At 67.2% G+C, this 53,653-nt stretch carries 59 protein-coding genes and 1 tRNA gene (2 of these 60 cut by a window edge); 33 read left to right on the top strand and 27 right to left on the bottom strand.

Annotated elements, in window-relative coordinates; all coding sequences use genetic code 11:
* A protein-coding gene (locus CHB69_RS10190; protein ID WP_089215885.1) for an aromatic ring-hydroxylating oxygenase subunit alpha crosses the window boundary here: on the bottom strand, positions 1–927 show its 5' portion. It extends 237 nt beyond the left edge of the window; only the first 927 of its 1,164 coding nucleotides appear in the window; the start codon lies at positions 925–927; its stop codon lies off the left edge, out of view.
* A gap of 33 nt (positions 928–960) precedes the next feature.
* Here CHB69_RS10190 and CHB69_RS10185 point away from each other — a divergent pair, with 33 nt between their 5' ends.
* The gene (locus CHB69_RS10185) at positions 961–1,551 is read left to right on the top strand and encodes a TetR/AcrR family transcriptional regulator (protein WP_089215884.1); all 591 of its coding nucleotides are present in this window, start codon (positions 961–963) and stop codon (positions 1,549–1,551) included.
* 75 nt (positions 1,552–1,626) lie between these two features.
* Here the strand turns inward: CHB69_RS10185 and CHB69_RS10180 are convergent, their stop codons facing one another.
* The 4 genes from CHB69_RS10180 to dapB form a co-directional block, all read right to left on the bottom strand.
* Positions 1,627–3,003 (bottom strand): M20/M25/M40 family metallo-hydrolase, encoded by a 1,377-nt coding sequence (locus CHB69_RS10180; protein ID WP_089215883.1) that lies wholly within the window; start codon positions 3,001–3,003, stop codon positions 1,627–1,629.
* A 192-nt stretch (positions 3,004–3,195) separates the two neighbouring features.
* Entirely contained in the window at positions 3,196–4,077 is an 882-nt protein-coding gene (locus CHB69_RS10175) for an OmpA family protein (protein ID WP_089215882.1), read from the bottom strand.
* A 215-nt stretch (positions 4,078–4,292) separates the two neighbouring features.
* Positions 4,293–4,952 (bottom strand): endonuclease III, encoded by a 660-nt coding sequence (nth, locus tag CHB69_RS10170; protein WP_089215953.1) that lies wholly within the window; start codon positions 4,950–4,952, stop codon positions 4,293–4,295.
* A gap of 5 nt (positions 4,953–4,957) precedes the next feature.
* Entirely contained in the window at positions 4,958–5,686 is a 729-nt protein-coding gene (gene dapB, locus CHB69_RS10165) for a 4-hydroxy-tetrahydrodipicolinate reductase (protein ID WP_089215881.1), read from the bottom strand.
* Between the two features lie 190 nt (positions 5,687–5,876).
* Here dapB and CHB69_RS10160 point away from each other — a divergent pair, with 190 nt between their 5' ends.
* Positions 5,877–6,581, top strand: a complete 705-nt coding sequence (locus tag CHB69_RS10160) for an NAD-dependent deacylase (protein WP_089215880.1) — start codon at positions 5,877–5,879, stop codon at positions 6,579–6,581.
* Between the two features lie 6 nt (positions 6,582–6,587).
* On the opposite strand, the gene tadA is transcribed toward CHB69_RS10160, so the two are convergent.
* The gene (tadA, locus tag CHB69_RS10155; protein ID WP_089215879.1) at positions 6,588–7,043 is read right to left on the bottom strand and encodes a tRNA adenosine(34) deaminase TadA; all 456 of its coding nucleotides are present in this window, start codon (positions 7,041–7,043) and stop codon (positions 6,588–6,590) included.
* Between the two features lie 130 nt (positions 7,044–7,173).
* Here tadA and rpmB point away from each other — a divergent pair, with 130 nt between their 5' ends.
* Positions 7,174–7,467, top strand: a complete 294-nt coding sequence (rpmB, locus tag CHB69_RS10150) for a 50S ribosomal protein L28 (RefSeq protein WP_089215878.1) — start codon at positions 7,174–7,176, stop codon at positions 7,465–7,467.
* A gap of 53 nt (positions 7,468–7,520) precedes the next feature.
* Here the strand turns inward: rpmB and CHB69_RS10145 are convergent, their stop codons facing one another.
* The gene (locus tag CHB69_RS10145) at positions 7,521–8,510 is read right to left on the bottom strand and encodes an esterase-like activity of phytase family protein (protein WP_089215877.1); all 990 of its coding nucleotides are present in this window, start codon (positions 8,508–8,510) and stop codon (positions 7,521–7,523) included.
* A 187-nt stretch (positions 8,511–8,697) separates the two neighbouring features.
* On the opposite strand from CHB69_RS10145, the gene CHB69_RS20675 reads away from it, so the two are divergent.
* The 5 genes from CHB69_RS20675 to CHB69_RS10120 all read left to right on the top strand — a co-directional run bounded on the left by CHB69_RS20675 (position 8,698) and on the right by CHB69_RS10120 (position 12,802).
* On the top strand, positions 8,698–9,102 hold the full coding sequence (locus CHB69_RS20675) for a glycine zipper 2TM domain-containing protein (protein ID WP_089215876.1): 405 nt from the start codon (positions 8,698–8,700) through the stop codon (positions 9,100–9,102).
* A gap of 190 nt (positions 9,103–9,292) precedes the next feature.
* Complete coding sequence (locus CHB69_RS10135; protein ID WP_089215875.1) at positions 9,293–10,387, top strand: Ppx/GppA phosphatase family protein; 1,095 nt, start codon at positions 9,293–9,295, stop codon at positions 10,385–10,387.
* Positions 10,384–11,091, top strand: a complete 708-nt coding sequence (locus CHB69_RS10130) for an RlmE family RNA methyltransferase (RefSeq protein WP_089215874.1) — start codon at positions 10,384–10,386, stop codon at positions 11,089–11,091. Before CHB69_RS10135 ends, CHB69_RS10130 begins: the two co-directional genes overlap by 4 nt.
* A 4-nt stretch (positions 11,092–11,095) precedes the next feature.
* A complete protein-coding gene (locus CHB69_RS10125; protein ID WP_089215873.1) occupies positions 11,096–12,556 on the top strand; it encodes a S41 family peptidase in 1,461 nt (486 codons plus the stop codon).
* A gap of 172 nt (positions 12,557–12,728) precedes the next feature.
* Positions 12,729–12,802 (top strand) — tRNA-Gly (locus CHB69_RS10120).
* Positions 12,803–12,836: 34 nt separating this feature from the next.
* Here CHB69_RS10120 and pheT read toward each other — a convergent pair.
* The 7 genes from pheT to hisN all read right to left on the bottom strand — a co-directional run bounded on the left by pheT (position 12,837) and on the right by hisN (position 19,820).
* Complete coding sequence (gene pheT / locus CHB69_RS10115) at positions 12,837–15,221, bottom strand: phenylalanine--tRNA ligase subunit beta (RefSeq protein ID WP_089215872.1); 2,385 nt, start codon at positions 15,219–15,221, stop codon at positions 12,837–12,839.
* The gene (pheS, locus tag CHB69_RS10110) at positions 15,218–16,312 is read right to left on the bottom strand and encodes a phenylalanine--tRNA ligase subunit alpha (RefSeq protein ID WP_089215952.1); all 1,095 of its coding nucleotides are present in this window, start codon (positions 16,310–16,312) and stop codon (positions 15,218–15,220) included. Before pheS ends, pheT begins: the two co-directional genes overlap by 4 nt.
* 151 nt (positions 16,313–16,463) lie before the next feature.
* A complete protein-coding gene (locus tag CHB69_RS10105; RefSeq protein ID WP_245836691.1) occupies positions 16,464–17,360 on the bottom strand; it encodes a helix-turn-helix domain-containing protein in 897 nt (298 codons plus the stop codon).
* A 348-nt stretch (positions 17,361–17,708) separates the two neighbouring features.
* Positions 17,709–18,089, bottom strand: coding sequence for a 50S ribosomal protein L20 (rplT, locus tag CHB69_RS10100; protein WP_089215870.1), 381 nt, complete (start codon positions 18,087–18,089; stop codon positions 17,709–17,711).
* Between the two features lie 12 nt (positions 18,090–18,101).
* Positions 18,102–18,305, bottom strand: coding sequence for a 50S ribosomal protein L35 (gene rpmI / locus CHB69_RS10095; protein WP_089215951.1), 204 nt, complete (start codon positions 18,303–18,305; stop codon positions 18,102–18,104).
* Positions 18,306–18,669: 364 nt separating this feature from the next.
* On the bottom strand, positions 18,670–19,020 hold the full coding sequence (locus CHB69_RS10090) for a GFA family protein (RefSeq protein WP_089215869.1): 351 nt from the start codon (positions 19,018–19,020) through the stop codon (positions 18,670–18,672).
* Between the two features lie 17 nt (positions 19,021–19,037).
* A complete protein-coding gene (gene hisN / locus CHB69_RS10085) occupies positions 19,038–19,820 on the bottom strand; it encodes a histidinol-phosphatase (protein ID WP_089215868.1) in 783 nt (260 codons plus the stop codon).
* Positions 19,821–20,217: 397 nt separating this feature from the next.
* Between hisN and CHB69_RS10080 the strand changes: the two genes are divergently transcribed.
* Complete coding sequence (locus CHB69_RS10080) at positions 20,218–20,760, top strand: TetR/AcrR family transcriptional regulator (protein ID WP_089215867.1); 543 nt, start codon at positions 20,218–20,220, stop codon at positions 20,758–20,760.
* 270 nt (positions 20,761–21,030) lie between these two features.
* On the opposite strand, the gene CHB69_RS10075 is transcribed toward CHB69_RS10080, so the two are convergent.
* Positions 21,031–21,966: a ribose-phosphate pyrophosphokinase gene (locus CHB69_RS10075; protein ID WP_089215950.1), complete on the bottom strand. Its 936-nt coding sequence runs from the start codon at positions 21,964–21,966 to the stop codon at positions 21,031–21,033.
* 134 nt (positions 21,967–22,100) lie between these two features.
* On the opposite strand from CHB69_RS10075, the gene CHB69_RS10070 reads away from it, so the two are divergent.
* From CHB69_RS10070 to rpmG, 4 genes are all read left to right on the top strand, one after another.
* Positions 22,101–23,774, top strand: a complete 1,674-nt coding sequence (locus CHB69_RS10070) for an NAD+ synthase (protein ID WP_089215866.1) — start codon at positions 22,101–22,103, stop codon at positions 23,772–23,774.
* A gap of 57 nt (positions 23,775–23,831) precedes the next feature.
* Positions 23,832–25,142 (top strand): glutamate--tRNA ligase, encoded by a 1,311-nt coding sequence (gltX, locus tag CHB69_RS10065; RefSeq protein WP_089215865.1) that lies wholly within the window; start codon positions 23,832–23,834, stop codon positions 25,140–25,142.
* A 317-nt stretch (positions 25,143–25,459) separates the two neighbouring features.
* Positions 25,460–26,176: an energy transducer TonB gene (locus CHB69_RS10060; RefSeq protein WP_089215864.1), complete on the top strand. Its 717-nt coding sequence runs from the start codon at positions 25,460–25,462 to the stop codon at positions 26,174–26,176.
* A 221-nt stretch (positions 26,177–26,397) separates the two neighbouring features.
* On the top strand, positions 26,398–26,565 hold the full coding sequence (gene rpmG, locus CHB69_RS10055) for a 50S ribosomal protein L33 (protein ID WP_003042331.1): 168 nt from the start codon (positions 26,398–26,400) through the stop codon (positions 26,563–26,565).
* A 110-nt stretch (positions 26,566–26,675) separates the two neighbouring features.
* Here rpmG and CHB69_RS10050 read toward each other — a convergent pair whose 3' ends face one another.
* The gene (locus CHB69_RS10050; protein WP_089215949.1) at positions 26,676–27,161 is read right to left on the bottom strand and encodes an Lrp/AsnC family transcriptional regulator; all 486 of its coding nucleotides are present in this window, start codon (positions 27,159–27,161) and stop codon (positions 26,676–26,678) included.
* A 135-nt stretch (positions 27,162–27,296) separates the two neighbouring features.
* On the opposite strand from CHB69_RS10050, the gene CHB69_RS20105 reads away from it, so the two are divergent.
* The gene (locus CHB69_RS20105; RefSeq protein WP_170935508.1) at positions 27,297–27,434 is read left to right on the top strand and encodes a hypothetical protein; all 138 of its coding nucleotides are present in this window, start codon (positions 27,297–27,299) and stop codon (positions 27,432–27,434) included.
* A gap of 566 nt (positions 27,435–28,000) precedes the next feature.
* A complete protein-coding gene (locus CHB69_RS10040) occupies positions 28,001–28,192 on the top strand; it encodes a hypothetical protein (protein WP_141133960.1) in 192 nt (63 codons plus the stop codon).
* Positions 28,193–28,198: 6 nt separating this feature from the next.
* Here CHB69_RS10040 and CHB69_RS10035 read toward each other — a convergent pair whose 3' ends face one another.
* Positions 28,199–29,161 carry a patatin-like phospholipase family protein gene (locus CHB69_RS10035; protein ID WP_089215861.1) on the bottom strand — a complete coding sequence of 321 codons (963 nt, stop codon included), beginning with the start codon at positions 29,159–29,161 and terminating at the stop codon, positions 28,199–28,201.
* Positions 29,162–29,294: 133 nt separating this feature from the next.
* On the opposite strand from CHB69_RS10035, the gene CHB69_RS10030 reads away from it, so the two are divergent.
* Together CHB69_RS10030 and CHB69_RS10025 are read left to right on the top strand one after the other, a co-directional pair.
* The gene (locus tag CHB69_RS10030; RefSeq protein ID WP_089215860.1) at positions 29,295–30,572 is read left to right on the top strand and encodes an SDR family oxidoreductase; all 1,278 of its coding nucleotides are present in this window, start codon (positions 29,295–29,297) and stop codon (positions 30,570–30,572) included.
* On the top strand, positions 30,569–31,045 hold the full coding sequence (locus tag CHB69_RS10025; protein ID WP_089215859.1) for a DUF2269 family protein: 477 nt from the start codon (positions 30,569–30,571) through the stop codon (positions 31,043–31,045). The genes CHB69_RS10030 and CHB69_RS10025 overlap by 4 nt, the downstream gene beginning before the upstream one ends.
* A 19-nt stretch (positions 31,046–31,064) precedes the next feature.
* On the opposite strand, the gene CHB69_RS10020 is transcribed toward CHB69_RS10025, so the two are convergent.
* On the bottom strand, positions 31,065–31,427 hold the full coding sequence (locus CHB69_RS10020) for a response regulator (protein WP_089215858.1): 363 nt from the start codon (positions 31,425–31,427) through the stop codon (positions 31,065–31,067).
* An 89-nt stretch (positions 31,428–31,516) separates the two neighbouring features.
* Between CHB69_RS10020 and CHB69_RS10015 the strand changes: the two genes are divergently transcribed.
* Genes CHB69_RS10015 through CHB69_RS10000 form a run of 4 tightly spaced genes read left to right on the top strand, consistent with a single transcriptional unit; the run spans position 31,517 to position 34,060 of the window.
* On the top strand, positions 31,517–31,786 hold the full coding sequence (locus tag CHB69_RS10015) for a DUF3572 family protein (RefSeq protein WP_089215857.1): 270 nt from the start codon (positions 31,517–31,519) through the stop codon (positions 31,784–31,786).
* Positions 31,783–32,424, top strand: a complete 642-nt coding sequence (locus CHB69_RS10010; protein WP_089215856.1) for a hypothetical protein — start codon at positions 31,783–31,785, stop codon at positions 32,422–32,424. Before CHB69_RS10015 ends, CHB69_RS10010 begins: the two co-directional genes overlap by 4 nt.
* A 9-nt stretch (positions 32,425–32,433) precedes the next feature.
* Complete coding sequence (locus CHB69_RS10005; RefSeq protein WP_089215855.1) at positions 32,434–32,898, top strand: RidA family protein; 465 nt, start codon at positions 32,434–32,436, stop codon at positions 32,896–32,898.
* A gap of 7 nt (positions 32,899–32,905) precedes the next feature.
* Positions 32,906–34,060: a GNAT family N-acetyltransferase gene (locus CHB69_RS10000; RefSeq protein ID WP_089215854.1), complete on the top strand. Its 1,155-nt coding sequence runs from the start codon at positions 32,906–32,908 to the stop codon at positions 34,058–34,060.
* 149 nt (positions 34,061–34,209) lie between these two features.
* Here the strand turns inward: CHB69_RS10000 and CHB69_RS09995 are convergent, their stop codons facing one another.
* Both CHB69_RS09995 and panC read right to left on the bottom strand, forming a co-directional pair.
* Positions 34,210–34,524: a sel1 repeat family protein gene (locus tag CHB69_RS09995; protein WP_089215853.1), complete on the bottom strand. Its 315-nt coding sequence runs from the start codon at positions 34,522–34,524 to the stop codon at positions 34,210–34,212.
* 159 nt (positions 34,525–34,683) lie between these two features.
* Positions 34,684–35,523: a pantoate--beta-alanine ligase gene (gene panC, locus CHB69_RS09990; protein ID WP_089215852.1), complete on the bottom strand. Its 840-nt coding sequence runs from the start codon at positions 35,521–35,523 to the stop codon at positions 34,684–34,686.
* Between the two features lie 83 nt (positions 35,524–35,606).
* Between panC and CHB69_RS09985 the strand changes: the two genes are divergently transcribed.
* The 6 genes from CHB69_RS09985 (at position 35,607) to CHB69_RS09960 (ending at position 41,370) form a co-directional block, all read left to right on the top strand.
* Positions 35,607–36,416 (top strand): division plane positioning ATPase MipZ, encoded by an 810-nt coding sequence (locus CHB69_RS09985; protein ID WP_089215948.1) that lies wholly within the window; start codon positions 35,607–35,609, stop codon positions 36,414–36,416.
* A 32-nt stretch (positions 36,417–36,448) separates the two neighbouring features.
* Positions 36,449–37,831, top strand: coding sequence for a phosphoglucomutase/phosphomannomutase PgmG (gene pgmG / locus CHB69_RS09980; RefSeq protein ID WP_089215851.1), 1,383 nt, complete (start codon positions 36,449–36,451; stop codon positions 37,829–37,831).
* A 127-nt stretch (positions 37,832–37,958) separates the two neighbouring features.
* A complete protein-coding gene (gene lptB, locus CHB69_RS09975; RefSeq protein WP_089215850.1) occupies positions 37,959–38,771 on the top strand; it encodes an LPS export ABC transporter ATP-binding protein in 813 nt (270 codons plus the stop codon).
* A gap of 139 nt (positions 38,772–38,910) precedes the next feature.
* The gene (rpoN, locus tag CHB69_RS09970) at positions 38,911–40,365 is read left to right on the top strand and encodes an RNA polymerase factor sigma-54 (protein WP_089215849.1); all 1,455 of its coding nucleotides are present in this window, start codon (positions 38,911–38,913) and stop codon (positions 40,363–40,365) included.
* Between the two features lie 173 nt (positions 40,366–40,538).
* Positions 40,539–40,664 carry a type B 50S ribosomal protein L36 gene (gene ykgO / locus CHB69_RS09965; RefSeq protein WP_003046794.1) on the top strand — a complete coding sequence of 42 codons (126 nt, stop codon included), beginning with the start codon at positions 40,539–40,541 and terminating at the stop codon, positions 40,662–40,664.
* A gap of 97 nt (positions 40,665–40,761) precedes the next feature.
* The gene (locus CHB69_RS09960; RefSeq protein WP_089215848.1) at positions 40,762–41,370 is read left to right on the top strand and encodes an HAD-IA family hydrolase; all 609 of its coding nucleotides are present in this window, start codon (positions 40,762–40,764) and stop codon (positions 41,368–41,370) included.
* Positions 41,371–41,463: 93 nt separating this feature from the next.
* On the opposite strand, the gene CHB69_RS09955 is transcribed toward CHB69_RS09960, so the two are convergent.
* Positions 41,464–43,521, bottom strand: coding sequence for a S9 family peptidase (locus tag CHB69_RS09955; RefSeq protein WP_245836689.1), 2,058 nt, complete (start codon positions 43,519–43,521; stop codon positions 41,464–41,466).
* 166 nt (positions 43,522–43,687) lie between these two features.
* On the opposite strand from CHB69_RS09955, the gene CHB69_RS09950 reads away from it, so the two are divergent.
* The 5 genes from CHB69_RS09950 (at position 43,688) to CHB69_RS09930 (ending at position 48,332) form a co-directional block, all read left to right on the top strand.
* On the top strand, positions 43,688–45,514 hold the full coding sequence (locus tag CHB69_RS09950; RefSeq protein ID WP_089215846.1) for an aminopeptidase P family protein: 1,827 nt from the start codon (positions 43,688–43,690) through the stop codon (positions 45,512–45,514).
* 7 nt (positions 45,515–45,521) lie between these two features.
* Positions 45,522–45,983 (top strand): acyl-CoA thioesterase, encoded by a 462-nt coding sequence (locus tag CHB69_RS09945; RefSeq protein ID WP_089215947.1) that lies wholly within the window; start codon positions 45,522–45,524, stop codon positions 45,981–45,983.
* Between the two features lie 264 nt (positions 45,984–46,247).
* Positions 46,248–46,721 carry a hypothetical protein gene (locus CHB69_RS09940; protein WP_245836688.1) on the top strand — a complete coding sequence of 158 codons (474 nt, stop codon included), beginning with the start codon at positions 46,248–46,250 and terminating at the stop codon, positions 46,719–46,721.
* A 29-nt stretch (positions 46,722–46,750) separates the two neighbouring features.
* Entirely contained in the window at positions 46,751–47,695 is a 945-nt protein-coding gene (ribD, locus tag CHB69_RS09935) for a bifunctional diaminohydroxyphosphoribosylaminopyrimidine deaminase/5-amino-6-(5-phosphoribosylamino)uracil reductase RibD (protein WP_089215946.1), read from the top strand.
* A 7-nt stretch (positions 47,696–47,702) separates the two neighbouring features.
* Positions 47,703–48,332, top strand: coding sequence for a riboflavin synthase (locus CHB69_RS09930; protein ID WP_089215844.1), 630 nt, complete (start codon positions 47,703–47,705; stop codon positions 48,330–48,332).
* A gap of 153 nt (positions 48,333–48,485) precedes the next feature.
* On the opposite strand, the gene CHB69_RS09925 is transcribed toward CHB69_RS09930, so the two are convergent.
* From CHB69_RS09925 to CHB69_RS09900, 6 genes are all read right to left on the bottom strand, one after another.
* Positions 48,486–48,959 carry an MmcB family DNA repair protein gene (locus CHB69_RS09925; RefSeq protein WP_089215843.1) on the bottom strand — a complete coding sequence of 158 codons (474 nt, stop codon included), beginning with the start codon at positions 48,957–48,959 and terminating at the stop codon, positions 48,486–48,488.
* Positions 48,960–48,970: 11 nt separating this feature from the next.
* Complete coding sequence (gene ssb, locus CHB69_RS09920) at positions 48,971–49,513, bottom strand: single-stranded DNA-binding protein (RefSeq protein ID WP_089215842.1); 543 nt, start codon at positions 49,511–49,513, stop codon at positions 48,971–48,973.
* A gap of 31 nt (positions 49,514–49,544) precedes the next feature.
* A complete protein-coding gene (gene feoB / locus CHB69_RS09915) occupies positions 49,545–51,416 on the bottom strand; it encodes a ferrous iron transporter B (protein ID WP_089215841.1) in 1,872 nt (623 codons plus the stop codon).
* Complete coding sequence (locus tag CHB69_RS09910) at positions 51,413–51,670, bottom strand: FeoA family protein (protein ID WP_089215840.1); 258 nt, start codon at positions 51,668–51,670, stop codon at positions 51,413–51,415. The genes feoB and CHB69_RS09910 overlap by 4 nt, the downstream gene beginning before the upstream one ends.
* Positions 51,671–51,735: 65 nt before the next feature.
* A complete protein-coding gene (locus CHB69_RS09905; RefSeq protein WP_089215839.1) occupies positions 51,736–52,401 on the bottom strand; it encodes a COQ9 family protein in 666 nt (221 codons plus the stop codon).
* A 5-nt stretch (positions 52,402–52,406) separates the two neighbouring features.
* Positions 52,407–53,312 (bottom strand): DMT family transporter, encoded by a 906-nt coding sequence (locus tag CHB69_RS09900; RefSeq protein WP_089215838.1) that lies wholly within the window; start codon positions 53,310–53,312, stop codon positions 52,407–52,409.
* Positions 53,313–53,429: 117 nt separating this feature from the next.
* Here CHB69_RS09900 and CHB69_RS09895 point away from each other — a divergent pair, with 117 nt between their 5' ends.
* Positions 53,430–53,653: the 5' portion of an alkene reductase gene (locus CHB69_RS09895; protein ID WP_089215837.1), read on the top strand. 862 nt of this gene lie beyond the right edge of the window; only the first 224 of its 1,086 coding nucleotides appear in the window; the start codon lies at positions 53,430–53,432; its stop codon lies beyond the right edge, outside the window.

The following is a 53,653-nucleotide window of genomic DNA, read 5'->3' as shown; positions in this document are numbered from 1 at the left end:
GGGGAGGACATAGGAAATTTCGCGGATCAGGCAGCTCGTCGGTCCGGTCGGCAGCCATTGCATGAAATCGACCTGATCGGGGTAGATGTCGAAGGCGACATTGGGCCACAGCTTGAAATAGAGCCAGTGGCGCTGACGGTTCGCGGGCAGGTGCGGCACCGGCGGCAACAGGCGCTGGTAAAGGCGTTCGGACCAGTTCGCCGACGGCCGGTCGATCAGATCGCCCCACATGCGATCGACCTGGGACTCGGCCTCGACGCCATAGCTCTTGCCGAACAGCCGCGTCAGGCCGGGGTGCGCGACGGGGATGTGGAGGCCGTCCGAATAATTGTCGCCGACATTCTTCCAGTTCACATCGCGCGGGCGCAGCGTGACGCGGCCGAGGGCGCCAAGCTCCTCAAAGCGATAGGGTTCGATCATCGCCTCATAGGGCGCCATCATCTCCGCGACCGACGGGCCGCCGTCGTCTTCCAGCCGGACGAACCAGAAACCGCGCCAGTTTTCGGCCTCGACCGGGGCGAGTCCCGCCCTGCCCTTGTCGAGCGTCGGATAGCTCGCCGAATCGGGGACGCCGGTCAGGCGGCCGTCGAGTTCGTAGGTCCAGGCATGGTAGGGGCAGACGAGCTTCTTCGCGCAGCCCGCCGCGCCGTCGACGAGCCGCGAGCCGCGGTGGCGGCAGACGTTGGTGAAGGCGCGCACGATCGCGTCGGTGCCGCGGACGAGGATCACGCTTTCGCCGACATAGTCGATGCTGTGCCAGTCGCCTGGATTCGCAATGTCGCTGTCGTGGCACACGACCTGCCAGCTCGGGCGGAAGATGCGCTCGACTTCGGCGGCGTAGAAGTCGGGGTCGCTATAGGTCCATGCCGGGAGCGACCAGCCGTCGAGGGGGTCGGCGTTTGCGCTGTGCAGGGGTGCTGTTGCCATTGCTCGTTCCTTGTTATACGTCCGTATAACAATATGACTTCCCTTCGCCAAGCCTTTACGCGCGAGAGCGCCGATGCCCGCCGCGCCGCCCTGATCGAGGCGGCGGCAGCGGTGCTGGCCGAGCGCGGGCTGGCCGGGACCAATGTGCGTGCAATCTGCGCCCGGGCGGGGGTGTCGCCGGGGCTGCTGCGGCATTATTTCGATGGTATCGACGATCTGGTCGCGGCAACCTATCAGGCGACGAGCGACCGGATGGACGCGGTTTTCGCCGCCGCGGTCGCCGCCGCCGGACCGGACCCCAGCGCGCGGCTGACCGCCTATCTGACCGCCAGTTTCCGCCCGCCGGTGACCGATCCCGAACTGCTCGGCGCATGGACCGCCTTTTGGGCGCTCGCGCGCAGCGATGCGCGGATGGCGGCGATCCATGCGACAAGCTATGCCGGATATCGCGCGCGGCTCGGCGAGCTGCTGACCGCGTGCGGCGCGCCCGACGCGGCGCGGCTGGCGATCCTGCTGACCGCGATGGTCGACGGGCTGTGGCTCGAACTGTCGCTCGATCCGACGAGTTTCGGCGCCGAGGCGGCAGCGGAGATGATCGAGAGGGCTGTGGCGGCGCTGCTATAACGTCGTCCCAGCGAAAGCTGGAACCGCCATCGGCCTGCTGAAACGCCAGCGGTCCCGGCTTTCGCTGGGACGACGTTATTGCTTCGACAAATCCCTGAGCAGGCTGTCCCAATGCGCGAGCGCGCCGGGAATCGCGGCGACCGGCACGCGCTCGTTGAGCCCGTGGGCGAAGCTGTCGCTTGCCTTGGAGAACAGGCCCGCGACGCCGTAGCTCGGCACGCCGACGGCGCGGAAATGGAGGCTGTCGGTCGCGCCCGCGCTCATCGAGGGAATGATCGGGATGCCGGGGAAGCGCGCATGGACCGCTTTCGTCACCGCCGTCACCACATCCTTTCGCAGCGGCGAGGCGTCGCTCGCGGTCGCGTCGGGGTCGGTTTTCACCGCCACGGCGGGATCGGCGATGACTTTTTCGAGTTCGGCGCGCACCGCCTCGACCGCGACGCCGGGGAAGATGCGGCAGTTGATGTTCGCTGTGGCGCGCTGCGGCAGCGCATTTTCGGCGTGACCGCCGTTCACCAGCGTCGGCACGCAGGTCGTGCCGATCTGCCCGACATATTCGGGATCGGCGGTGATCGTCGCGATCGCCGCGGCGTCGGCCGGGTCGGCGGCAAAGGCCTTGAGCGCGGCGCCGATTTCGCCGCCGACCTGGTCGGCGACGATCGGCATTCCCGCCCTGGTCAGCTCATTCTGCTGCGGCTTGAAATGATAGGCGCCGACCCTGGCGAGCGCGTTCGACAATTGCACGATCGCGTTGATCGGGCCGGGGCGCGAACTGTGGCCGCCGGGGTTGGTCACTTCGAGCGTGAAGTCGGCATAGGTTTTTTCGCCCGCTTGCAGCCCGTAATATTGCGCCTTGCCGTCCTCGCCGATCAGCCCGCCGCCGCCATCGCCGTTCAATGCCATTTCGGCGCCCTTATATTTGGCGGCGAGCGCGCGCGTCGTCGTCATCGACGTTTCCTCGTCGCCCGAGAGCAGCAGGATGATCGTGCGTTTCGGCCTGAAGCCGTCTTTCTTGAGCTGGGCCATCGTCGCGACCATCATCGCGACGTCGAACTTGTTATCCTCCGACCCGCGCCCGAAGATATAGCCGTCCTCTTCGACGGGCACGAAGGGATCGCGCGTCCAGTCCTTCGCGTCGGCCTCGACGACGTCCATATGGCCGAGCAGCAGGATCGGCTTCGCGTCGCTCGTTCCTTTCAGGGTCGCGGCGAAGGTCGCGGTCTCGCCCATCGGCGTGATCACGACATCGCCGTCGGCGAAGCCCGCCGCGGTCAGCACCTTTTTATAATAGGCCGCAAGCTCGGGCACCTTGCCGCGCCCCGCGACGGTCGGGATCGCGATGCTGTCCATCAATATCTGTTTCGCCGCGACCGGATCGGCGGGCCTGGCGTGAGCGGGCGCCGCGGCAAACAGGGCGGCGGCAAGAGCGAGCGGGGCGTGGGATATGCGCATGGCGCGACTATGCCGCGTCCCGCGCAGTCGGCAAGTGGCAATCGCTGCCGGAGTGGCGAGCCCGCCAGTGTCTTTCCTGTCGGGACCGAACCACTTCAAGCCCCTCACCTGAAGGGGAGGGGCCTGATTCGACTTGAACCGAACAAGGTCTGGATACAGAAATGGGGTGGGCGTCCCCACCCCCAAGACCGATCACATCCCGTCGACGCTCTTGCTGACGAGAATGTTCACCGCGACGCGGCGGTTCTGCGCCTTGCCTTCGGGAGTCTCATTGTCCGCGAGCGGGTCGGCCTCGGCCATGCCCGTCGGCGTCAGCATGCGATAGGGCTTCCACCCGCACGCCTGTTGCAGATAGTTGACGACGCGGCTCGCGCGCTTTTCGCTGAGCTCCTGGTTGAACTCCTGACTGCCGGTCGAATCGGTGTAGCCGACGACGAGCAGCAGCGCATTGTCGGTCGCCTCGGCCTGCGACGCCGCGGCGCAAAGATCGGCCTTGGCCTGTTCTGACAGGTTTGCCTTGCCGACGGCGAAGTTCACATTCGTCGTGCCCTTGATATTATATTTGTCGATGTCGCCCATGCGCCCGCGCAGTGCTTCGGTCGCGGCTTCCTGGGCCTCGAAGCGCTGGTTGGTGCCGGTGTGGATCATCGACGCGGTTTTCAGATCCTTGTTCTTGAGGTCGATCTGGCTCGCGAGCAGACCGCCGTCCCACTGCAGCGTCTCGACGCTGACCGGCAGGCCGTTCATCAGCGAATCGGCGGCGAGCTTGTCGCGGTCGAGGCCGAGGAAGCCGCCCTTGGCCCTGATCTTCGTCATGTCGCCAACCGCGACCGCGGTGCGGTTGCCGTCGGCGGTCGTGATCTGAATCTGGTCGCCGCTGCGCGCGGAGATGATCCCGTCGATCTGCGGCCCCTTGGCCATCGTGGCCGGATCGGGCATTCCCTGGCCATAGACGGTCGCCATGACGTCGCCCTCGGACTGGTCCTGCTGTTCCTGCGCCCAGCCGCCCGTCGCCGGAACGGCAAGCAGCGCCAGCAGCAACAGTGCCTTTGGACTTTTGGAAACGACACGCATTCTAATACTCCTTTGATGGCATCAGCCGACCGTGCATGATCGCGGGCCTTTCGTGGACCGCTTCCCCTGAAATGCCGTGTCGGGCTGTTACCCCCCACGCTCGCTGCATAGAATCTGTGCCGAAAATGCACGCAATTATGCGACGAATCGCCCGATGTTCAGGCCGGATTTCGGCTTCGAGTTTCGGGTTTTGCGCCCGAAAGGGCGGGGCGGGATCAGGCTGCGGCCTTTTTCGCCTTTGGCGCCAATGTCTTGGGCTTGTAGCGGCACAGATCGGCGACCGGGCAGCGCCAGCATTCGGGGGTGCGCGCCTTGCAGATGTAGCGGCCGTGGAGGATCAGCCAATGGTGCGCGCCGACGCGGAACGGCGCCGGGACCTTTTTTTCGAGCTGTTTCTCGACCGCGAGGGGTGTCTTGCCGGGCGCAAGGCCGGTGCGGTTGCCGACGCGAAAGATATGCGTGTCGACCGCGAAGGTCTCCGCCCCGAACGCCGAGTTCATCACGACATTGGCGGTTTTGCGCCCGACGCCGGGTAGTTCGACCAGCGCGTCGCGGTCGGCGGGCACCTCGCCGCCATGCTCGCGCACGAGGATTTCGGAAAGCGCGATGACATTCTTTGCCTTGGCGTTGAACAGGCCGATCGTCTTGATGTGCTGCTTGAGCCCCGCTTCGCCGAGGTCGAGCATCGCCTGCGGGGTCTTGACCTCCGCGAAGAGCCCCCGCGTCGCCTTGTTCACCCCGACGTCGGTCGCCTGCGCCGAAAGCACGACCGCGACGAGCAATTGATAGGTGTTGCCATAGTCGAGTTCGGTCCGGGGATCGGGGTCGAGTTCGGCGAGGCGGCGGAAGAATTCGAAAATTTCGGCTTTCGTCATCGCCTTCACGACAATCCCAGCACTTCGGCCATCCGATAGCGACCCCGCTTCTGGTGGATGAGCCACAGCGCCGCTTTCACCGCGCCGCGTGCGAAGATCATGCGGTTTTCGGCGCGGTGCGACAGCGTCAGCATCTCCTCCGGCCCGGCGAAGATAACATCATGGTCGCCGGCGATCGTGCCGCCGCGCAGGCTCGCGAAGCCGATCTTTCCATGACAGCGCGCGCCGGTGAGCCCGTCGCGGCCGCGTTCGGAGCAGCGATCGAGGTCGATGCCGCGCCCCTCGGCCGCCGCCTGCCCGAGCAGCAGCGCGGTGCCGCTCGGCGCGTCGACCTTGGCGCGGTGATGCATTTCGAGCACTTCGATATCCCAGTCGGCGTCGAGGCGCGCCGCGGCTTCGCGCACCAGATGCGCGAGCAGGGTGACGCCGAGCGAGGTATTGCCCGTCTGGAGCACTGCGATATCCTTTGCGGCATCGTCGATCAGATAATGATGCCGCTCCTCGAGCCCCGTGGTGCCGATCACGATCGGCTTTTTCGCGGCGATGCAGGCGTCGAGCGTGGCTTCGAGCGCCGCGGGCGAGGAGAAGTCGACGAGCACGTCGCTGCGCTCCGCGAGCTTCGCGACATTGCCGCCCTTGTCGATGCCGTGATGATGCTGCCCGGCTTCCGAGATCGCCGCGGCGAGCGCGACGCCCATCCGGCCGTGGCTGCCGACGATGCCGATATTGGTCATGTTCAATCCCCTATCCGGCCCCCCTTTAGACGTTCGTGTCGAGCGAAGTCGAGACATGCTCCCGAAATCGTCATCCCGGCGAAAGCCGGGATCGCTCTCGGCCTGTTGCCTCGATAGCGGCCCCAGCTTTCGCTGGGACGACGGCTTTCGGGGCATCTCGACTTTGCCGCGCGCATGGATAAGAGGGCGCATGTCCCCGATTCGGAATATCGTCGTCCTGACCGGTGCGGGCGTCTCGGCCGAGAGCGGCATCGACACCTTCCGCGACGCCGGCGGGCTGTGGGAGCAGCACCGCGTCGAGGATGTCGCGACGCCCGAGGCTTTTGCGCGCGACCCCGACCTCGTCCACCGCTTCTACGATGCGCGGCGCGAGGCGATCCAGGCGAAGGCGCCCAACGCCGCGCACGAGGCGCTCGCGCGGCTCGACGCCGGGTGGCCCGGCGAGCTGCTGATCGTCACCCAGAATGTCGACGACCTGCACGAACGCGCGGGCGCGAAGCGGCTGATCCATATGCACGGCGAGCATCTGAACGCCTGGTGCATCGCGTGCGACACGCGCAGCCGCTGGACCGGAACGCTGATCGAGCGGCCCGCCTGCCCGGCGTGCGGGATGCCCGGCTATCTGCGCCCCGACGTGGTCTGGTTCGGCGAGATGCCGTACCGGATGGAAGAGATTTACGCGGCGCTGAACAAAGCCGACCTGTTCGTGTCGATCGGCACCTCGGGCGCGGTCTATCCCGCCGCGGGCTTCGTGCGCGAGGCGCGGGCTGCGGGCGCAAGGACGCTCGAACTCAATATGGAGCCGAGCCAGGGCAGCTATTGGTTCAGCGAGGCCCGCCACGGGCCGGCGACGCAGCTCGTTCCGCAGTGGGTCGACCAGATATTGGGGTTTTGACGCGGCTCAGCGCCGCGCCGCGAAGAAGTCCCTGAGCAGCGCCGCAGCCTCGCCCGCGCCGATCCCGTCGTAAACCTCGGGCCGGTGATGCGCCGTCGGCTGCGCGAAGAGGCGCGGGCCGTGCGCGACCGCGCCGCCCTTCGGATCGTCGGCACCATAATAGAGCCGCGCGATGCGCGCGTGGGCGATCGCGCCCGCGCACATCGCGCAGGGTTCGAGCGTGACGTGGAGGTCGCAGCCGTCGAGCCGCTCGTTGCCGAGCTTCGCCGCCGCCATGCGAATCGCGACGATCTCCGCATGCGCGGTCGGGTCGTGCGATTCGCGCGGTGCGTTGTGCCCTTCGGCGATGATCTCGCCATCCTTGACGACGACCGCGCCGACCGGCACTTCGCCCCATTCGGCGGCGATTCGGGCGAGGTCGAGCGCGCGGCGCATCGGGTCGGGGAGCGGGAAAAGAGCCATGTCCTTCCCGCTAATCCCTTGACGAATCCCCGGCAAGCCGATAAGCGCGCGCCTTTCCCGGCCCACCCGGTCTTTTCGGCGCCTTTCGCGCCGTCCGGCACGCCGCCCAGATTTTGTGAGGACTTAAGACATGTCGCGCATTTGCGAACTGACCGGCAAGGGCCGCCAGGTTGGCCACAATGTCAGCCACGCCAACAACAAGACGAAGCGCACCTTTCTGCCCAATCTGCAGAATGTGACGCTGCTTTCGGAAGCGCTCGGCAAGGGCGTGAAGCTGCGCGTGTCGACGCACGGTCTGCGTTCGGTCGAGCATAATGGCGGCCTCGACAACTGGCTGATGAAGGCCGGCGACGAGCAGCTTTCGGCGAATGCGCGCAAGCTGAAGAAGGAAGTCGCGAAGAAGCTCGCCGAAAAGGCAGCGTAATTCGCCATTCCTTGTGCGGCTCCGGCCCGCATCGAAGCGATCAGGCGGCCCGGCTACGGCGCCGCCTTTTTGCTGTCCGTTTTGCGCGGCGGGAGGCCGACGAGGTCGAATTCGAGCAGCAGGCTGCGCTGCCAGCTGTTGAAATTATTGTCGGAGACGAGCCAGAGCCGCGTCCGGCCATTCTCGAGCGCGACCGCCGCGCCTTCGAAATTGTCGGCGAGCGGCCGTGGCACCCGGCCGATCGGCACCGAGCGGACCACCGCGTCCTTCCGAATATCCGCCGGATCGACGATCGCGAGGATGGTCGTGAAAAACGGATCGAAACCGAGCTTGCGGTGGACGAGCAATATGCGGCCGTCGGGAAGCGGTGCGGCGTCGCTGACATTGCCCTTGCCCTCGGCATCGTAGAAAAAGCGTAGCGGCTTTGCTCCGGGCGCGGCGGGATCGTCCGCGAAGAGCAGCGCCTGGCGCCCGCGGGGGTCGTCGCTCGCATCCTCCGAAAAAATGACGGTGCGGCCGCCCGCGATATGCGCCATGGCCTCGGGGCCGCGGTTGCCCGGCCAGTCGGGCAAATGATTGCGCGACGCGACCCGTGTGAGCGCAGCGTCGAACCGCCAGACCTCGTTGATCCCCTCGAGCGCGACGCGGCTCTCGCCGGTGGCCGGATCGAAGGTCATGGCTTCGGTATCGACCATCGTCTTGCGCCGCGGCCGCCCTTCGGGAGTGGGGATCCTGCCTATCCGCACCGCGCGCAGCCGATCGCCGCCGCCGAAATCCATCCTGACCCAATAGCCATTGTCCCCGACCAGTTGGTATCGGCCCGGCCCCATGCGCGCGAGTGCCGAAAAACCCCCGAAATGGCTGTTCGGGCTGACGAGGTGCCAGCCGCGCACGAAGCGCAGCGTCCCCGACGTCTGTGCTGCGAAGTCGATGGCGATCGCGCGCGCTTGCTGGCTTTCGTCGGGGACCGGAAACCGCATCCTCGCCCCCGGCACGGGACCGATCGCGAGAAAGATCAGGATCGCGGGGAGGAGGCGGCGCATCGGCGCGGGGTTAGAGTGGCGCGCCGCAAATGGGAAGATGCACCCTTCGAAAAGATGAACGGCAGGCAACCGAAGCTGAACGAACGCCGACGCCGATGTTCAGCCCCGGCTCAAAGCGAATCGGGCAAAAGGGCATCATCGATTCACCGCCCCGTCCGGGCGCCGAACGGAAAGAAGGAGAAAAGAGATGAAAAAGACGATGACGCTCTCCATCGCCGCCCTGATGTCGGCCGCGACGCTGGGCCTGGCGACGCCCGCCACCGCACAGACGGGCTATTACGACCGCGACGGCTATTCGCGCCATTATGCCGGCTATGACCGCTACGACCGTTACGACCGGCGCTACGACCGCCGCGCCGACCGCTATGACCGGCGCTACGACCGCCGCTATTACAACAATCGCTACAACGACCGCCGCTATCGCCAGTGCGACAATGGCACCGGCGGCACCGTGATCGGCGCGATCGCGGGCGGCCTGGCCGGGAACGAGATTGCGGGCCGCGGCGACAAGACCGTCGGCACGATCATCGGCGGCGCGATCGGCGCGATCGCCGGCCGCGCGATCGACAAGGGGAATGACGGCTGTCGCTAGGACCAGTCCCGACCCCCAAATAATATGTTCGTCACCTGTGCCCGCCCGGCCCCAGCGCCGGGCGGATTTTTCGTCGCGCGGCGACCGGCCGGCCCGCCCGGCTTGCCTTTGCCGCGGGGCGCGCCTAGTCTTGCCGCCAAGTGCTCGTCCGCACCCAGGCGGACGCGTGAGAAGACAGGTCAACATAGCCATGCGGCAAATGGCAGCGCCTTCAGGGCGGTCGCCGCGGCCCCGGGCAGCGGTGGCGAAAGACAGACAGCAGGGCGGCTCCGTAACCCGCCCCTTTCCCTTTACGCGCGCGAAGAGCTATGGCGCGATCGACCTGGGCACCAACAATTGCCGGCTCTTGATCGCGCGCCCGCAGGACGGCGAACTCGTCGTCATCGACGCCTTTTCGCGCATCGTCCGGCTCGGCGAAGGCCTGCACGGCAGCGGCCGGATCAGCGACGCGGCGATGGACCGTGCCGTATCGGCGCTCGCTATCTGCGCCGACAAGCTGCGCCGCCGCCACGTCACCCTGTCGCGCGCGGTCGCGACCGAAGCATGCCGCCGCGCGAGCAATTGCGACGAGCTGGTCGCGCGGGTCCGGGCCGAGACGGGGATCGTCCTCGACGTGATTACCGCCGCCGAGGAAGCGCGGCTCGCGGTGCTCGGCTGCCACAATCTGATGGAGCCGGGCGACGGCCCTGGGCTGATCTTCGACATCGGTGGCGGCTCGACCGAGCTGATGCAGGTCGAGGCGTCGGGCCATGACGTCGTGATTCACGACTGGATCAGCGTGCCGTGGGGCGTCGTCTCGCTGACCGAACATGCGATTCCCGCCGCCGACGACCTGGCGGCGCGTCGGGCGAGCTATGCGCGGATGCGCGAAGTCACGCGCGAGGCTTTTGCCGCGTTCGCCGACCGTGCGACGCGCTTCGCCGGGCAGCCGCTGCGCCTGCTCGGCACCAGCGGCACGGTGACGACGCTCGCCAGCGTCTTCCTCGACCTGCCGCGCTACGACCGGCGCGTCGTCGACGGGCTGTCGGTCCCGGCGGACGAGATGCGCGCGATCAGCCGCCGGCTCGCCGAAGCGAGCATCGCCGACCGCGCCGGCATCGCGTGCATCGGCCGCGAACGCGCCGATCTGGTCGTCGCCGGCTGCGCGATCCTCGAAAGCATCATCGACCTGTGGCCCGCGGCGCGCGTCGGGGTCGCCGACCGCGGCATCCGCGAAGGCATTTTGCGCACCCTTGCCGTACAGGGTCGCGACGTTCCGGTCACCCGCCGCGAGTTTCGCAAATGAGCGGCCGCAAGGGGGGCAGCGGGGGCGGACGCGGCGGGCTGCACGAGCGCGTCAAGACCGCGCGGCGGCGCACCGCTTCGTCGACGCGCTGGCTGCAGCGCCAGCTCAACGATCCCTATGTCCGGCGCGCGCAGGCCGAAGGCTATCGTTCGCGCGCCGCCTATAAGCTGCTCGAACTCGACGAGAAATTCGGCTTTCTGAAAAAGGCGCGCGCGGTGGTCGACCTGGGCATCACGCCCGGCGGCTGGTCGCAGGTGGTGCGAAAGGCGAACCCGCGCGCCAAGGTCGCGGGCATCGACCTGCTCGCCTGCGAGCCGATCGAGGGCGTCGCGATCCTCGAGATGGACTTCATGGACGATGCCGCGCCCGACGCACTGTTGGGCGCGCTCGGCGCCGCGCCCGACCTCGTCATCTCGGACATGGCGGCGAACACCGTCGGCCATCCGCAGACCGACCATCTGCGCACGATCGGGCTCGCCGAAACCGCCGCCGATTTCGCGGTACAGACGCTCCAGCCCGGCGGCACCTTCGTCGCCAAGGTGTTCGCCGGCGGCGCCGACCGCGAGCTGTTGACGCTGCTCAAGACGCATTTCGCGAGCGTCAAGCACGCCAAGCCGCCCGCGAGCCGCAAGGGATCGCCCGAGCTTTATGTCGTCGCGCAGGGATTCAAGGGACGCGCCGAACGGGACGAAAAGGAGGAGTGACGCTATGAGGGGGTGCAAGGGTTCGATCGCGGCGATCACGCTCGCGGCGCTGATGCTCGCATCGTGCGGCGGCGGTGGCAACGGCAGCGCGTCGCCGGTCGCGGTCACGCCGACTCCGTCGCCCACGCCAACCCCCACGCCGACCGCGACCTGCAGCCTCTCTTCGCGCCAGGCCTTTGCCAAGGCGGTGATCGACGAATGGTATCTCTTCCCGAACGATGTCGCGACGAACGTCAACCCGGCGAGCTATAGCGACGTCCAGACTTATATCGACGCGCTGCTCGAACCGGCGCGCGCGCAGAACAAGGATCGCTATTTCACCTACATCACCTCGATCGCCGAGGAGGAAGCCTATTATGCGAGCGGGTCGAGCGCGGGCTATGGCGTGCGCCTGGCCTATGACCCCTATAACGAACTGCTGCTGATCGCCGAAGCCTATGAAGGCGCGCCGGCGCTGTCGGCGGGGATCGACCGCGGCGCGACCATCTCGGCGATCGGTACGAGCGCGAGCACGATGCGCTCGATCTCGAGCATCGTCGCCGCCGAGGGCACCGCGGGGATCATCGACGCGCTCGGCCCTGATCAGCCGGGCGTGACGCGTGTGCTGCGCGTCACCGACGCATCGGGAACGCATGACATCGCGGTGACCAAGGAGGAATATGACCTCGATCCCGTGTCCGACCGCTATGGCGCCAAGGTGATCAGCGAGGGCGGGCGCAAATATGGCTATGTCAATCTGCGCACCTTCATCAGCTCGGCGGGGCCGCAGCTGCGCGACGCCTTTCAGATGTTCCGCGACCAGGGGGTGACCGACGTGGTCGTCGACCTGCGCTATAATGGCGGCGGGCTGGTATCGGTCGCCGAACTGTTCGGCGACCTGCTCGGCGGCGGGCGCAATGCCAGCGACCTCTTCTCGCAGCTCACCTTCCGCCCCGAAAAATCGGCGGAGAACGACCGGCACTTCTTTACCGCCCAGCCCGAAGCGATCGCGCCGACGCGGCTCGCCTTCATCGGCACCGGATCGACCGCCTCGGCGAGCGAGCTGGTGATCAACGGGATGCTGCCTTACCTCGGCACCAACATGACGCTGGTCGGCAGCAACACCTATGGCAAGCCGGTCGGCCAGATCGCGCTCGACAAGAGCGAATGCGACGACCGGATGCGCGTCATCGCCTTCGCGCTCGCCAATGCCGATGGGCAGGGCGATTATTACAACGGGCTCGCCTCGCGCATCCCGAACAGCTGCGCCGCCGACGACGATCTCGCCTATCCGCTCGGCGACCCGCGCGAGGCGTCGGTACGCGCCGCGATCGACTTCCTGGCGGGCCGCGCCTGCACGACGCGCATCGCCGACACCCGCTCGGCCTCGGCCGACCAGCGGACGGGCGCACCGCGCACGCCGCCGGCGATGCTGATGCCCGCGAAGCCGAGCACGGCACAGCGCGAACAGCCGGGGCTCTATTGATCCGGGGTTCGCGCCGGCGCGGCGGCGGAACAAGTTTTCGGGATAGGTCGAACCTGCGTTGACCAATCCGCGGTTATTGTGGCAATCGGCGAGCGCATTCGACGCGGGCGGTGGGCTTCAAGGCAAACCGATTCGCGTCGTCCGGAGGAAACCCATGGGTTTCCAACGGTGTGCGGGTGTAGCTCAATGGCAGAGCAGAAGCTTCCCAAGCTTACGACGAGGGTTCGATTCCCTTCACCCGCTCCACCCATTTCCGACCATCGCGGGTCAGCTGCGCGGCTTATCCGCGCAGCGTTGCGCCCAGCTTCGCCGCCGCGGCGACCACCTTGTCAGCGATCACCTTCAATTCAGCGTCGGTGAAGCTCTTATCCTGAGGTTGCAGCTCGACCTCGACCGCGAGGCTGACCTGCCCTTCGGGCACGCCCTGGCCGGCGAAGCGGTCGAACAGGCGGGCATCGACGATCGCGGCCTTGTCGGCACCGCGGATCGCGCGGACGAGGTCGGCGGCGGCGAGCGTTTCGGGCGCGAGGAAGGCGAAGTCGCGGCGCACCGATTGCAGCGCGGGCGGCGCATAGGCCGCGCGTGCGGGTCCGCTCGCGCGCTTCGCCGGGATCGCGTCCATGAAGATCTGCACCGCCATCACCGGCCCGTCGACGTCGAAGTGGCGCGTCAGCACGGGGTGAAGCGCGCCGAATTCGGCGAGCACCGCCTTCGGCCCGAGGCGCAGCGTCGCCGACTGGCCGGGGTGCCAGATCGCGCCCTCGCTCACCGCCTCCATCACCTGCAGCCGGTCGGTCGGCGCGCCCGCGGCATCGAGCAGCGCGAGCGCCGCCGCCTTCGCGTCGAACGCGTCGAACGGTGCGGCTTTGCCCGCTTGCCAACTGCGCGCGCGCTTGTCGCCCGCCATCAACAGCGCCAGCGTCGGATGCTCGGCGTCGGCGAGATAGCGGCGGCCGATCTCGAACAGGCGGATGCTCTCCGCGCCGCGATTCTGGTTGCGCGCGGCGGCCGAGAGCAGGCCGGGGAGCAGCGAGGGGCGCATGACCTTCAGATCCTCGCTGATCGGGTTGGCAAGGCTCCACGCGCCGCCGCCGAAGGGCGCGGCTTCGCGCTCCGACACGAAGCTCCACGTCACCGCCTCGTGATAGCCCGCCGCCGCGGCGGCGCGGCGCAGGCGGCGTTCGAGCAGCTGGCCGGGCGTGGCGGTCGGCCGCGCGACGCCATCTGCACGCGGCAGCGGAGTCGAGGGGATCGCGTCGAAGCCGTGGATGCGCGTGACTTCCTCGACCACGTCGGCGGGGCCGTCCATATCGCGGCGCCAGCTCGGCACGGCGACCTGCCACGGCGCGCCTTCGGTCACGCCGAAGCCCAGGGCTTCGAGGATTTCGCGCTGGCGCGCGGCGGGAATCGCGATGCCGCCCAGGGTTTCGGCGAGCGCCGGATCATAGGCGATCGTCCGCGCTTCGACCGGCAGCGTGCCCGCGCGCGTGACCGCCGACGGGGTGCCGCCGCAGATGGCGAGGATATGGCCGGTGACGATCGCGGTCGCATCGTCCAGGAAGGCGGGATCGACCCCGCGCTCGAAGCGGCTGCGTGCATCGCTCGTCAGGCCGAGCGCCTGGCCGGTGAGCGCGATGCGTTCGGGGGCGAAGTATGCGATCTCGATCAGGATGTCGGTCGTCGCCTCGCCGCACCCACTATGCTCGCCGCCCATGATGCCCGCGATGTCGTGGACGCCCGCGTCGTCGGCGATCACCGTCATCCTGTCGCTGAGCACATAATCCTTGCCATTGAGCGCGGTGACGGTTTCGCCGTCCTTCGCGCGCCGCGCCGCAAGCGCGCCGGTCAGCTTGGCGCGGTCGTAGATGTGGCTCGGGCGGCCGAGGTCGAACATCACATAATTGCTGATATCGACGAGCGCCGAGATCGAGCGCTGGCCGATCGCTTCGAGCCGGCGGCGCATCCAGTCGGGCGCGGGGCCGTTGGTGACGCCGCTGATCGTGCGGCCGTAAAAGGCGGGGCAACCTTCGGGGTCGTGCGTCGCGATTTCGGTCGCGGGGGCGCCCGCCCCCTCGATCACCGGGACGTCGAGCAGCTTCAGCGTACCGAGCCCGGCGGCGGCAAGGTCGCGCGCCAGACCACGCACCCCCATGCAATCCTGCCGGTTCGGGGTGATCGAAATGTCGATCACCGGGTCGTTCGCCCCGGCGTAGTCGGCGAAGGGGGTGCCGACGGGCGCGTCGGCGGGCAGTTCGATGATGCCGTCATGCTCGTCGCCGAGCTCGAGCTCGCGCACCGAGCACATCATGCCGTTCGATTCGACGCCGCGCACCGCAGCGACCTTCAGCGCCATGCCGTTCGCGGGCACGACCGCGCCGGGAAGCCCGAGCACGCCGACGAGCCCCGCGCGCGCATTGGGGGCGCCGCAGACGATGGTGAGCGGGGGGCCGCCGTCGCCGGCATCGACGGTCAGCACCTGCAGCTTGTCGGCCTGCGGATGCTTCTCGGCGGTCAGCACTTTCGCGACGCGGAAGCCCGCGAATCTTTCGGCGGGATTTTCGACGCCTTCGACCTCGTGGCCGATGCGGTTCAATGTGGCGACGACATCGTCGACGGTGAAAGTGCCGTCGAGATGATCGCGAAGCCAGTCGAGGGTGATCTTCATGCCGAAATCCCCCCGCTCAGCGTGGGCACCGACAGCGCGCCGAAGCCATAATGGGCGAGCCAGCGCAGGTCGCCGTCGAAAAAGGCGCGAAGGTCGTCCATGCCATATTTGAGCATCGCGAGCCGGTCGACGCCGACCCCGAAGGCGAAACCCTGCCATTCATCGGGATCGAGCCCGCAATTGGCGATCACGCGCGGGTGGACCATGCCGCTGCCGAGCAGCTCCATCCACGCATGGCCCGCATCGTCGCCGTCCCCGCCGACGATGCGGCGGCCCTTTTCCTGGGCATAGCCGACATCGACCTCGGCCGAGGGTTCGGTGAAGGGGAAATAGGAGGGACGCAGGCGGAGCACGATGTCGTCGCGCTCGAAATAGGCCTTGAGGAAGGTTTCGAGCGTGTATTTGAGATGCCCCAGATGGATACCGCGGTCGATGACCAGCCCTTCGATCTGGTGGAACATCGGTGTGTGCGTCGCGTCGCTGTCGCTGCGATAGACGCGCCCCGGTGCGATGATGCGGATCGGCGGCGCCTCGCGCATCATCGTGCGGATCTGCACCGGCGAGGTGTGCGTGCGCAGCAGCATCGACCGGCCCTCGGCGTCGGTGTCGGGGAAGTAGAATGTGTCGTGCATCGCACGCGCCGGATGCGTCTCGGGAATGTTGAGCGCGGTGAAATTGTGCCAGTCGTCCTCGATCTCCGGCCCCGTCGCGACCGCGAAACCCATGTCGGCGAAGATTTCGGCGAGTTCGTCCATGACCTGACTGACCGGATGGACGCTACCCTGCGGCGCGGCTTCGGCCGGCAGCGTCATGTCGAGCCGTTCGGCGGCGAGCTTCGCGTCGAGCGCGGCGGCTTCGAGCGCCGCCTTGCGCGCGGCGATCGCTTCGGTCACGGCCTCGCGCAGCGCATGAATCTGCGGCCCCTTCGCCTGCCGCTCGTCGGGGGTCATGCCGCCGAGGGTCTTGAGCAGGGCGGACACGCTGCCCGTCTTGCCGAGCGCGGCGACGCGCAACGCCTCGAGTGCGCCCAAGTCGGCGGCGGCGGCGATCTCGCTCACGAGCTGGGCCTGCATGGCCTGATAGTCACTCATCGTCATTCGTCCTGCGGCGGCGGATCGCCGGGAAGGCGCCGCCGCTGTCTGTTCGTGTCGCTTGTCGGGCTGCCGGCAGCGGAAAACCCGCCTTTGCCCCGCCGCCGCTTGCACCGAAGCGGCGGCATGGGTCAACCCATATGAGTCGCCGCTAGGCTCCGGGCTTGTGCAACCCCTGCACCGCCTCGCCCGCCGCGGCGGCGCGGGCGCGCGCGGCGGCGGCGAGGATCGGCTTCGGCAGCGCGGCATAGGCGCGCGGGCTCATCCCCATGAAGCGATGGAAGTCGTGGGTGAATTGCGACTGGTCGTAATAGCGATGGTCGAGCGCATCGACCCATGCCATCGACGGGTCGAGAATGAAGCGCGCGAGGCTGCGCAGGAAGCGCTGCCGGCGGAGGAGCAGCTTGGGCGCAAAGCCGAAGGCGCGATGGCACAGCCGCTCGACCGAGCGCACCGAAAGGTCGAGCGCCGCGGCGAGCTCGGCGACGCTGACCCATTCGTCGTCGACGAGCGCGCGATAGGCGGCGAGGACCGCGCCGTCATCCTCGGGTGCCTCGTACAGCAGCGCGGCAAAATGCTTGTCGATAAGGCGCGCCGCCGCCGCGAAATCGTCGATGCCGGCAAGCGCGTCCGCGAGCGGTGCGATCGCCGCGAAGGCGGGATGGCGGCGGCCGTCGCAGAAGCGGTCGGCGAGCTCCTCGGCCGGCACCGCGAAAAGCCGCGCCCAGCCCATCGGCAGGATTCCGATGCCCCACGCGCGCATCGCCCCTGCGGCGAAGCGCGTCGCATGGCTCGTCGGTCCGGCGACGACGAAGGGGGGAACGGGCACCGGCACCGCGTCGCCGATCGCCGCCAGCGGCGCTTCGCCGTCGATGAAGCGCAGGTTCGCCCACTCGGGATGCAGATGGTCCTCGACCCGCACACCGGGCGGCGCATCGACCTCGAGGCTGTAGATGGTGCTGGCATAGGGGCGGAGCGCCGCGGACACTGGAAAGAAGCGCGTGACGACGCGCGCCTGCCCACCCTGTTGGTCGCCCTCATTGCCCACGGCGTTGGTCCTTGAACAAGGAGCATAGCCCGGAACGGCACAATGTTCCAACAAATTGCCCGGAGAACGTGTCGGTTTCCTACAATTTCCATACCCGCGGCGGCGATATAGATCGACGTCCGGCACACGCGCGTGCCGGTTCCACCGGACTCCCGCCGGACCGTCGGCTTTTTGCGACCCAGGGCTCGTCGGAACGGAGGGAGGGGGGCGGTACGTCCTTCGGATCATCCCCGGGACGGCGTGGGGGAACTCGCTTCCGCGCCGTCCTTCTGTCTGCGCGTCGCGCGCGGACACGAAAAAGGGCGGCCCCGCGGGGGCCGCCCTCTTACTGTGTCGATGCGCGAAGCGTCAGGCGGCCTTGGGCCCTTCGACGTCGCTCAGGACCTTCTTTGCCTGCTCGATGATCGAGGCGAACACCGCGCCTTCGTTCATCGCGAGATCGGCCATGACCTTGCGGTCGAGTTCGATCCCGGCAAGCTTCACGCCGTGCATGAACTGCGAATAGGTCAGGCCTTCGGCGCGGACCGCGGCGTTGATGCGCTGAATCCACAGGGCGCGGAAATTCCGCTTTTTGACCTTGCGGTCGCGATAGGCGTACTGGCCGGCCTTTTCGACGGCCTGGCGCGCGATGCGGATCGTGTTCTTGCGACGGCCGTAATAGCCCTTCGCCTGTTCGAGAATCCGGTTGTGCTTGGCGCGCGTGGTCGTGCCGCGTTTGATACGGGACATGCTTGGCGCTCCTTACTTCAGGCCATAGGGCGCCCAGAGGCGCACATGGGCTGCGTCCGAATCGCTGAGCACGCTGGTGCCGCGATTGGTACGGATATATTTGGCGTTGTGCGAAATCAGGCGGTGGCGCTTGCCGGCGACGCCGTGCTTCACCTTGCCCGAGGCGGTGAATTTGAAGCGCTTCTTTACACCGCTCTTGGTCTTGAGCTTGGGCATTTCGGTCTCCTTTGAAGTCCGCTTTGGTATCGGCATGGCAGCCCTTTCAGCCAGCCGACACAATCGGAAGGCGCGCGCTTAGGGGGATTCGCCCGGAAATGCAAGCATTGCCGCATATGGGGTGCTTCGTCCCTCCGTTCGGCTTTGAGCGCGGGCAGCGGCGATATTTGTTTCGCGCAAAGACGCAAAGGCACGAAGAAGGTCGCGTCAGCCTTTGCGGGCGTTTGTCGCCGCAGGCGATCAAAAAATGGGCGCTTCGCGCAGTTTGGCAGGCAACGAGGCCGTTGTCCGCCGACCTCTTCGTGTCTTTGCGTCTTTGCGCGAAACCCATTTTCGCCCGACTCCGGCTGCGCGGAGTCCCCTCTTAAAAACTCGCGCCGTCGACCTTCTGGATATTCAGCGCGTCGAGATCGGCCTCGGGCACGCAGCGCAGGTTGACCGCCGCCATCTTCGATCCATCGGGGCCGGTGCCGACGGCAAAGCCCTGACAGCCGCAGTCGGTGCAGAATTGATGGTCGATATTATGCTTGTGGAACTGGTATGATTTGAGCTTGCCGGCGCCGCTTTTCAGGCGGAACCGGTCGATCGGCACGAAGCTGAGCAGAAAGCCCTTGCGGCGGCAGTGCGAGCAGTTGCAGCTCATCGCCTCGCCCGGAATATCGCCCTCGACTTCATAGGTCACCGCGCCGCAGTGGCAGCTTCCTTCATAGGCCATGTCCGTTCCTCTCCATCTCAATGGTGGCAAGCGAGTCCTTCGATAACGTCCTCGAGCCGCGCGGGGTCGCCGAGCGCGATGACATGACCGCTGCTGTCGGCGTTCAGCGGGTCGCCGTTCCAGTCGCACATCATCCCGCCCGCGCCGTCGACGACGGGAACCAGCGCGGCATAATCGTGGAGCTTCAGCCCTGCCTCGACCACTAGGTCGACATGCCCGCTGGCGAGCAGGCCATAATTATAGCAATCGCCGCCAAAGACCATGCGCTTGTGCGAGGTCTTTGCCGCGAGCGCCATGAAATGCTCGCCGTCGTGATCGCTGAAATATTGCGGGCCGGTGGTCGCGAGCGTCGCGTCGGCGAGGTCGCGGCAGCTGCGCGTCGCGGCGGGGCGGCCGTTGAAGAGCGTCGGTTCGCCTGTCGCGCCGACCCAGCGCTCGCCGCTGACCGGCTGGTCGATGATGCCGAGCACGGGCCAGCCGTCCTGGAGCAGCGCGATCAGCGTGCCGAAGATCGGGCGGCCGGCCATGAAGCTGACAGTGCCGTCGATCGGATCGAGCACCCATTGCCGCGCGGCGCCCGCGCGCTCGGCGCCATATTCCTCGCCGATGATGCCGTCGCGCGGCGCCTCGGCATCGAGCAGCCGGCGCATCGCGGCTTCGGCGGCGCGGTCGGCCTCGGTCACCGGCGAGGCGTCGGCCTTGGCTTCGTGCGCATAGGCGGTGCGGAACAGCGGGCGGATGGCAGCCCCCGCGGCATCGGCGAGGCGATTGGCGAGCGCGAGATCGGATTCGAGCGACATGGGTGTGGGCTAGCGCAAGGCGCGCGCTCTCGCCAGTGCGTCCAGGAGAGGCTGGCGGAAAATGCGCGAGGATGGAGCGCGCGCGCGCGGGGAATCAGGGGAAAGAAAACGGCGAGCGGACGTTGTGGAATATTTGCCTCACGCAAAGGCGCAAAGGCGCGAAGAAGTTGCGCGAGCCGCGAAGCGGCTTTCTCATTGGAACGTCGCGTCGAAAAGTGGACCTGAAAAATGAAAACGGACCTTGCGGTCCGTATCCTTCTTCTTCGCGCCTTTGCGCCTTTGCGTGAGATAAATCTTTCCCAAGCGCCCGCCGCAAGGAGCGGGTCGGCGGACCGGGCAAGCGCAGTGGCGAGATATATGAATTTTACAATTTCAGTATAGATTGTAAAATTCGTCCGTGACCGACGCCTTTGCCCTCGATCCAATCGTCGCGACTTTTGCGCGCTATGGGGTGCGGCGGACGTCGATGAACGATCTTGCGCGGGCGCTCGGCGTGTCGCGGCAGTCGCTCTACAATCGCTTCGGATCGAAGGGCGCGCTCGCCGATTGGGCGGTGCAGGCGTTGATCGACCGCTCGCTCGCCGAAGCCCTCGCCAACATCGAGCAGCCGGCGAAGACGCTGCCCGCACGGATCGTCGATGCGCTCGATGCGTGGGTCGGACGGCATCGCGCGGCGCTGCATGCGTCGCCGCACGGCGCCGAGATCGTTGCGGCAATGCAGCCCGACCCGTCCGAGGCGGTGCGCGCCGCCGAACGGCGGCTCGTCGCGGCGATGGCCGAGGCGATCCGGCTCAGCGGCCCCGGATCGGCGGTGCCGCGCGCGGGCAGCATCGCGCAGGCCCTATGCTGGACGGCGCGCGGGCTCGTCCATGCGGTGCCCGACCACGACGCCTTTCGCCGCCAGATGGATCATATCGCGGGCGCGCTGGTGGCGCGGTGATGGCTTCAAGAGGCGTCGCGTCCTCGCCGAAATCCAGACCCTCGAATGACCTAGAGTGCGTTCGATTTTGATAGAATCAAAACCGGCACTCTAGATTCTTGTTTTACCGTGATTTCCGAGCCGTGAAATGTTCCATTTCACTCGAAATCACTCTAGCCGCGTGCTCCCGCGAAGGCGGGAGCCGATCTTCAAACGGCTCGATCGCGAACCGGCCGGAGATGGGTCCCCGCCTTCGCGGGGACGCACAAACAGGATCAGCTCTGCCCGTGCTCAGTCGAACAGCGACGAGACGCTCGTTTCGTCGGCGATGCGCTTGATCGCTTCGCCGAGCAGCGGCGCGACGGTGAGCGCGCGCACCTTGGCGCTGTCGTTGACCGCGTCGGTCGGCTGAATCGAATCGGTGATGACGAGTTCGGTGAGCTCGCTCGCCTCGACGCGTGCGACCGCGCCGCCCGACAGGACGCCGTGGGTGCAGTATGCGACGACGCCTTCGGCGCCCGCCGCCTTGAGCGCCGCGGCGGCGTTGCACAGCGTGCCCGCCGAATCGACGATATCGTCGATCAGGATGCAGAAGCGGCCCGCGACGTCGCCGATGATGTTCATCACCTCCGATTCGCCGGCACGCTCGCGGCGCTTGTCGACGATCGCGAGCGGGGCGTTGTCGAGCCGCTTGGCGAGCGCGCGCGCGCGCACCACGCCGCCGACGTCGGGCGAGACGACCATCAGATTCTTGCCGCCGAAGCGCGCCTGAATATCGGCGCTCATCACCGGCGCGGCATAGAGATTGTCGGTCGGGATGTCGAAAAAGCCCTGGATCTGCCCGGCGTGCAGGTCGATCGCGAGGACGCGGTCGGCGCCCGCGGTGGTGACGAGATTGGCGACGAGCTTGGCCGAGATCGGCGTGCGCGGACCGGGCTTGCGGTCCTGCCGGGCATAGCCGAAATAGGGGATCACCGCGGTGATGCGCTTGGCCGAGGCGCGGCGCAGCGCGTCGACGATGATGAGCAGCTCCATCAGATTGTCGTTCGCGGGAAAGTTGGTCGGCTGGACGACGAACACGTCCTGACCGCGCACATTCTCGTGAATCTCGACGAATACTTCCTCGTCGGCGAAGCGGCGCACGCTGGTATCGGCGAGCGGCAGCTCGAGATAGTCCGCGACCGCGCGGGCGAGCGGAAGATTGCTGTTGCCGGAAATGAGTTTCATGCGCTGCCCCTTGACGCCGTTGGGGATGGATGCGCGCCCCTTAGCCAGCGGGCGCGGATAGGGGAAGGGCGAAGTTGCCCCGAACGGCGCGCGCGCCATTGCCGCGCTGCGCGGCGCGGCATAAAGGCGGGGGCATGACCAACGCTCCCGCCACGCTCACCATCGTCCTGTCGCAGATGACGCAGGCGGTCGGCGACCTTGCCGCCAACGCCGCGGCGATGCGCGCGGTGCGCGCGCGGCACGGGCAGGCCGATCTGATCCTCTATCCCGAGCTGCAACTGATCGGCTATCCGCCCGAGGATCTGGTGCTCAAGCCCGCGCTCGCGACGCGCGCCGCGGCGATGCTCGCCGAACTCGCCGCCGATACCGCCGACGGCGGCCCGGCGATGCTCGTCGGCTCGGTCGAGCGCGACCCCGAGGGGAAGCTCTACAATATCGTCGCGCTGCTCGACCGCGGCCAGGTCGTCGCGGTGCGGCGCAAGCACGAGCTGCCCAATTACGGAACTTTCGACGAGAAGCGCGTCTTCGCACCCGGCCCCTTGCCCGACATCGTCGAATGGCGCGGGGTGAAGCTCGGCCTGCCGATCTGCGAGGACGGCTGGCTGCCGGCGGTGTGCCGCCATCTCGCGGGGCAGGGCGCCGAGCTGCTGATCTCGGTCAACGGCAGCCCCTATGAGATCGACAAGGACGACCGGCGGCTCTCGCAGGTGTTCGGGATGCGGGTTGCCGAGAACCGGCTGCCGCTTGCTTTCCTCAACCGCGTCGGCGGGCAGGACGAACTGGTGTTCGACGGCTGCTCCTTTGTGCTGGGTGCCGATGGCGCGACCATGCACCGGCTGGTCGATTGGGAGGAGGAAGAGCGCGTCACGCACTGGACCAGGGGCGCCGACGGCCGCTGGAGCTGCGCGCCGGGTGCGATCGCCGAATGGGACGCGCACCCCGCCGACATCTATCATGCGATGGTCGTGGCGCTGCGCGACTATGTGGAGCGTAACGGCTTTCCCGGCGTCGTGCTCGGCCTGTCGGGGGGGATCGATTCGGCGATCTGCGCCGCGATCGCCGCCGATGCGCTCGGACCCGACAAGGTCTGGTGCGTGATGCTGCCCAGCCGCTTCACGAGCCGCGAAAGCCTCGACGATGCGAAGGGCTGCGCCGAGATGATCGGGTGCCGGCTCGACACCATCCCGATCGTCCCCGCGGTCGAGGCGTTCGACACGATGCTGTCGGACAGTTTCGCCGACAAGGACGTCGACATCACCGAGGAGAATATCCAGTCGCGCATCCGCGGCGTCACCTTGATGGCGCTCAGCAACAAATTCGGCCCGATGCTGCTGACGACGGGCAACAAGAGCGAGATGAGCGTCGGCTATGCCACCATCTATGGCGACATGGCGGGCGGCTATAATCCGCTGAAGGACGCGTACAAGACGACGGTGTTCGCGATCGCCAAGTGGCGCAACGCGCACGCGCCGCGCCTGTCGCGCAACCCGGTGTTCCCGGTGATGCCCGGCCGAATCATCACCAAGCCGCCGAGCGCCGAGCTGCGCCCCGACCAGAAGGATGAAGACAGCCTGCCGCCCTACGAAGACCTCGACCGCATGCTCCATATGCTCGTCGAGGAGGAAGCGAGCGTCGACGATGTGGCCCAGCGCTACGGCTTCGACCGCGACGCCGTTGCGCGGATCGAGCGGCTGCTCGCGATCGCCGAATATAAGCGCCGCCAGGCGCCGCCGGGGGTCAAGCTGTCGACGCGCAACTTCGGCCGCGACCGGCGCTATCCGATCACGCACGGGTTCCGGACGGGGTGATCCGCCCTATGTTCGCGCCACGCTCGCATCGCGCGCGAATCGGGCTATAGGCGCGCCATGACCGTCACCACCCGCTTCGCCCCGTCGCCGACCGGCCATCTCCACGTCGGCAATGTCCGCACCGCGCTTCACAACTGGCTGTGGGCACGCAAACATGGCGGGCGCTTTCTGCTGCGCATCGACGACACCGACCTCGAGCGATCGAAGGAGGAATATGTCGCGGCGATCCGTGCCGACCTCGCGTGGCTGGGGTTCGACATCGACGGCGAGGAGCGGCAGTCGGCGCGCTTTGCGCTTTACGAGGCCGAGTTCGAAAAATTGAAGGCGGCGGGGCGCGTCTATGCCTGTTACGAAACGCCCGAGGAGCTGGAGATCCGGCGCAAGATCCTGCTCTCGCGCGGCCTCCCGCCGGTCTATGAGCGCAGGCCCGAGGGCGCGCCGGTGCCCGATGGCGTGGCGCCGCACTGGCGCTTCCGGCTCGACCATGAGGCGCCGATCGAGTGGACCGACCTGATCCGCGGCGCCCAGCATTTCGAGCCGAAGACGCTGTCCGACCCCGTCGTGCGGCGCGCCGATGGCAGCTGGCTCTATCTGCTGCCGAGCGTGATCGACGATATCGCGATGGGCATTTCGCATGTCGTGCGCGGCGAGGATCATGTGTCGAACACCGCGGCGCAGATCCAGATGTTCGAGGCGCTCGGCGCGGCGCCGCCCGCCTTCGCGCACGAGGCGCTGCTCGTCGGAACCGAAGGCAAGCTGTCGAAGCGGCTGGGCTCGCTCGGCATGGCCGATCTGCGCGAGGCCGGCATCGAGCCGGTCGCGCTCGCGGCGCTGCTCGCGCGGCTCGGGACGAGCGATCCGGTCGAGCCGGTGACGAGCCTCGCGCCGCTGATCGCGGGGATCGACTTTGCGCGCTTCGGCCGCGCGCCCGCGCGCTTCGACGAAGCCGAGCTCGCGCTGCTCAACCAGAAGATACTGCATCACACCGACTATGCGGCGGTCGCGCCGCGCCTGCCTGCGGCGATCGGCGAGGCGCGCTGGCTGGCGATTCGCCCGAACCTGATGACCGTCGCCGAGGCGGCCGAGTGGGTCCCGGTGTTCGACGGGCCGTTCGCGCCGCCGCCGCCCGAGGCCGCCGACCTGCCGGTGCTCGACGCGGCGGCCGCTGTAGCGCCGGCGATCGACTGGGACGCCGACCCCTGGCACGCGCTCACCGACGCGGTGAAGGCGGCGACGGGGGCGAAGGGCCGCGCGCTCTTCCTGCCGCTGCGCCGCGCGCTCACCGCGCGCGACCATGGCCCCGACATGCGCCAATTGCTGCCGCTGATCGCCAAGGACGAGGCGCTGGCGCGGCTTTCGGCGCGCTGATCCATTCCGGATGAATCGCTTGCGCAGGCTCGTGTGTTCCCGCCCTTCGACTGCCTTGCAGGCGCTCAGGATAAACTTCAGCCAAAGGCTGAAGGCGGGGACCCATCGCCGACCGGTGCAGGATCGCGCGATCGGGAGATGGGCTCCCGCCTTCGCGGGAGCACTCGGGCTTGAGAGCGCTTCCGCTCGCGCCGCACTTTGCCGACTTCTCCGATTGACAATCGGCGTCACGTTATATTATCTCATAACCCGACCTGGCCGATAGCCGCGGTCAAGATGCGGCGGGGTTCGGGTCGTCACCGGCAAGGAGAGATGCCATGACGCTGAAACCCCTGATTTCCGCTCTTGCCGCCACGCCCGAGCGCGCGCCGGCGTCCGCGGGCACCCGCTATGGCTATGATCCCGGTGTGCGGCACCGGCCCGTCGCGGCGGCGATTGCGATCGGACTGCCCGCGGCGCTCGTCGTCGCGGTCGCGCTGTCGCCGATGGTCGTCGAAGAAGCACCGCATACGATACCGCTCGTCGGAACGCTGATCGAGTTGCCAAAAACGCCGCCACCCGAGCCGGACCCTCAACCCGACGTAAAAGCGCAGCCCAGGACCGATACGGCTGCCGACACTCCCGACACAGTATTCAAGCTGCCTTCCGACAACAGCAACAGCGTCGCCGACGGGCCGGTCATCCTCGATCCGCCGCCGCTGCCACCCGGCCCCGCTGTCGAACTCGATCCGCCGGCGCCGCCGAAGCTGGTCACCGCCCAGATCGACCCGCGCTACGCCGGGCAGTTCCAGCCCGACTATCCGCTGCGCCAGCAACGCGCCGGGGTCGAGGGCAGCGTCGTCGTGCGCGTGCTGATCGGCACCGACGGGCGGGTGAAGGCGGTCGAGCTGGTCCGCGCCGACGACCCCGCCTTTTTCGAGGCGACGAAGAAGCGCGCGCTTGCCAAATGGCGCTTCAAGCCCGCGACGCGCGGCGGGGTCGCCGTCGAAAGCTGGCGCGAGATGACGGTGAGCTTCGTGATCCGCGACGTCTGACGCCGCGGCGGGCGGGGCGTGCGCACCGCCTCGCCCGGACGCGCCGCCGCGCGGCTTTCGCTTGACAGAAGCGGCGAATCCCGCCAAGGGCGCCCGGATAAATGGGGGCGGCGCCCGGCGCGCGGCCCTCTTCGTTTTTCACACCAACCGCCGGGGCCGCAAAGCCCCGCCGCATCGGTCGGGCGCCCGGCGGATGTGCCAGATAATCCAAGGATAGGGCCATGGCCAAGCCGACGACCGTCAAGATCAAGCTGGTGAGCACCGCCGATACGGGCTTTTTCTATGTCACCAAGAAGAATCCGCGCACGATGACCGAGAAGATGTCGGTGCGCAAATATGACCCGCGCGCGCGCAAGCACGTCGAGTTCAAGGAAGCCAAGATCAAGTGACGCATTTTCCCGCGCGCCGAGCGCGCGCGGTTTGAAAATGCGTCATCCCGGCGAAAGCCGGGGTTCAGAGGGCGGCCGTTTGCGCCGCCCTTTTTCGTGCGCGCCGCGCCTTAGCGATCGCGCAGCGGCCGCCGTGTCGTGTCGTCCTCGACGATCGTGCGGATGGTGATCAATGTCGTGAAGGAATGCACGCCCTTGTCTTCGCCGAGCACGCGCCGGGTGAAGACGTCATATTCCTCCATGCTGCCGACCTGAATCTTGAGGAGGAAATCGTCGTCGCCGGTGACGTCCCATGCACCGGTGACCTCCGGGTGGCGCGCGATTTCCCTGGCAAAACCGTCCATCGTCTGCGGTCCCGCCTGCTGCATCCGCACGAGCACATGCATGGTGAGCGCCGAGCCCGTCAGCGCCGGATTGATCACCGCAATATCGGCGACGATCACCTTTTCCTCGCGCAACCGCCGCAGCCGGCGCAGCACCGCCGAAACCGACAGGCCTACCTTGTCCGCCAATATCCGGGCGGGCGCCAGATTATCCTGCCGCACCAGGTCGAGCAGCCGGCGGTCGAATCGATCGAGGGTGACGTTTTTTCGCATATTTTTCCTCATAGCGCGGAATTTGGTCGATGTGACTATCAATTTTCGCGCCAGTGGCCGCGGGTATCGCCCTAATGATGTGCCAGCCGCGCCGTCCGGCCCCCTCCCTGCACCGACGGCCCAAGGAGATCAGACATGACCCGCGATACTCGCCGCGCCGGCTGGCTTGCCAGACTCTGGATGATATTGATGGACGCTTCGCAAGCGGCGGTGGCCATCCACTACGGAGCCCCGTGGCGCGCGGACATTCCGCCGCCGCGCGAAGCGGGCTAGGACGTGAACCCATAAATTGGCCGTTCGAGGCTTGAAGCGATTTTGTCCAGTGCGAGGAGGCAAGGCGCCGGAATATGTCGATATTTCAAGGCTTGCCGACGAAGCAATGGACAAAATCGGTCAAATCCCGAAGGGACGCCGAAATGGCTTCGATCTCGCCTCCGCGCGGTCTTGCGGGTAGAACCACTACCCGCTGCGCCCGCCCGAAGGCGATATCTTCGCCATTTCGACGCCTCGAACGGCCAATTTATGGGTTCACGTCCTAGGGTGGATTGAGCCGTTCGGGACGAGCCGGCGCCGCTTTCCCCGCGATTCCTCCGGACAATTTTCAAGGGCGGCCGCGCGCCGCCCTTTTTCCTGCACCGGATCGCCCGGCCGGCGTTGCCGGGGGTTCAGCTTGCCCGAGCTAGGTTGCGCAAGAACGCGTCCGTGCACGATTGTTTCAATCCTGCACAGGCTGCGGCAAATTGCCGCAAATCGGCACAGACTGAAGCGGCTTTTTTGGGCAGTTTTCGGCTTTGGCGGCAGCCAGGGGAAAGCATCCCAAAGAGATGGATACGGGTCGAGTGATTTGGATCAAGGCGGAAGAGGCACCGGAGGATTGGCGCGATGGACGCCATTTGCTCGGCTGGCACCCCGACGCATTGTTTCCGGGGCCGCTGATCGTCAGCTGGAGCGATATTTTCCGGCGCTGGATCACCGAGGATCGCGTCGACGTGCCCGTGTCGCACGTTGCGCAGGTGGATGCTCCCGACTGAGCAGGATCAGCTGAGCAAGGGTTCGAGCGCGTCCCATTCGCGCTCGACCGCGCGGCGGCCGGCGTCGATCGCGGTGCGGATCTTGGCCGGATCGAAATCGAGCGTGTCCGAATATTCCGCCTCGGGCTCGATGATGCGGATCGGCGCGAAGCGGTAGCGCGCGATCTGGACGTCGATCGGGCGGAGGATGCGCGCCGCCTGCGCGCCGCCGATGCCCTCGGCCTGCAGCGCGCGCAGCTGCGCCTCGCGCGCCGCGATCAGATCGTTGACGAGCGCCGCGCCGGCGAGGTCGTTCGCCGACACTTCCGACTGGAGAATGTCGACCGCGCGCAGCCCGATGTCGATCAGATTGCCGAAGGTCCGTACCGGACCGGGCTGCGGCGCGGGTGAGGCGCGCACCGCGATGACGCCGCGCGGATTGAGCTGCAGCGCCGCGCTCAGCGGCGTCACGTCGCGCACCCCGCCGTCGACCCATTGTTCCTCCGTCCCGTCGCCGGCGCGCGTCTTGAGCGGGTCGAAAAACAGCGGCATCGCGCAGCTCGCATAGACCCAATTGTGGATGCCGGGGACGCTTTCGTCGATGGTGCGAAAGACGCCGGTGCCCAGATTGACGACACCGAGCAGCAGCTTGCGTCCGCTGGCGCGCAGCCGCGCATCGTCGGCAAAGCCCTTGAGCAAGCGCCGCAAGGGCGCGGCGTCATAGATCGCATCCTCACCCAGAAAGCCGCCGACGACGCCCAATGGCCGTTCCTTGTAGATCGACGCATTGCCCCTGATCCCGAGCCACGCGTCGAGCAGCCCCGGCACATCGTCCTGCGCCACCCCCAGCGCCTGGATCGCGCCGGTCGACACCCCCGCGACGATGTCGATCGCGACCCCGCGATTGACGACGAGTTCGTGGACGACGCCGACCTGAAACGCGCCCTTGGCGCCGCCGCCGCTCAGCACGATTGCCAGACCGCCCGCCATGCCGCTCTCCTTTGGACGGCGTTATACAGCGAGGACTGCGCAATCCCAAGACAAGGGCGGTCGTTTGCGTTGATACAATGGGGGCTGACCTGTGACCCTCTGCCCGCTAACGCGGGGTCCGAAGGGGACGAATATGCGGGTCATGCTGCTCGGCGCGGGAGGATTTATCGGGCGCCATATCCTGTCGGCCTTGGCGGCGGGACATGAGGTCGTGGCAGTCGTCCGGTCTTCCAGCGGACTCGAGCGGCTGTTTCCCGATGTGCGTTTCGTGACCGTCGATCTCGCGCAGGCGACCGACGAGGCTGCGTGGCGCGATCGGTTGGCCGGCGTGGCGTGCATCGTGAACGCAGCGGGGCTTTTGCGTGGGCCGTACATGGAGGCGGTCCACATCGCGATGCCGCGCGCGCTCTATGCCGCGGCGCGCGCTGCCGGGGTCCGGCAAGCCATATTGATGTCGGCGATCAGCGCGCGCCCGGACGTGCCGACCGACTATGCAAGGACGAAGTTGGCGGGTGAGGCGGTGTTGCGCGAATCGGGCCTCGACTGGACGATCCTGCGCCCTTCGCTTGTCTATGGCGACGGCAGCTACGGCGGCACGTCGCTGCTTCGCGGCATGGCGGGGTTCCCATTCGCCATCCCCCTTCCGGGCGCGGGCGATCAGGCCTTCACGCCGATCCACGTCGAGGATCTCGCGCGCGACGTCGTCCGCCTCTGCGGCGACGCGGCTTTCGCTGGGCGCGCGCTCGAACCCGTCGGTCCTGCGACGATCGACCTGCGCTGGCTGTTGCAGTGCTATCGTGCATGGCTGGGCTTTGGGGAGGCGCGCTTCGTTTCGGTGCCGATGCCTATTATGCGCGCACTCGGCCGGATCGGCGATTTCACTGGGGATGGCCCGGTATCGAGCAACAGTCTTTCGCAACTCGTCGCGGGCAATGCGGGCGACAGCGCCGCCTACGCCGAGGCCATCGGAACGAAACCGAGGCGTCTGGAGGACGCCTTGCGAGCACATCCCGCCGACGTACAGGATCGCTGGCATGCGCGGCTCTTCTTCCTCGCACCGGCGACCCGCGCCGCGCTGATATTCTTGTGGCTTGCCTCGGCGTGGCTCGGTTTGGTTTATGGTGAGACGGCGACGCGCGAGGTCGTGAAGGGCCTTGGCCTTTCGCCGGCGCTAGACGACCCGTTGCGAATCGGCGCCAGCCTGGCCGACGTAGGGATCGCGACGTTGCTGTTGTCCGGCCGCAGCATTCGGCTCGCTACGATCATCCAGATCGCTGCCATTCTTGGCTATTCGATCGTGATCGGTCTGGCGCTCCCGCGCCTCTGGCTCGACCCGCTGGGGCCGCTTCTCAAGAATTTGCCGATCTTGCTGCTCGTTGCGGTGTACGGCGTGATCGGGGAGAAGAAATGATCGACCCCTATCTGTTGATGAAAACGCTTCATATCGTCGGCAGCACCGTGCTGTTCGGCTTCGGCGCAGGGACCGCATGGTATTTCTGGTCCGCGCATCTGACGCGCGATGCCGCAACGATCGCCAGCGTCGGGCGCATGGTGGTGCGTGCCGACTGGATATTCACCGGGACGAGCGGGATCGTCCAGCCGGCGAGCGGCCTCTGGCTCGTCTTTCATGCCGGCTATTCGCCCACCGAGTCATGGCTTGCTGCGACCTATGCCCTGTACCTGCTTGCGTTCGCTTGCTGGGTGCCGGTCGTGGGGCTTCAAATTCGCGCGACACGTCTTGCCGCTGCCGCCGCGCAAATGGGAACCCCGCTTGGCACTGATTATGCCCGGACGATGCGGTTATGGTTCCTGCTCGGCTGGCCGGCCTTTCTGGGGCTGCTCGGAGTCTTTTGGTTGATGGTCGCCAAGCCGGCGCTGTGGTGACGCGGGCAACGCCCTCGCCTCAAGCAAACGCGCCGACGCTCTCAATGAATTTGATCACCGAGATCGGCTTCGACACATAGGCTTCGGCGCCGGCGGCGCGGATCTGTTCTTCGTCGCCCTTGCCGGCATAGGCGGTGACCGCCATGATCGGGACGGGGCGTAATGCCGCGTCGGCCTTCATCTGGCCGATCAGCTCTAGCCCGCTGACATATGGCAGCTGAATGTCCATGATGATCAGATCGGGCGACACCTCGCGCGCCCTGGCGAGGGCGTCGCGGCCGTCGCGCACCGGATGCGCGCTGTAACCGTGAGCGTTCAGCAGGTCGCAAAAGAGGCGGAGGTTGAGTTCATTGTCCTCAACGACCAAAATGGTCTTGCCCATGCTTCACGCTTTCCCCGCTTGCGTCCCACACCGGTTTAGGCGAATCGGTCCCGCGACACAATTGCCTCGCGCAGAAGGAGTTTTTCGACGTGCATGACGGCGATGAAGCGGTGGCGCTCCACGCGCTGGGCTGGATACTGGCCGACGAGCCGCGCGCCGAGCGGCTGCTCGGGATGACCGGCCTGACCCCCGAGGGGCTGCGCGCCGCGCTGGACGAGCGCGCGACGCTCGCCGCGGTGCTCGGCTTTCTTGCCGCGCACGAGCCCGACCTTGTCGCCTGTGCCGGGGCGCTCGATATGAAGCCCGAAGCGCTCGCCGCCGCCGCCGGCCGGCTCGAAGGACAGGAAGGACCGCCATGACCCGCCCGCTCGTCATCACCGATTGCGACGAGGTGCTGATGCACATGGTCGTGCCCTTCGCCCGGTGGGTCGACGAAGCGCATGGCGTGCTGTTCCGCATGGAGGATGCGAGCTTTGCAGGCGCGCTCAAGCGCAAGGAATGCGGGACGCCGCTCGAAGCCGCCGAGGTCTGGCCCTTGCTCGACGGCTTTTTCCGCACCGAGATGGAGCGGCAATATCCGATAAGGGGCGCGATGGCAGCGATGGCGGCGATCGGCGCCGCGGCCGACATCGTCGTGCTCACCAATGTCGGTCCCGACCATCAGGCGGCGCGCGCGGCGCAGCTCGCCGCGCTCGGCCTCGCCGCGCCGGTGATCGGCAGCCGCGGCGGCAAGGGCGAACCGGTGCGGCGGCTGCTCGACGAGCGGCGGCCGAGCGTCGCGGTGTTCATCGACGACCTTGCCGGCCATCATCATTCGGTCGCGCTCGAAGCGCCCGACGTGTGGCGCCTGCACATGGTCGGCGAACCCGCGATCGCGGGCAAGATCGCCCCGGCGCCGTATGCGCACGCGCGGATCGACGACTGGGCCGAAGCGGCGGACTGGATCCTCGCGCGGCTCGACGAAAATATCCCGGCCCCCCGGCCCCAACTGGTATAAGGACGCATCATGGACATCCCCGCCAAGCTCGCCGAACTCGGCCTCGACCTTCCCAGGCCTGCCGCGCCGGTCGCCGCCTATGTACCCGTCGTCGAACAGGGCGGGCTCCTGCACATCAGCGGCCAATTGCCCTTTCGCGGCGGCGACGTGGTCACCGGCCGCCTCGGGCTCGATATGGACGAGGCGTCGGGTTACGACGCCGCGCGCCGCTGCGCGCTGATGCTCGTCGCGCAGATCGGCAAGGCGGTGGACGGTGACTGGTCGCGCGTCGAAAAGATCGTCAAGCTCGGCGTATTCGTGAACAGCGATCCCGGCTTCACCGCGCAGCCCAAGGTCGCGAACGGCGCGTCCGAGCTGATGGAGCAAGTGTTCGGCGAGGCGGGACGCCATGCGCGCAGCGCGGTCGGCGTCGCGGTCCTGCCGCTCGGCGCCGCGGTCGAGGTCGACGCCATCGTTGCGGTGAAACCCGCCTAAGAAGCCCATGGCCGAGGCCGACCCGCCCGCGCGCACCCTCTCGCTCGGCAGCGGCGTCGCCGCGGTCGATGCCGCGGCGTGGGACGCGCTCGCGGGCGGCGCCAATCCCTTCGTGAGCCATGATTTCCTGACGCTGCTCGAAGAATCGGGCAGCGTCGGGCCGGGCACCGGCTGGCAGGCAGCGCCGCTGCTCGTCGAGGACGAAGCCGGCGCGCTCGTCGCGGCGGCGCCCGCCTATCTGAAGGCGCACAGCCAGGGCGAATATGTCTTCGACCACGCCTGGGCCGATGCATGGGAGCGCGCGGGGGGCCGCTATTATCCGAAGCTGCAGATCGCGGCGCCCTTCACCCCGGTGCCGGGGCCGCGGCTGCTGGCGAAGGGCGCGGAAGATGCGGCGCTGCTGATCCGCGCCGCCGAAGCGGTGGTGCGGCAGAACAATCTCTCCTCGGCGCACGCGACCTTCGTCGCGCCCGAACAGATGCCGCTGTTCGAGGGCGCCGGCTGGCTGGTGCGGCGCGATATCCAGTTCCATTTCGCCAACAGGGGCTATGCGAGCTTCGACGATTTTCTCGCGACGCTGACCTCGGCGAAGCGCAAGCAGCTGCGCAAGGAACGTGCGCGTGCGGTCGAAGGACTGCGGATCGAGGAGGTGACCGGCAGCGCGATTACGTCCGCGCATTGGGACGCGATGTGGGCCTTTTACCAGGACACCGGCGCGCGCAAATGGGGGCAGCCGTACCTGACGCGCGCGGCGTTCGACCTGATGGGCGCGCGCATGGCCGATCGCATCATCCTCGTCCTCGCGTGGGACGGCGCGCGGCCGGTGGCGGGGGCGATGCACTTCCTGGGTGCCGATACGCTCTACGGCCGCTATTGGGGGTGCCTCGCCGACATTCCCTATCTGCATTTCGAGCTTTGCTATTACCGCGCGGTCGACATTGCGATCGAACGCGGGCTGGCGCGTGTCGAGGCGGGGGCGCAGGGCGGGCACAAGCTCGCGCGCGGCTATGGGCCGGTCGCGACCTGGTCGGCGCATTTCATCGCCGACCCGGGCTTCCGGCGTGCGGTCGCGGAATTCCTCGAACGCGAGCGGATGGCCGAAGAGGCCGAAATGGACTGGCTCGAAGGGCAGATGCCGTTTCGGCGGGCGGATCAGGAATGAAATTTCACGCGAAGACGCGAAGAGGTCGCGTTTGCCGCGAAGCGGCTTTCTCTTTCAACCGCTGCGGCCAGCTGCATCGTTTGTGAAGAAATGGGCCTGTCGGCCCGAGCCGTCTTCTTCGCGTCTTCGCGTCTTCGCGTGAACCAAAATCAGGCCGCGAAGCGCCGGGCGGCCGGGCGGCGGGCCGTTTCGTCGAGCCAAGCGCGCGCCTGGCGCTGCGCTTCGGCGATTTCGTCGCGGCTCATTTCGCCCGACACGTCGGCGCGGCATTGCTGGCCTTCGAGGCTGCCGCCGAGCGCGGCGAGATTGAACCATTTATGGGCCTGTATGAGGTCGACATCGACCCCGCCGGTGCCGGTCGAAAAGGCTATGCCGAGATCGAAATAGGCACCCGCGTCGCCCCGCGCCGCGTCGAGCAGGCGGCTCTCGATCAGAAACCGGGCGGACTTCAGACTATTGGCCATGATAACCCCCTTTGCCTCCCCCCACAGGAGACCTCGGGGTTCAACAAAGCGGCTTATGGTCAACAAAGCGTTAACCGTGCGGCGATTTTTCGGGGATAAGCGGGGAAGGGCGCGGAAATCGGCAATTAGCGTCGCCCCCGCCTCCGCGGGGGCGATGATTCATCCCACCGGCCAATTGTCGATCAGCCGCGTGTTGCCGATCCTCGCGGCGGCGAGCAGGCGGGCCGGAGCGCGAAATTCGGTGAGCCGTTCGAGGCTGTCCGCATCGGCGAGCGCGACATAATCGACATGCTCGAAGCCGCCCGCATGGATCGCGGTCGCGGCTTCGGTCAGGCTCGTCTCGACGTCGGCGCCGGCGGCGATCGCCGCCGCGGCGGCCTTGAGCGCGTTCGGAAAGGCGACCGCCGCCGCGCGTTCGTCCTTCGACAGATAGGCGTTGCGCGACGACAGCGCGAGCCCGTCGGAATCGCGCGCGATCGGCGCCCCCAATATGTCGAGCCCGAAGTCGAGGTCGCGCGCCATGCGGCGGATGATCGCGAGTTGCTGCCAGTCCTTTTCGCCAAAGATCGCCATGTCGGGATGGACCTGGTTGAACAGCTTGGCGACGACGGTTGCGACGCCGTCGAAATGGCCGGGACGCGCGGCGCCGCAATAGTCGGCGCCGAGCTCGGCGACCTCGATATGCGTGCTGTGGCCGCCCGGATACATGACGTCCACATCGGGTGCCCAGAGCAGCGACACCTTCTCCTGCGCCAGCAGCGCGGCGTCGCGCGCCTCGTCGCGCGGATAGGCGGCATAATCCTCGTTCGGGCCGAATTGCGTCGGGTTGACGAAGATCGACACGACGACATGGTCGGCGACCCGCCGCCCCATGCGCACGAGCGAGAGATGGCCTTCGTGGAGCGCCCCCATCGTCGGGACCAGCGCGACGCTCTTGCCGCCCTGCTTCAGCGCCGCAACGGCGCGACGAAGCGTGGCGATATCACGGATGATTTGCACCGCCGTTCAGCCTCCGATATTGGCGGCGCAAACGCCACCTCATGCGGCCGCCATGCCGCGCCGACAGGAAAATCGCAACGGTCATGACGAATCCCGCGCCGCACCGCATCATATTCGCCAATGAAAAGGGTGGTACGGGCAAATCGACCTGCGCCGTGCATTTCGCGGTCGCGCTCGCGAGCCAGGGCTGGCGCGTCGCGGGACTCGACCTCGATCCGCGCCAGCGCACCTTTCACCGCTATCTCGAAAATCGCGAGAATACGGCAAAGCGGCGCGACATCGCGCTGCCGACGCCGCGGTTCGAAGTGTTCGCCGGTTCGACGATCGAGGAACTCGACGATCAGGTCGCGCGGCTGTCGGACGGCGCCGACTATTTCATCGCCGACACGCCGGGCCGCGACGATGTGTTCGCGCGCCATCTGGCGACGAGCGCCGATACGCTGGTGACGCCGATCAACGACAGCTTCATCGACTTCGACCTGATCGGCCAGGTCGATCCCGAAAGCTTTCAGGTCACGCGCCCGAGCTTTTATTCCGAACTGATCTGGGATGCGCGCAAGGCGCGCGCGAAGAATGACGGGCGGACGATCGACTGGATCATCCTGCGCAACCGCCTGCAGCACGTCGATGCGCACAATATGCGCCGCGTCGGCGAGGCGCTGACCCAATTGTCGCGCCGCGTCGGCTTTCGCGTGATCCCGGGGCTCGGCGAGCGCGTCATCTATCGCGAGCTGTTCCCGGCCGGTCTCACCCTGCTCGACAAGGCGCATCTCGGCGGCATGGGGATGGGACATGTCGTCGCGCGGCAGGAACTTCGCGAAGCGATGGGGGGCCTCAATCTTCCCGCGCGCGAGCGTTTCCACCCCGACGGCGATCTTTTCGCCATGGCCTGACCATCCCCCTCCCCCAGCAAGCGAGCGATCCGATGACCCATGTTTTCCATTCCACGATGCTGCGCGAATATGACATCCGCGGCGTCGTCGGCGATACGCTGACCGAAGCCGATGCCCGCGCGATCGGCCGCAGCTTCGCGACGCTGATCGCGCGCGCCGGGGGCAAAAGGGTCGCGGTCGGCTATGACGGGCGCCTCTCGTCGCCGATGCTCGAGGCGGCGCTGGTCGAGGGGATCAACGCCGCGGGCGTCGATGCGCTGCGCATCGGCATGGGACCGACGCCGATGCTCTATTATGCGGCGTCAACGGAAGACGTCGATGGCGGCATACAGATAACCGGCAGCCATAATCCCCCCGACTATAACGGCTTCAAGATGGTGTTTCAGGGCCGCCCCTTCTTCGGCGTCGACATTCAGCGGATCGGCGCAATGGCGGCTGCGGGCGACTGGGAAAGCGGCGAGGGCGGATCGGACAGCATCGACATCGTCGACGCCTATGTCGACCGGCTGGTCGAGGGTTTTGCGGGCGGCGCCTATCGCATCGGCTGGGACGCGGGCAATGGCGCCGCGGGTCCGGTGGTCGAAAAGCTCACCGCGCGCCTGCCCGGCGAACATCATCTTCTCTACACCGACGTCGACGGTCATTTTCCGAACCACCATCCCGATCCTACCGACGAGAGGAATCTGGCAGACCTCAGGAAGCTCGTCGCCGAGCGAAGCCTCGATTTCGGCGTCGCTTTCGATGGAGATGGCGACCGCATCGGCGCGATCGACGGCGAAGGGCGCGTGATCTGGGGCGACCAGCTGTTGCAGATCTATGCCGCCGCGGTGCTCCGCGAGCATCCGGGCGCGACGGTCATCGCCGATGTGAAGGCGAGCCAGGCGCTCTTCGACCGCATCGCCGAGCTGGGCGGAACGCCCTTGATGTGGAAGACCGGCCACAGCCTTATCAAGGCGAAGATGAAGGAAACCGCGAGCCCGCTGGCGGGCGAGATGAGCGGGCACATCTTCTTCGCCGACCGCTATTACGGCTATGACGACGCGCCCTATGCCGCGGTGCGGTTGATCGAGGCGGCGGCGAAGCTCGGCAAGAGCGTCACCGAATTGCGCGGCGACATGCCCGCGATGGTCAACACCCCCGAAATGCGCTTCCAGGTCGACGAGTCGCGCAAATTCGCCATTGTGGACGAGGTTCTCGATCGGCTTGCCGCGTCGGGCGCCGAGGTGAATCGCACCGACGGCGCGCGCGTGCTGACGGACGACGGCTGGTGGCTGCTTCGCGCGTCGAACACGCAGGACGTCCTCGTCGCGCGCGCCGAGGCGAAGGATGCCGCGGGGCTCGAGCGGCTGGTCGCGGCGATCGACGACCAGCTCGCGCAGTCGGGGGTGACGCGCGGCGAGCCGGTGGGGCATTGAATGAAGGGAAACGCCCTCCCCTGAAGGGGAGGGGCTCAACAGACGCAACAATCGTCCCGCGCAACAATCAGATGCAATAATCCTGCCAGATTGACGCTGGCGCCGCTCCTCGGGTAACGAACCGCCTATGACCGACGATCCCAAGCTCGCGACGCTGACCGAGGCCGACCATGGCGTCGCCGAAAATGTCGCGCATGTTCAGGAAGAAGCGGCGGCGGGCCACGGGCTGGCGGTCGTCTCGATCGCCAAGAGCTACGACAAGCGCGTGGTGCTCTCCGACGTGTCGTTGTCGGTCGGCAAGGGCGAGGTGGTCGGGCTGCTTGGCCCCAATGGCGCGGGCAAGACGACCTGTTTCCATTCGATCATGGGGCTGGTGAAGCCCGACGCCGGACGCATCATGCTCGACGGATCGGACATCACCGCGCTGCCGATGTATCGCCGCGCGATCCTGGGCCTCGGCTATCTGCCGCAGGAAACCTCGATCTTTCGCGGGATGACGGTCGAGCAGAATATCGCCGCGGTGCTCGAACTCGCCGAGCCCGACCGCATCGCGCGCGAGCAAAGGCTCGACGAGCTGCTCGCGGAATTCGGCCTGACCCGGCTGCGCGACGCGTCGGCGATGGCGCTGTCGGGCGGCGAGCGGCGGCGCGCCGAAATCGCGCGCGCGCTTGCGGCGAACCCGTCGATCATCCTGCTCGACGAGCCGTTCGCGGGCATCGACCCGCTTTCGATCAGCGACATTCGCGACCTCGTCGCCGATCTTAAGACGCGCGGCATCGGTGTGCTGATCACCGACCATAATGTCCGCGAAACGCTCGACCTCGTCGATCGCGCGTGCATCATCTATGACGGCAAGGTGCTGCTCGCGGGGTCGCCCGCCGAGCTCGTCGCCGACCCCGAGGTGCGCCGCCTCTATCTCGGCGAGGGTTTCTCGCTGTGACCGCTGCGTTGCGGCTCGACAAATTTGCGTGCTCCCGCGAAGGCGGGAGCCCATCTCCGGCAGGTGCCATTTCGAACCGGCAGGAGATGGGTCCCCGCCTTCGCGGGGACACACGCTTTTGCTGACGGGATAGCCGCTCTTGGCTCTGGGTCCCCGCCTCGATTTACGCCAGTCGCAATCGCTGGTGATGACGCCGCAGCTTCAGCAGGCGATCAAGCTGCTCGCGCTGTCGAACCTCGAACTCGAATCCTATCTGGCCGAAGCGCTCGAAGGCAATCCGCTGCTCGATACGGCATCGGCAGAGGGCGAGGGCGGCGCCGACGAGCCGGCCGACGAAGCGCCCGCCGCCGCGGCCGAAGCGCCCGAGACCGATGCGGCGCTGTCGTCCGACGCCGGGACCGCCGACGATCTCGACGTCGATTTCGCCGAGGAGCGCTTCCATCACGACAGCGCCAGCGATTCGGTCGGCCTGTCGGGGTCGAGCGAAGGAATCGACTTCGACAGTTTCGCCGGCGCCGACGAAACGCTTTACGACCATCTGCTCGCGCAGGTCGGCGAGCGTTTTTCGGGGCTCGAGGCGATGGTCGCCGAGCAGATCGTCGCGCTGATCGACGAAGCCGGCTATTTGCGCGCCGACCTTCCCGAACTCGCGCAGCGGCTGGGGGTGCCGCTCGCGCTCGTCGAGGCGGTGCTCGCAGGGGTTCAGACGTTTGACCCCGCGGGCGTCGGCGCGCGCGACCTGTCCGAATGCATCGCGATTCAGGCGCGCGAGGCCGACCGCTACGACCCCGCGATGCAATGCATGGTCGCGCACCTCGACCTCGTCGCGAAGGGCGCCTTTCCGCAATTGAAGCGCATCTGCGGGGTCGATGACGAGGATCTCGCCGACATGATCCGCGAGCTGCGCGGCTATGATCCCAAGCCCGGGCTGCGCTTCGGCGGCGGCGCGGCGCAAGCTGTGGTCCCCGACCTCTACGTCCGCCGCACCGCCGAGGGCTGGGCGGTCGAGGTCAACAGCGGCACCCTGCCGCGGCTGCTCGTCAACCGACGCTATTACGACGAGCTGGCGCAGGGCGCGGCGGCGAAGAACAAGGCGTGGTTGTCCGAACAGCTCGCGGGCGCCAACTGGCTCGTGCGCGCGCTCGACCAGCGCCAGCGCACGATCGTCAGGGTCGCGAGCGAGATCGTCAAACAGCAGGAGGGGTTTTTCCTCCACGGCGTCGCGCATATGCGCCCGCTGACCTTGCGTCAGGTCGCCGAGGAAATCGGTATGCACGAATCGACCGTCAGCCGCGTGACGAGCAACAAATATCTGTCGTGCGCGCGCGGACTGTTCGAACTCAAATATTTCTTTTCGAGCGGCATTTCGGCGACCGCCGGCGACGGCGCGGTGTCGGCCGAGGCGGTGAAGAGCCGGATCAGGGCGCTGATCGACGCCGAGGACCCGAAGGCGATCCTGTCGGACGAGGTGATCGCGCAGAAGCTCGCTGCCGAAGGCCACGATATCGCGCGGCGCACCGTCGTCAAATATCGCGAGGCGATGGGCTATGGCTCGTCGGTGCAAAGGCGGCGGCAGAAAGCGCTGGCGGGATAATCCTCTTCGTCCCCCCCCGACTCGATCCGGGGTCCATGACGTCGGCGCGGCGATGGATACCGGGCCGAGCCCGGCATGACGAAATTAGGGGAGAGGGGCGGTTGACTTTTTGGCCTTATCCCCATAGTTGCGCCGCTTCGCGTGACAACGCTAGAGATTTACGGACAAGAGCCATGAAGATTCGCAACAGCCTGAAGTCGCTGAAGGACCGCCACCGGGACAACCGCGTGATCCGCCGCCGGGGCCGGACCTATGTGATCAACAAGACCAACCGCCGCTTCAAGGCGCGCCAGGGCTGATGTCCCTGCCGGGGCGATTACCGCCCCTGCGCGATTTGCGAGTTAGCGTAACGCCGTCGGATGCTTCCGGCGGCGCTTTCGCGTGCGTGGGGGACGCATGATTCGGCAAAGCGTGATCTTCGACGTCGGCAAGGTGCTGTTCGAATGGGATTTGCGCCATTTGTTCGCGAAACTGATCGACAATGCGGGCGAGCTCGAATGGTTTCTGGGCCATGTCGTCACCCCCGAATGGCATTTCCAGCACGACGCCGGCCGCCCGCTCGCCGACATGGTGCCCGAGCGCCGGGCCGAATTTCCCGACCATGCGCATCTGATCGACGCCTATGCCGCGCGCTTCAACGAGACGATTCCTGGCCCGGTGCCCGGCAGCCTCGACCTTGTCGAGCGGCTCGCCGCCGCGGGTGTGCCGCTGTTCGCGATCACCAATTTCGGCCATGACTTCTGGCACGGCTTCCGCCCGACCCAGCCGATATTCGACCGTTTCCAGGACATCATCGTCTCGGGCACCGAAAGGCTGATGAAGCCCGATCCCGCGATTTACGCGCTCGCGATCGAACGCTTCGGCATTGACCCGGCGGGCGCGCTGTTCATCGACGACAACCCCGCAAATGTCGCGGGGGCCGAAGCGGCGGGGATTGCGGCGCACCGGTTCGAGGATGCGGCGGGGTTGGAGGCTGAACTGGTGACACGGGGCTATCTGGGCTGATAGCCAATCTCGTCATTCCCGCGAAAGCGGGAATCCGGCTTCTCCGTTCGCTCGCTGGATTCCCGCTTTCGCGGGAATGACAAATATAGTGAATTACTCCTCCACCCCCAGCTGGGTCAGCACGAAGGCATATTCCTCGGCATCCTCGCGCAGCGCGCCCCAGCGGCCCGACTTGCCCGCGTGGCCCGCGCCCATGTTGGTGCGCAGCAGCAGCGTCGCATCATTGGTGCGCGTAGCGCGCAGCTTGGCGACCCATTTGGCGGGCTCCCAATAGGTGACGCGCGGATCGTTGAGCCCCGCCGACACGAGCATCGGCGGATAGGCCTTGGCGCTCACATTGTCGTAGGGGCTGTAGCTCAGCATATAGTCGAACGCCGTCTTGTCGGTGACCGGATTGCCCCATTCGGGCCATTCGCCGGGGGTCAGCGGCAGATCCTCGTCGATCATCGTGTTGATCACGTCGACGAAGGGCACCCCCGCGAGCACCGCGCCCCACAGCTCGGGCGCTTCGTTGTAAACCACGCCCATCACCTGCCCGCCCGCCGAGCGGCCTTCGATCGAGATCTTGCCCGCGCTCGTATAGCCTTTCGCGATCAGGCCTTTCGCGACGTCGATGAAATCGTCGAACGTGTTCTTGCGGCGGCCGGTCTTGCCCGCGAGATACCATGAGCGCCCCAGATCGTCGCCGCCGCGCACATGCGCGATGGCATAGATCATCCCGCGATCGACGAGGCTGAGCCGCGTCGTCGAAAAGCCCGGCGCGACGCGATAGCCGTAGCTGCCATAGGCATAGAGATGCAGCGGCGCGCTGCCGTCGAGCTTCGTCCCCTTCTTGTAAACGAGCGACGCGGGGATCATCGTCTTGCCGTCGCGGCTCGGCAGGTTGACCCATTCGGTTACATATTGTGAAGAATCATAGCCAGAAGGGATTTCCTGCACCTTTAGCGTTTCGAGCGCCCCGCTCGCGACGTCATAATCATAGACGGTGTCGGGGGTGACCATCGATTCATAGTCGAGCCTGAGCTTGTCCTGATGATATTCGGGATTGTCGCCGAGCCCCGCCACATAGGTCGCCTCGGGGAATTTGATCCGCCCGGGGGTCAGCGGCGCGTCGTAACGGCGCACGTCGACCTGATCGAGCCCCTCTTCGCGGCTTTCGAGCACGAAATAGTCGCGGAAGACCGCGAGGCCGGTGATGTAGGTCGAATCGGACCCCGGAACCAGCGTCGTCCATTCGCCCGGCCGTTCGGGAGAGGCGGTCGCGATGCGGAAATTGGGATGCTCGTCGTTGGTGTGGATGTAGAGCGTCCCTTCGCGCTCATCGACGCTATATTCGCGCCCCTTCCGGCGCGGCGCGACGAGCAGCGGCGTGGCTTCGGGATCGTCGGCGGGGAGCAGATAGACCTCGCTCGTCTCGTTATCCCCCGTCGCGATGACGATATAATTGTCCGCCGCGGTCTTGCCGATGCCGACCCCGAAGCCGATGTCGGCCTCCTTGTAGAGCAGCTTGTCGCCGGAAACCGGCGTGCCGAGCTTGTGGAGGCGGACATTGTCGGTGCGCCAATTTTCGTTCGCGAGGCCATAGAGCAGCGCGTCGCTGCCTGCCGTCCAGACGAGCGCCGACAGCGTGCCCGGAATCACGTCGGGCAGCAGCTCTCCCGTATCGAGGTTGCGGAAACGCACCTCGAACCGCTCGGAACCATTGTCGTCGAAGGCATAGGCCATCAGCCTGCCGTTCGGGCTTACCGCCATGTCGGCGAGGCGGAAATATTCCTTGCCCGCGGCGAGCGCGACTTCATCGAGGATCAGCTGCGGCTCGCCGCCCGCGGCCGGCCTGCGATACCATTTCTTATATTCGGCGCCCTGTTCGAACTCGATCCAGTAGAGCCAGTCGCCGTCCTTTTGCGGCACGCTCGCATCGGCTTCCTTGATACGGCCCTTCATCTCCTGGAACAGCGTCTCGACCAGCGCTGCGTGCGGCTTCATCGCCGCCTCGAAATACGCATTCTCGGCCTTCACATAGGCCAGAATATCGGCGTCATCGACCACCGGATAGCTTTCGTCGCGCAGCCAGTGCCACGGGTCGGACAGCGTTTCGCCGTGGAGCGTCAATTCGTGCGGCCGCTGTTCGGCGAGGGGCGCGGAAGGCATTTGGGTCAAATCGCGGTCTTTCTCTTGGGCCGAAAGCGGCTGGGATACGACAAGCGGGGTGGCAATTGCGGCCAGAAACATCCAAATAGCGCGCATAGACCGACACCCCCGCTGCGCCGCCCCCTCTGGGCAGGAACGGCAGCGATGTAGGAACAAGGAAGCAAGCATGTCCACCCCCGACTATCGCGCCCGTCTCGCGAAGCTCCGCGCCGAACTCGCGCGCCGCGGCCTCGACGGTTTCGTGATTCCGATCAGCGACGAGCATATGAGCGAATATGTCGGCGCCTATGCGCAAAGGCTCGCATGGCTCACCGGCTTCGGCGGTTCGGCGGGCACCGCGGCGGTGCTGCCCGCAAAGGCGGCGATCTTCGTCGACGGGCGCTATACGGTGCAGGTGCGCGATCAAGTCGACGGGTCGCTCTACGACTATGTGGGGGTGCCGCAGTCGAGCGTCGCCGAATGGCTTGGCGCCAATGTCAGCGCGGGGCAGAAAATCGGCTATGATCCGTGGCTCCACGGCATCGACTGGGCGCGCGGGCTGGCGAAGGCGCTCGAGGCGAAGGGCGCCGAGCTGGTCGCGGTCGAGAGCAATCCCGTCGACGCGGTGTGGGACGACCAGCCCGCGCCGAGCGACGCGCCGGTGACGGTCTATGACACACGGCAGGCGGGCCAGTCGGCCGCCGACAAGCGCGCGGTGATCGCCGACTGGCTGAAGACGCAGGGGCTCGACACGACGGTGATGACCGCGCTCGATTCGATCGCCTGGACCTTCAACATTCGCGGATCGGACGTCGCCCATACCCCAGTCGGGCTCGCCTTCGCGCTGCTCCACGCCGACGCGACCGCCGACCTGTTCATCGCCCCCGAAAAACTCACCGACGCGGTGCGCGCGCACCTCGGCAACAGCGTGCGGATCCATGATCGCGACGCGTTCGAGGGCGCGCTCGCGGGTCTCGCCGGCAAGAAGGTCGCGGTCGATCCCGACCGCGCGGTCGCGGCGATCTTCACCGCGCTCGAGGCGGCGGGCGCACACATCGCGCGCCACCGCGACCCCGCGGTGCTGCCCAAGGCGATCAAGAATGATACCGAACTCGGCGGCACCCGCGCCGCGCATGTCCGCGACGGGGTCGCGGTCGCGCGCTTTTTGAAATGGATGGAGGAGACGGCGCCGCAGGGCGGGCTCGACGAGCTCGGCGCCGCGGCGAAGCTCCGGGCCTTTCGCGACGAAAGCGGCGCGCTCGTCGACCTGTCGTTCGATACCATTTCGGCGGCGGGGCCGAACGGCGCGCTGCCGCACTACAAGGTCGATGAAACGACCAACCGCAAAATCGAGACCGGCACGCTCTACCTCGTCGATTCGGGCGGCCAATATGCCGACGGCACGACCGACATCACGCGCACGATCGCGATCGGCACGCCGACCGCCGAAATGCGCCGCCGCTTCACGCAGGTGCTCAAAGGCCATATCGCGCTCGCCACCGCGCGCTTTCCAAAGGGCACGCGCGGCAGCCAGCTCGACATTCTGGCGCGGCAATATCTGTGGGCCGACGGGGTCGATTATGCGCATGGCACCGGCCACGGCGTCGGCGCCTATCTGGCGGTTCACGAGGGGCCGCAGCGCATCGCCAAGCCCGCCGGCGGGCAGGCGGGGACCGAGGAGCCGCTGCACGCGGGGATGATCCTCTCCAACGAGCCCGGCTATTACAAGGCTGGGCATTTCGGCATCCGGATCGAAAATCTGGTGATCGTCGTGCCCGCCCGGATCGACGGCGCCGAAGAGGAGATGCTGGGATTCGAGACGATCACCTTTGCGCCGATCGCGCGCGATCTGGTCGAACCGGCGCTGCTCTCGCCGGCCGAGGCCGACTGGCTCGACGCCTATCACGCGCAGGTTTTCGAGAAACTGGCGCCGGGGATGAGCGAGGGCGACCGGGCATGGCTCGAAGCCGCCTGCGCGCCGATCGCGCGTGCTCCCGCAGCGCTCGCGGCCTGATCCGCGGATGACCGGTCATCGCAGCGCGGTGCCGCTCGGCGACTTTCGCGTGCGCGAGGTGATTCGCGTGCGCTTCAACGAGATCGACGGGCAGAATATCGTCTTCAACGGCAATTATCTCGTTTACGCCGACATCGGCGTCACCGAATATTTCCGCGCGCTCGGCGAAGGGCAGCCCGGACCCTATTTTCACCAATATGGTACAGATATTCGCGAAACCCATTGCGAAATCGACTATCACGCGCCGGCGCGGCTCGACGAATTGATCACCATAGCAGCGCGGATCAGCCGGTTCGGACGAACCAGCTTCACACTCCACTGCGGCATTTTCCGCGACGAGGAGCGGCTGACCGACATCGAAATCAGCTATGCGCATGTCGACAGCGACAGCGGCCAGCCGACGCCGCTTCCGGGCACATTTATCGCGGAAGTCCGGCGATTCGAGATGCGAACGCCGCTTCAGGACTGATCGGGAAAGACCCCGATTCGCGAGGGGCGGTGCGACTCTCAACCAAAAAAGTCGAAAAAAAGGGCCGCCCGAAGGCGGCCCGTGAAAGTTTTGGGAGAGGATGCCTAAAAGGCAAGTGTGATATTGCACTGCACAATGAATTGTGCAACTGCGAAATCAGCATCCGTGATTGCATTTTTTGCAACTGGTAGCGCTAGCAATCTTCGTCGCGCGCAATCCTCGCTTTTGCTCGCCATCCTGTCCACGATCGCCTAAATTGGCGCGATGGGAATGTTGAACAATTGGGATATCGGCGGCGGCGTCTCCGACTTCTGGGACTATGTCCGCCAGCCGCGGCCGCACCGCTGGACGAGCTGGGGCGTGGCGATCGCGATCGCGATCCTGCTGTTCTGGGGATTTGGAAAATATCTGATCCCCTATGAAAAGCCGAAACCGCAGATCATCTATTTCGAAAATTGGAAGGCCGACCGCAGCGAGGCCGATATTCGCGCCGACTGGATCGCGCGTGCCAGGGAAACGACGCGCGAAAATGCACGGCGCCGCGCCGAATTCCAGAAGCTCGCCGATATGATGGGGGTCGATTATGATTCGCGCGAAGCCGACAGGGTGACGCGCGAAACCTTGGGCAAGGAAGCCGACACCCTCGACGAAAAGCCCGCGCCGCCCAAACGCTCGACGCTCGCCGAGCGCGCCGCGCGGACCCCGCCGCCCCCCGCCGACGAGGCGCCGCGGCGCTGATGCAGCGACCGCGCGCCGATGCCGACTGGATGGCCGCCGCCGTCGCGCTGGCATGGCGCGGGCGCGGCCTGACGGCGCCCAATCCCAATGTCGGCTGCGTGATCGTTGCGAAAGAGCGGATCGTCGCGCGCGGCCGGACCCAACCCGGCGGCCGTCCGCACGCCGAAGCAATGGCGCTCGCCGCGGCGGGCGATGCGGCGCGCGGAGCCACCGTTTACGTCACGCTCGAACCTTGCGCGCATACGAGCGCGCGCGGCCCGTGCTGCACCGACAGCCTGATCGCCGCCGGCGTCGCGCGGGTGGTGGTTGCGGTGCAGGACCCCGACCCGCGCACCGATGGCCAGGGTATCGCGCGGCTGCGCGCGGCGGGGATCGCGGTGGAAACGGGCGTGCTCGCGCAGGAAGCCCGCGCGGCGATGGCGCCCTGGTGGTTGCGCGCGACGCACGGGCGGCCGTTCGTGACGCTCAAGCTCGCGACCTCGCTCGACGGTTGCATCGCCATGCCCGACGGGTCGAGCCGCTGGATCACCGGCGACCGCGCGCGCGCGCACGGCCATCTCGAGCGCGCGTTGCACGAGGGCATATTGGTCGGGCGCGGCACGCTCGCTGCCGACAGGCCGCGGCTCGACGTGCGGCTCGCCGGGCTCGAGGCGCGCAGTCCGCGGCGTTTCCTGCTCACTCGTGGGGACGCCCCCGACGGCTGGACCGCGCTTGCCGGACCCGAGGCAGACCCCGGCGTCGATTCGCTGCTCGTCGAGGGCGGCGCGGGGGCGGCGTCGGCCTTCCTCGCTGCCGACAAGGTCGACCGCCTGCTCCTCTATCGCGCGCCGATCCTGATCGGCGGCGGCCGGCCTGCGCTCGGCGACATCGGCCTCGCCGACCTTGCGACGGCGCACGGCCGCTGGCGGCTCGCCGACAGCCGGATGCTTGGCAGCGACCGGCTCGACGTCTACGAGCGCATCAGGAAGGATTGACCGCTTCATGTTCACCGGAATCGTCACCGACATCGGCACCGTCCGCGCGCGCGAGGATCGCGGCGATACGCGCCTGATTATCGGCACCGCCTATGACGTCGACACGATCGACCTCGGCGCGTCGATCGCCTGCTCGGGCGCGTGCCTGACCGTGGTCGACAAGGGGGTCGATGCGGGCAGCAACGGCCCCGCGGGCTGGTTCGCGATCGACGCGAGCGCCGAAACGATCGCGCGCACCGCGCCCGGGATGTGGGACGTCGGCCGCCGCCTGAATCTCGAACGCGCGCTCAAGGTCGGCGACGAGCTTGGCGGGCATATCGTCACCGGCCATGTCGATGCGGTCGGCCGGATCGTCGCGGTCGAACCCGTCGGCGACAGCGTCAAGGTCACCGTCGAAGCCCCGGCGTCGCTCGCGCCGCACATCGCGCCCAAGGGCTCGATCACGCTCGACGGCGTCTCGCTGACGGTCAACGAAGTGACCGATCAGCCGGGCGGAGCCGCGCATTTCACGCTGAACATCATCCCGCATACGCAGGCGGTGACGACGCTCGACGAAGCCGCGGCGGGGCGGCCGGTGAACCTCGAGATCGACGTGCTCGCGCGCTATCTGGCGCGGATGCAGCAGGTGCGGGGTTAGCCGGTTTCACGCGAAGACGCGAAGGCGCGAAGAAGAAGGTCTGGGGCCGTCAGGCCCTCTTCACCATCGACGGCACAGCCAGAGGCAACGACGAATAGGCAAAGGCCACTCCGCGGCAGACATGGTCTCTTCGCGTCTTCGCGCGAAAAAATTTCAGACGCCCTCGCCCCATCCGGCCGCCAAATCGGGGTCGGCGGCGACCATAGACCGCCGCATCGCGAGCCGTCCGATCCGCAGCAGCTCGGCCTTGCGGCGCGCGGGCGCTAGGTCGCAGCGTGCCGCCTCGCGCACCACTGCGGCGCCATAGCGGTCGGCGACGATCAGGCCCGAGGTTTCGGGGCGGTAATCGGGGGTTTCGAGAATCGCGGGATCGAGCCCCGCCGCGAGCGCCCAATAGAAATGGTCGCACCAGTCGCAATAGTCGGGCCATTTGCCGTCGCCGTGCAGGTCGGCGCGGCTGACCTTGATCTCGACGATCGTGATCCGCCCTTTCGCGTCGATCGCGGTAAGGTCGGTGCGCCGCCCGTTGGGCAGCGGGACCTCGGGAATCGCGACGAGCCCGGCCTGCACGAACAGCCGGCACACGCCGCGCGCGACGTCCGCGGCGGTCAGCAGGTCGCTCGCCATGCCTCAAATCCTCAGAAGGGGACGTCGTCGTCCAGATCGTCGTCGAACGGGGGGCGGCCGCCACCGCCGCCGCTTCCGCCGCCGCCCTGGTTCCAGCCACCGCCGCCCGAGCTTCCGCCCGAAGCGCCGCCCTGATCCCAGCCGCCCGACGATCCGCCGCCCTGGTTCCAGTCGCTGCCGCCGCGCGATCCGCCGCCGCCCGGCGCGCCGTCGAGCATGGTCAGATTGCCGCCCATGCCCGCGATCACCACTTCGGTCGTATAGCGGTCGTTGCCGTCGCGGTCCTGCCATTTGCGGGTGCGGAGACTCCCTTCGATATAGACCTTCGAGCCCTTCTTCAGATAGCGCTCGACGACGCCGACCAGCCCGTCGCCGTTGATCACGACATTATGCCATTCGGTGCGCTCCTTGCGCTCGCCGGTCATCCGGTCCTTCCACTGCTCGGACGTCGCGATGCGGATATTGGCGATGCGGCCGCCGTTCTGGAACGACTTGATTTCGGGGTCGGCGCCCAGATTGCCGATGAGAATAACCTTGTTGACGCTGCCAGCCATCGCCGCTCCGCTCCGCTAGATGTGAAAAGGATCAGCCGAGCCCGAAGGCAACCGCCGTCCAATAGGTGATACCAGCAGCGGCATAGGCGAGCAGGAACAAATAGCCAACCATGAACATTGGCCATTTCCAGCCGTTGGTCTCGCGCCGGGTGATCGCGATCGTCGAAATGCATTGCGGCGCAAAGACGAACCAGGCGAGAAAGGCGAGCGCGGTCGCGAGGCTCCATCGTCCCTGCAACCGCTCGCCCAGCGACTGCGACATCGCTTCCTCGTCGTCGCCGGCGTCGATCGCATTGGCGGTCGCGAGCGCCGAGACCGCGACCTCGCGCGCCGCCATCGCGGGGATCAGCGCGAGCGCGATGTCATGGTTGAAGCCGATCGGCTTCACCGCCACCTCGAGCCCGCTCGCGATGCGGCCCGCGATGCTGTAATCGACCTGGCGCATGTCGCTGTCGGCCGGGGCCTTGGGAAAGCTGAGCAGCAGCCACAGGATCACCGTGGTCATCGCGATGATCGTGCCCGCGCGGCGCAGGAAGATCCACGCGCGCTGCCACAGGCCGATCGCAATGTCGCGCAGCCGCGGCATCTGATAGCGCGGCATTTCCATCATGAAGCTCGCCGAATTGCCGCGCGCGACGGTGCGGCGCAGGACGAAGGCGACGACCAGCGCACCGACGATCCCCGACACATAGAGGCCGAACAGCACGAGCCCCTGCAGCCCGACCGGCGATCCGCCGACCGCGCGGTCGGGGATGAAGGCGGCGATGATCAGCGCATAGACCGGCAGCCGCGCCGAACAGGTCATCAGCGGCGCAATCAATATCGTCGTCAGCCGGTCCTTGGCGTCGGGAATCGCGCGCGTCGCCATGATGCCCGGAACGGCGCAGGCGAAGCTGGAGAGGAGCGGGATGAACCCGCGCCCCGACAGGCCGACCTTCGCCATCAGCCCGTCCATCAGAAAGGCGGCGCGCGTCATATAGCCCGAGGCTTCGAGCAGCAGGATGAAGAGGAAGAGGATCAGGATCTGCGGCAGGAAGACGACGACCGCGCCGACCCCGGCGAGCAGCCCCTCGACGATCAGCCCGCGCAGGATAGTGTCGGGCATCGCGCCGACGACCCATTGCTGGAGCAGGCCGACCCCCGATTCGAGCAGGTCGGCGGGCGCTTCCGCCGCGGCATAGACCGCCTGAAACATCACGAACATCAGCGCGAGCAGGATCAGGAAGCCCGCGACCGGATGCAGCAACACCGCATCGACGCGCTGCGTCCAGCGGCGCACCGGCGTTTCCGACAGGGTGGCGGCGCGCGCGATCGCGCGGGCGCGCCGGTGCAGCGCGACGTCGCCGGGCGGCGGTGCGGCGTGCGTGTGCGTTTCGAGCTGGTGGACCAGTATTTCATGGTCGATCGCCGCGAGCAGCTCGGACAGGCCGCGGCGGCGCACCGCGACGGTCGGCACCACGGGAACGCCGAGTTCGCCGGCGAGCCGCTCGGCATCGAGCGTCAGCCCGTCGCGCTCCGCAAGATCGAGCATGTTGAGCGCAACGACGGTCGGCAGGCCGAGCGCGATCAGTTCGAGCGCGAAGCAGAGATGATTGTCGAGATTGGCGGCGTCGACGACGATGACGATCGCGTCGGGGCGCTTCTGTCCCGCCTGCTGCCCCAGCACGACGTCGCGCGTCACCGCTTCGTCGGGGCTCGACGGGGTGAGGCTGTAGCTCCCCGGCAGGTCGATCAGCGACAGCGGGCGCCCGTCGGCGAAGCTCGCGTGCCCCGCCTTGCGCTCGACGGTGACGCCGGGATAGTTGGCGATCTTCTGCCGCGCGCCGGTCAGCGCGTTGAACAGGCTCGACTTGCCGGCGTTGGGGTTGCCGGCGAGCGCGATCGTGGGAATGGCACCGGTCATGCTGCGGCCGCGATCGCCTCGACCTCGATGGCGGCGGCCTGCCTGGCGCGGATGATCACCTGCATCCGTCCGACGAGAAGCGCGAGCGGCTCGCGCGAGAAAAGGCTGCCGCGGTGCAGCGGCGTGATCTCGACCCCCTCCATCAGCCCGAATTCGCGCAGGCGGCGTCCCTCGTCGTGCGAGAGGAGCGGCCAGTCGATGCGGGCGATGCGCACGGGGGTTCCGAGCGGCGCGGAATCAAGTTTCGCGATCATTTGCGAGCGATTATCAATAACGGTGCGCCAATGCCAGCGTTTGTTTTGCCGCCGGCCGGACCGTCCTACCGCCCCGGATAGCGCAGCCGCCCGGCGAAACGCGCGAGGCTCGGGCGCTCGGCGCGGCGGGCGGCGCGGCGGTGCTTCCAGCCTTCGAAACGCATCACGCCGTCGATCCGCCGCGCGAGGAAGGCGCGCGTGCCGGCGAAATTCTCGCTTTCGTCGTTCAGAAAGACCGCGAGCGTCGAAGCATAGACGGTGCCGAGGATCGCGCGCTTGCTGTAGTGATTATAGTCGGTCGCGGTGTCGCCGGCGAGACGCCACATGACGTCGGCGCTGCGCCAGCCCAGCTTTGCGGCGAACGGCAGGTTGGTCGGCAGCGCGAGCAGGGCGAGTGCGCGGCGCAGCGATTCGCGGCGCGGCGCGAGCAGGTCGAGCCGCGTTTCGACGAGGGTGGTGATCCGCTCGCGAATCTTGAGCGTCGCGAGTTTTTCGGCGGGCCAGCGGCGCGCCATCGAGGCGTCGATATCGGCGAACCAGGCGTCGACCTGATCGCGCGCGCCGCCGGGGAAGGCGAGGCGCGCGACGTCGAGGTCCACCCCGATACGCTCGGCTGCGGCCGTCAGCGCGGCCTCGCCGAAACCGTCGAAGGCGGCGTTGTCGGCGATCAGCGGCGCGAGCGCGGCGCGAATCTCGTCGAGCGTCGGGTCGGCGGGCAGGATCGAGGCCATGACCTTCAGATACGCCGCGCGGCGCGCGACGGCAACCGTATCAGCACGAGCGCCGCGCCGACCATCGCCCCGCCGAGCAGATCGACCGGACCCAGCCGTTCGCCGAACATCAGCCACCCCGCAAGCGCCGCGAACGCCGGCTGGACGAGCAAGGTCAGCCCGACGACGAGCGACGAGAAACGCGGAAGCGCCCAGATGAGCAGCCCCTGCCCCATGATCTGGCTGGTGAGCGCGAGGATGACGACGACGGTCCAGCTCTGCGGCCAGATGCGCTCGCCGAGCAGGATCGCGGTTCCGAGCAGGATCGGGACGCCGGCGGGAACCGAAATCGCCAGCGCCGACCATGCGCCGAGCTCGCCGCGGACGCGCTGCATCAGCAGCACATAGGCCGTATAGAAGCCGCCCCCGAGCAGGCAGAGCAGGTCGCCGGCCAGATAGGCGGGGGAAAGCTCGTAGCTTTGCCCCATCAGCAGCGCCGCACCCGCGAAGGCGAGCAGGATCGCCAGCGCCTGCCACCCGCGCGGCAGTTTGCGTGCGAGCATGATGCCCCAGATCACGAGCAGCAGGCTCGCGCAATTGCCGAACAGCGTCGCATTGGCGACCTTGGTGCGGATGATGCCGAGGTGCCAGGCAGCGAGGTCGAGCGCGAAAAGGGCGCCCGCGCCGGCGGCGACCAGAAGGGCGTGACGCGACGGCAGCCGCCCGCCCGCCTCGCGCCAGCCGAGCAGGGCGATGACCGGCAGCGCGAGCAGCAGCCGCCAGAAAGCCGCGGCGACCGGCCCGGTATCGACGAGCCGCACGAGCATGGCGCCGAGCGACAGGCAGATATTGCCCGCGAGCAGGCCCGCAAAGGCCAGAGCCTGCGGCAGCGTCGCCGCGCTCTTGTCCAGGCTGTCGGTCTTGGCGGTCATTTAGATTTTCTTTTGCTACCGGCTATTGTTTCATATGGCGGGCGTCCATAGCTCGGTCGGCCCATAGCGGCGGCCCGCCGGACCGTCGCGGCAAAATTGAAACAAGCCGGAGGATTTATGACCGCAACGCTTTTCGATCCGATCACGCTGGGCGCCATCGAGGCGCCGAACCGCATCGTCATGGCGCCGCTGACGCGCGGCCGCGCGGGGCCGGGCTTCGTGCCGAACGAGCTCGCCGTCGAATATTATCGCCAGCGCGCCGCCGCCGGGCTGATCATTTCGGAAGCGACCGGCATTTCGCAGGAAGGGCTCGGCTGGCCGTCGGCGCCGGGGCTGTGGAC

It is taken from the genome of Sphingopyxis indica, from assembly GCF_900188185.1.
Lineage (GTDB): Bacteria > Pseudomonadota > Alphaproteobacteria > Sphingomonadales > Sphingomonadaceae > Sphingopyxis > Sphingopyxis indica.
The sequence above is the reverse complement of the archived record's forward strand: the minus strand, read 5'-3'. Positions and strand labels throughout refer to the sequence as shown.

What these genes read in the sequence shown, in the direction of transcription:
- CHB69_RS09910 (WP_089215840.1), bottom strand. Translation starts at nt 51,670, where the DNA reads ATGATCGCGAAACTTGATTCCGCGCCGCTCGGAACCCCCGTGCGCATC.
- pgmG (WP_089215851.1), top strand. Translation starts at nt 36,449, where the DNA reads ATGACCCATGTTTTCCATTCCACGATGCTGCGCGAATATGACATCCGC.
- CHB69_RS10060 (WP_089215864.1), top strand. Translation starts at nt 25,460, where the DNA reads ATGACGCTGAAACCCCTGATTTCCGCTCTTGCCGCCACGCCCGAGCGC.
- CHB69_RS09940 (WP_245836688.1), top strand. Translation starts at nt 46,248, where the DNA reads ATGGGAATGTTGAACAATTGGGATATCGGCGGCGGCGTCTCCGACTTC.
- CHB69_RS09960 (WP_089215848.1), top strand. Translation starts at nt 40,762, where the DNA reads ATGATTCGGCAAAGCGTGATCTTCGACGTCGGCAAGGTGCTGTTCGAA.
- CHB69_RS09995 (WP_089215853.1), bottom strand. Translation starts at nt 34,524, where the DNA reads ATGGCCAATAGTCTGAAGTCCGCCCGGTTTCTGATCGAGAGCCGCCTG.
- CHB69_RS10030 (WP_089215860.1), top strand. Translation starts at nt 29,295, where the DNA reads ATGCGGGTCATGCTGCTCGGCGCGGGAGGATTTATCGGGCGCCATATC.
- CHB69_RS09900 (WP_089215838.1), bottom strand. Translation starts at nt 53,312, where the DNA reads ATGACCGCCAAGACCGACAGCCTGGACAAGAGCGCGGCGACGCTGCCG.
- CHB69_RS10090 (WP_089215869.1), bottom strand. Translation starts at nt 19,020, where the DNA reads ATGGCCTATGAAGGAAGCTGCCACTGCGGCGCGGTGACCTATGAAGTC.
- ribD (WP_089215946.1), top strand. Translation starts at nt 46,751, where the DNA reads ATGGCCGCCGCCGTCGCGCTGGCATGGCGCGGGCGCGGCCTGACGGCG.
- CHB69_RS10175 (WP_089215882.1), bottom strand. Translation starts at nt 4,077, where the DNA reads ATGCGTGTCGTTTCCAAAAGTCCAAAGGCACTGTTGCTGCTGGCGCTG.
- CHB69_RS10160 (WP_089215880.1), top strand. Translation starts at nt 5,877, where the DNA reads ATGTCCCCGATTCGGAATATCGTCGTCCTGACCGGTGCGGGCGTCTCG.
- CHB69_RS10050 (WP_089215949.1), bottom strand. Translation starts at nt 27,161, where the DNA reads ATGCGAAAAAACGTCACCCTCGATCGATTCGACCGCCGGCTGCTCGAC.
- CHB69_RS10180 (WP_089215883.1), bottom strand. Translation starts at nt 3,003, where the DNA reads ATGCGCATATCCCACGCCCCGCTCGCTCTTGCCGCCGCCCTGTTTGCC.
- ykgO (WP_003046794.1), top strand. Translation starts at nt 40,539, where the DNA reads ATGAAGATTCGCAACAGCCTGAAGTCGCTGAAGGACCGCCACCGGGAC.
- CHB69_RS09905 (WP_089215839.1), bottom strand. Translation starts at nt 52,401, where the DNA reads ATGGCCTCGATCCTGCCCGCCGACCCGACGCTCGACGAGATTCGCGCC.
- CHB69_RS09945 (WP_089215947.1), top strand. Translation starts at nt 45,522, where the DNA reads ATGACCGGTCATCGCAGCGCGGTGCCGCTCGGCGACTTTCGCGTGCGC.
- CHB69_RS20105 (WP_170935508.1), top strand. Translation starts at nt 27,297, where the DNA reads ATGACCCGCGATACTCGCCGCGCCGGCTGGCTTGCCAGACTCTGGATG.
- CHB69_RS20675 (WP_089215876.1), top strand. Translation starts at nt 8,698, where the DNA reads ATGAAAAAGACGATGACGCTCTCCATCGCCGCCCTGATGTCGGCCGCG.
- pheS (WP_089215952.1), bottom strand. Translation starts at nt 16,312, where the DNA reads ATGAGTGACTATCAGGCCATGCAGGCCCAGCTCGTGAGCGAGATCGCC.
- CHB69_RS09925 (WP_089215843.1), bottom strand. Translation starts at nt 48,959, where the DNA reads ATGGCGAGCGACCTGCTGACCGCCGCGGACGTCGCGCGCGGCGTGTGC.
- rplT (WP_089215870.1), bottom strand. Translation starts at nt 18,089, where the DNA reads ATGTCCCGTATCAAACGCGGCACGACCACGCGCGCCAAGCACAACCGG.
- lptB (WP_089215850.1), top strand. Translation starts at nt 37,959, where the DNA reads ATGACCGACGATCCCAAGCTCGCGACGCTGACCGAGGCCGACCATGGC.
- CHB69_RS10005 (WP_089215855.1), top strand. Translation starts at nt 32,434, where the DNA reads ATGGACATCCCCGCCAAGCTCGCCGAACTCGGCCTCGACCTTCCCAGG.
- CHB69_RS10010 (WP_089215856.1), top strand. Translation starts at nt 31,783, where the DNA reads ATGACCCGCCCGCTCGTCATCACCGATTGCGACGAGGTGCTGATGCAC.
- CHB69_RS09985 (WP_089215948.1), top strand. Translation starts at nt 35,607, where the DNA reads ATGACGAATCCCGCGCCGCACCGCATCATATTCGCCAATGAAAAGGGT.
- CHB69_RS10035 (WP_089215861.1), bottom strand. Translation starts at nt 29,161, where the DNA reads ATGGCGGGCGGTCTGGCAATCGTGCTGAGCGGCGGCGGCGCCAAGGGC.
- tadA (WP_089215879.1), bottom strand. Translation starts at nt 7,043, where the DNA reads ATGGCTCTTTTCCCGCTCCCCGACCCGATGCGCCGCGCGCTCGACCTC.
- dapB (WP_089215881.1), bottom strand. Translation starts at nt 5,686, where the DNA reads ATGACCAATATCGGCATCGTCGGCAGCCACGGCCGGATGGGCGTCGCG.
- CHB69_RS09930 (WP_089215844.1), top strand. Translation starts at nt 47,703, where the DNA reads ATGTTCACCGGAATCGTCACCGACATCGGCACCGTCCGCGCGCGCGAG.
- CHB69_RS10185 (WP_089215884.1), top strand. Translation starts at nt 961, where the DNA reads ATGACTTCCCTTCGCCAAGCCTTTACGCGCGAGAGCGCCGATGCCCGC.
- rpmI (WP_089215951.1), bottom strand. Translation starts at nt 18,305, where the DNA reads ATGCCCAAGCTCAAGACCAAGAGCGGTGTAAAGAAGCGCTTCAAATTC.
- nth (WP_089215953.1), bottom strand. Translation starts at nt 4,952, where the DNA reads ATGACGAAAGCCGAAATTTTCGAATTCTTCCGCCGCCTCGCCGAACTC.
- hisN (WP_089215868.1), bottom strand. Translation starts at nt 19,820, where the DNA reads ATGTCGCTCGAATCCGATCTCGCGCTCGCCAATCGCCTCGCCGATGCC.
- CHB69_RS10025 (WP_089215859.1), top strand. Translation starts at nt 30,569, where the DNA reads ATGATCGACCCCTATCTGTTGATGAAAACGCTTCATATCGTCGGCAGC.
- CHB69_RS10075 (WP_089215950.1), bottom strand. Translation starts at nt 21,966, where the DNA reads ATGAAACTCATTTCCGGCAACAGCAATCTTCCGCTCGCCCGCGCGGTC.
- CHB69_RS10130 (WP_089215874.1), top strand. Translation starts at nt 10,384, where the DNA reads ATGAGCGGCCGCAAGGGGGGCAGCGGGGGCGGACGCGGCGGGCTGCAC.
- ssb (WP_089215842.1), bottom strand. Translation starts at nt 49,513, where the DNA reads ATGGCTGGCAGCGTCAACAAGGTTATTCTCATCGGCAATCTGGGCGCC.
- feoB (WP_089215841.1), bottom strand. Translation starts at nt 51,416, where the DNA reads ATGACCGGTGCCATTCCCACGATCGCGCTCGCCGGCAACCCCAACGCC.
- rpmB (WP_089215878.1), top strand. Translation starts at nt 7,174, where the DNA reads ATGTCGCGCATTTGCGAACTGACCGGCAAGGGCCGCCAGGTTGGCCAC.
- CHB69_RS10020 (WP_089215858.1), bottom strand. Translation starts at nt 31,427, where the DNA reads ATGGGCAAGACCATTTTGGTCGTTGAGGACAATGAACTCAACCTCCGC.
- CHB69_RS10000 (WP_089215854.1), top strand. Translation starts at nt 32,906, where the DNA reads ATGGCCGAGGCCGACCCGCCCGCGCGCACCCTCTCGCTCGGCAGCGGC.
- CHB69_RS10135 (WP_089215875.1), top strand. Translation starts at nt 9,293, where the DNA reads ATGCGGCAAATGGCAGCGCCTTCAGGGCGGTCGCCGCGGCCCCGGGCA.
- CHB69_RS09955 (WP_245836689.1), bottom strand. Translation starts at nt 43,521, where the DNA reads ATGCCTTCCGCGCCCCTCGCCGAACAGCGGCCGCACGAATTGACGCTC.
- CHB69_RS10125 (WP_089215873.1), top strand. Translation starts at nt 11,096, where the DNA reads ATGAGGGGGTGCAAGGGTTCGATCGCGGCGATCACGCTCGCGGCGCTG.
- CHB69_RS10145 (WP_089215877.1), bottom strand. Translation starts at nt 8,510, where the DNA reads ATGCGCCGCCTCCTCCCCGCGATCCTGATCTTTCTCGCGATCGGTCCC.
- rpmG (WP_003042331.1), top strand. Translation starts at nt 26,398, where the DNA reads ATGGCCAAGCCGACGACCGTCAAGATCAAGCTGGTGAGCACCGCCGAT.
- CHB69_RS09950 (WP_089215846.1), top strand. Translation starts at nt 43,688, where the DNA reads ATGTCCACCCCCGACTATCGCGCCCGTCTCGCGAAGCTCCGCGCCGAA.
- CHB69_RS10070 (WP_089215866.1), top strand. Translation starts at nt 22,101, where the DNA reads ATGACCAACGCTCCCGCCACGCTCACCATCGTCCTGTCGCAGATGACG.
- pheT (WP_089215872.1), bottom strand. Translation starts at nt 15,221, where the DNA reads ATGAAGATCACCCTCGACTGGCTTCGCGATCATCTCGACGGCACTTTC.
- gltX (WP_089215865.1), top strand. Translation starts at nt 23,832, where the DNA reads ATGACCGTCACCACCCGCTTCGCCCCGTCGCCGACCGGCCATCTCCAC.